At 67.5% G+C, this 56,423-nt stretch carries 52 protein-coding genes (2 of these 52 cut by a window edge); 17 read left to right on the forward strand and 35 right to left on the reverse strand.

Annotated elements, in window-relative coordinates:
• The 3 genes in view from TSB10P1A_RS05205 to TSB10P1A_RS05215 are tightly spaced (at most 43 nt apart) and all read right to left on the reverse strand, a layout consistent with a single transcriptional unit that may run on beyond the window.
• Nucleotides 1–1,226: the 5' end (the start) of a YhaN family protein gene (locus TSB10P1A_RS05205; RefSeq protein ID WP_186386846.1), read on the reverse strand. Its footprint begins 2,284 nt before the window's first position; 1,226 of the gene's 3,510 nt are visible here — the first part of the coding sequence; the start codon lies at nt 1,224–1,226; its stop codon lies off the left edge, out of view.
• A 5-nt stretch (nt 1,227–1,231) separates the two neighbouring features.
• Nucleotides 1,232–2,476, reverse strand: coding sequence for a DNA repair exonuclease (locus TSB10P1A_RS05210; RefSeq protein ID WP_186386847.1), 1,245 nt, complete (start codon nt 2,474–2,476; stop codon nt 1,232–1,234).
• 43 nt (nt 2,477–2,519) lie between these two features.
• Nucleotides 2,520–4,319 carry a glycosyltransferase family 2 protein gene (locus tag TSB10P1A_RS05215; RefSeq protein WP_186386848.1) on the reverse strand — a complete coding sequence of 600 codons (1,800 nt, stop codon included), beginning with the start codon at nt 4,317–4,319 and terminating at the stop codon, nt 2,520–2,522.
• 503 nt (nt 4,320–4,822) lie between these two features.
• Here TSB10P1A_RS05215 and TSB10P1A_RS05220 point away from each other — a divergent pair.
• On the forward strand, nt 4,823–5,572 hold the full coding sequence (locus TSB10P1A_RS05220) for a transporter substrate-binding domain-containing protein (RefSeq protein WP_208985192.1): 750 nt from the start codon (nt 4,823–4,825) through the stop codon (nt 5,570–5,572).
• Here the strand turns inward: TSB10P1A_RS05220 and TSB10P1A_RS05225 are convergent.
• Nucleotides 5,566–6,441, reverse strand: a complete 876-nt coding sequence (locus TSB10P1A_RS05225; RefSeq protein WP_186386850.1) for a sterol desaturase family protein — start codon at nt 6,439–6,441, stop codon at nt 5,566–5,568. The genes TSB10P1A_RS05220 and TSB10P1A_RS05225 overlap by 7 nt on opposite strands.
• 109 nt (nt 6,442–6,550) lie before the next feature.
• Here TSB10P1A_RS05225 and TSB10P1A_RS05230 point away from each other — a divergent pair, with 109 nt between their 5' ends.
• Nucleotides 6,551–7,204, forward strand: coding sequence for an alpha/beta family hydrolase (locus TSB10P1A_RS05230; RefSeq protein ID WP_186386851.1), 654 nt, complete (start codon nt 6,551–6,553; stop codon nt 7,202–7,204).
• A gap of 71 nt (nt 7,205–7,275) precedes the next feature.
• On the opposite strand, the gene TSB10P1A_RS05235 is transcribed toward TSB10P1A_RS05230, so the two are convergent.
• On the reverse strand, nt 7,276–10,689 hold the full coding sequence (locus TSB10P1A_RS05235) for an efflux RND transporter permease subunit (protein WP_186386852.1): 3,414 nt from the start codon (nt 10,687–10,689) through the stop codon (nt 7,276–7,278).
• Between the two features lie 3 nt (nt 10,690–10,692).
• Nucleotides 10,693–12,084 carry an efflux RND transporter periplasmic adaptor subunit gene (locus TSB10P1A_RS05240; RefSeq protein ID WP_186386853.1) on the reverse strand — a complete coding sequence of 464 codons (1,392 nt, stop codon included), beginning with the start codon at nt 12,082–12,084 and terminating at the stop codon, nt 10,693–10,695.
• 307 nt (nt 12,085–12,391) lie between these two features.
• Between TSB10P1A_RS05240 and TSB10P1A_RS05245 the strand changes: the two genes are divergently transcribed.
• Nucleotides 12,392–12,694 carry a hypothetical protein gene (locus tag TSB10P1A_RS05245; protein ID WP_186386854.1) on the forward strand — a complete coding sequence of 101 codons (303 nt, stop codon included), beginning with the start codon at nt 12,392–12,394 and terminating at the stop codon, nt 12,692–12,694.
• 9 nt (nt 12,695–12,703) lie between these two features.
• Here the strand turns inward: TSB10P1A_RS05245 and TSB10P1A_RS05250 are convergent, their stop codons facing one another.
• The 3 genes from TSB10P1A_RS05250 to TSB10P1A_RS05260 are packed head-to-tail and all read right to left on the reverse strand — an operon-like array spanning nt 12,704 to nt 15,832.
• Entirely contained in the window at nt 12,704–13,693 is a 990-nt protein-coding gene (locus tag TSB10P1A_RS05250; RefSeq protein ID WP_186386855.1) for an Hsp33 family molecular chaperone, read from the reverse strand.
• 7 nt (nt 13,694–13,700) lie between these two features.
• Complete coding sequence (gene argF, locus TSB10P1A_RS05255; RefSeq protein ID WP_186386856.1) at nt 13,701–14,633, reverse strand: ornithine carbamoyltransferase; 933 nt, start codon at nt 14,631–14,633, stop codon at nt 13,701–13,703.
• Complete coding sequence (locus TSB10P1A_RS05260; RefSeq protein WP_186386857.1) at nt 14,633–15,832, reverse strand: aspartate aminotransferase family protein; 1,200 nt, start codon at nt 15,830–15,832, stop codon at nt 14,633–14,635. The genes argF and TSB10P1A_RS05260 overlap by 1 nt, the downstream gene beginning before the upstream one ends.
• A 488-nt stretch (nt 15,833–16,320) precedes the next feature.
• Here TSB10P1A_RS05260 and TSB10P1A_RS05265 point away from each other — a divergent pair, with 488 nt between their 5' ends.
• Nucleotides 16,321–16,863, forward strand: coding sequence for a GcrA family cell cycle regulator (locus TSB10P1A_RS05265; protein ID WP_186386858.1), 543 nt, complete (start codon nt 16,321–16,323; stop codon nt 16,861–16,863).
• Between the two features lie 156 nt (nt 16,864–17,019).
• Here the strand turns inward: TSB10P1A_RS05265 and phoB are convergent, their stop codons facing one another.
• The 7 genes from phoB to TSB10P1A_RS05300 all read right to left on the reverse strand — a co-directional run bounded on the left by phoB (nt 17,020) and on the right by TSB10P1A_RS05300 (nt 24,923).
• Complete coding sequence (phoB, locus tag TSB10P1A_RS05270) at nt 17,020–17,718, reverse strand: phosphate regulon transcriptional regulator PhoB (RefSeq protein ID WP_186386859.1); 699 nt, start codon at nt 17,716–17,718, stop codon at nt 17,020–17,022.
• Nucleotides 17,719–17,851: 133 nt separating this feature from the next.
• Nucleotides 17,852–18,562 carry a phosphate signaling complex protein PhoU gene (gene phoU / locus TSB10P1A_RS05275; protein WP_186386860.1) on the reverse strand — a complete coding sequence of 237 codons (711 nt, stop codon included), beginning with the start codon at nt 18,560–18,562 and terminating at the stop codon, nt 17,852–17,854.
• 91 nt (nt 18,563–18,653) lie between these two features.
• Entirely contained in the window at nt 18,654–19,451 is a 798-nt protein-coding gene (pstB, locus tag TSB10P1A_RS05280; RefSeq protein ID WP_186386861.1) for a phosphate ABC transporter ATP-binding protein PstB, read from the reverse strand.
• Between the two features lie 16 nt (nt 19,452–19,467).
• Nucleotides 19,468–20,820: a phosphate ABC transporter permease PstA gene (gene pstA, locus TSB10P1A_RS05285; RefSeq protein WP_186386862.1), complete on the reverse strand. Its 1,353-nt coding sequence runs from the start codon at nt 20,818–20,820 to the stop codon at nt 19,468–19,470.
• Nucleotides 20,817–22,286, reverse strand: coding sequence for a phosphate ABC transporter permease subunit PstC (gene pstC, locus TSB10P1A_RS05290; protein WP_186386863.1), 1,470 nt, complete (start codon nt 22,284–22,286; stop codon nt 20,817–20,819). Before pstC ends, pstA begins: the two co-directional genes overlap by 4 nt.
• Nucleotides 22,287–22,369: 83 nt before the next feature.
• On the reverse strand, nt 22,370–23,401 hold the full coding sequence (locus TSB10P1A_RS05295) for a substrate-binding domain-containing protein (protein ID WP_186386864.1): 1,032 nt from the start codon (nt 23,399–23,401) through the stop codon (nt 22,370–22,372).
• Between the two features lie 109 nt (nt 23,402–23,510).
• Nucleotides 23,511–24,923, reverse strand: a complete 1,413-nt coding sequence (locus TSB10P1A_RS05300; RefSeq protein ID WP_186386865.1) for an ATP-binding protein — start codon at nt 24,921–24,923, stop codon at nt 23,511–23,513.
• A gap of 279 nt (nt 24,924–25,202) precedes the next feature.
• On the opposite strand from TSB10P1A_RS05300, the gene TSB10P1A_RS05305 reads away from it, so the two are divergent.
• Nucleotides 25,203–25,817 (forward strand): tetratricopeptide repeat protein, encoded by a 615-nt coding sequence (locus TSB10P1A_RS05305; RefSeq protein WP_186386866.1) that lies wholly within the window; start codon nt 25,203–25,205, stop codon nt 25,815–25,817.
• A 5-nt stretch (nt 25,818–25,822) separates the two neighbouring features.
• On the opposite strand, the gene TSB10P1A_RS05310 is transcribed toward TSB10P1A_RS05305, so the two are convergent.
• From TSB10P1A_RS05310 to TSB10P1A_RS05335, 6 genes are all read right to left on the reverse strand, one after another.
• Complete coding sequence (locus TSB10P1A_RS05310) at nt 25,823–26,533, reverse strand: hypothetical protein (protein ID WP_186386867.1); 711 nt, start codon at nt 26,531–26,533, stop codon at nt 25,823–25,825.
• A complete protein-coding gene (locus TSB10P1A_RS05315; RefSeq protein ID WP_186386868.1) occupies nt 26,530–27,015 on the reverse strand; it encodes an SRPBCC family protein in 486 nt (161 codons plus the stop codon). Before TSB10P1A_RS05315 ends, TSB10P1A_RS05310 begins: the two co-directional genes overlap by 4 nt.
• Nucleotides 27,016–27,078: 63 nt before the next feature.
• Nucleotides 27,079–27,924, reverse strand: a complete 846-nt coding sequence (locus TSB10P1A_RS05320) for an ABC transporter permease (protein WP_186386869.1) — start codon at nt 27,922–27,924, stop codon at nt 27,079–27,081.
• Nucleotides 27,921–29,216, reverse strand: a complete 1,296-nt coding sequence (locus tag TSB10P1A_RS23670) for an ABC transporter permease (RefSeq protein ID WP_186386870.1) — start codon at nt 29,214–29,216, stop codon at nt 27,921–27,923. Before TSB10P1A_RS23670 ends, TSB10P1A_RS05320 begins: the two co-directional genes overlap by 4 nt.
• Entirely contained in the window at nt 29,209–30,306 is a 1,098-nt protein-coding gene (locus tag TSB10P1A_RS05330; protein WP_186386871.1) for an ABC transporter ATP-binding protein, read from the reverse strand. The genes TSB10P1A_RS23670 and TSB10P1A_RS05330 overlap by 8 nt, the downstream gene beginning before the upstream one ends.
• Before the next feature lie 91 nt (nt 30,307–30,397).
• A complete protein-coding gene (locus TSB10P1A_RS05335; RefSeq protein WP_186386872.1) occupies nt 30,398–31,516 on the reverse strand; it encodes an extracellular solute-binding protein in 1,119 nt (372 codons plus the stop codon).
• A 345-nt stretch (nt 31,517–31,861) separates the two neighbouring features.
• On the opposite strand from TSB10P1A_RS05335, the gene TSB10P1A_RS05340 reads away from it, so the two are divergent.
• The 9 genes from TSB10P1A_RS05340 to TSB10P1A_RS05380 all read left to right on the forward strand — a co-directional run bounded on the left by TSB10P1A_RS05340 (nt 31,862) and on the right by TSB10P1A_RS05380 (nt 39,849).
• Nucleotides 31,862–32,782: an MBL fold metallo-hydrolase gene (locus TSB10P1A_RS05340; RefSeq protein ID WP_186386873.1), complete on the forward strand. Its 921-nt coding sequence runs from the start codon at nt 31,862–31,864 to the stop codon at nt 32,780–32,782.
• 121 nt (nt 32,783–32,903) lie between these two features.
• Complete coding sequence (locus tag TSB10P1A_RS05345) at nt 32,904–33,611, forward strand: HAD family hydrolase (protein ID WP_186386874.1); 708 nt, start codon at nt 32,904–32,906, stop codon at nt 33,609–33,611.
• 2 nt (nt 33,612–33,613) lie between these two features.
• Nucleotides 33,614–34,330 carry an HAD family hydrolase gene (locus TSB10P1A_RS05350; RefSeq protein WP_186386875.1) on the forward strand — a complete coding sequence of 239 codons (717 nt, stop codon included), beginning with the start codon at nt 33,614–33,616 and terminating at the stop codon, nt 34,328–34,330.
• Nucleotides 34,331–34,488: 158 nt separating this feature from the next.
• Complete coding sequence (locus TSB10P1A_RS05355; RefSeq protein WP_186386876.1) at nt 34,489–35,460, forward strand: DUF1499 domain-containing protein; 972 nt, start codon at nt 34,489–34,491, stop codon at nt 35,458–35,460.
• A gap of 191 nt (nt 35,461–35,651) precedes the next feature.
• On the forward strand, nt 35,652–35,852 hold the full coding sequence (locus tag TSB10P1A_RS05360; protein WP_186386877.1) for a hypothetical protein: 201 nt from the start codon (nt 35,652–35,654) through the stop codon (nt 35,850–35,852).
• Between the two features lie 133 nt (nt 35,853–35,985).
• Complete coding sequence (locus TSB10P1A_RS05365) at nt 35,986–36,960, forward strand: magnesium transporter CorA family protein (RefSeq protein ID WP_186386878.1); 975 nt, start codon at nt 35,986–35,988, stop codon at nt 36,958–36,960.
• 61 nt (nt 36,961–37,021) lie between these two features.
• The gene (locus TSB10P1A_RS05370) at nt 37,022–38,023 is read left to right on the forward strand and encodes a bifunctional 2-polyprenyl-6-hydroxyphenol methylase/3-demethylubiquinol 3-O-methyltransferase UbiG (RefSeq protein ID WP_244292996.1); all 1,002 of its coding nucleotides are present in this window, start codon (nt 37,022–37,024) and stop codon (nt 38,021–38,023) included.
• Nucleotides 38,024–38,198: 175 nt separating this feature from the next.
• Nucleotides 38,199–38,705 (forward strand): RT0821/Lpp0805 family surface protein, encoded by a 507-nt coding sequence (locus tag TSB10P1A_RS05375; protein ID WP_208984478.1) that lies wholly within the window; start codon nt 38,199–38,201, stop codon nt 38,703–38,705.
• 148 nt (nt 38,706–38,853) lie between these two features.
• Nucleotides 38,854–39,849, forward strand: coding sequence for a DnaJ C-terminal domain-containing protein (locus TSB10P1A_RS05380; RefSeq protein WP_186386879.1), 996 nt, complete (start codon nt 38,854–38,856; stop codon nt 39,847–39,849).
• Nucleotides 39,850–40,006: 157 nt separating this feature from the next.
• Here TSB10P1A_RS05380 and TSB10P1A_RS05385 read toward each other — a convergent pair whose 3' ends face one another.
• From TSB10P1A_RS05385 to TSB10P1A_RS05395, 3 genes are read right to left on the reverse strand one after another with little or no spacing between them, the layout of a single operon-like run.
• Nucleotides 40,007–40,870: an NAD(P)-dependent oxidoreductase gene (locus TSB10P1A_RS05385; RefSeq protein WP_186386880.1), complete on the reverse strand. Its 864-nt coding sequence runs from the start codon at nt 40,868–40,870 to the stop codon at nt 40,007–40,009.
• A 27-nt stretch (nt 40,871–40,897) separates the two neighbouring features.
• The gene (locus tag TSB10P1A_RS05390; RefSeq protein ID WP_186386881.1) at nt 40,898–41,644 is read right to left on the reverse strand and encodes a crotonase/enoyl-CoA hydratase family protein; all 747 of its coding nucleotides are present in this window, start codon (nt 41,642–41,644) and stop codon (nt 40,898–40,900) included.
• Between the two features lie 21 nt (nt 41,645–41,665).
• Nucleotides 41,666–43,435: an acyl-CoA dehydrogenase gene (locus TSB10P1A_RS05395; protein ID WP_186386882.1), complete on the reverse strand. Its 1,770-nt coding sequence runs from the start codon at nt 43,433–43,435 to the stop codon at nt 41,666–41,668.
• Nucleotides 43,436–43,601: 166 nt separating this feature from the next.
• Between TSB10P1A_RS05395 and TSB10P1A_RS05400 the strand changes: the two genes are divergently transcribed.
• The 3 genes from TSB10P1A_RS05400 (at nt 43,602) to TSB10P1A_RS23675 (ending at nt 46,331) form a co-directional block, all read left to right on the forward strand.
• The gene (locus tag TSB10P1A_RS05400; RefSeq protein WP_186386883.1) at nt 43,602–44,594 is read left to right on the forward strand and encodes an L-threonylcarbamoyladenylate synthase; all 993 of its coding nucleotides are present in this window, start codon (nt 43,602–43,604) and stop codon (nt 44,592–44,594) included.
• Between the two features lie 445 nt (nt 44,595–45,039).
• Nucleotides 45,040–45,969, forward strand: coding sequence for a histone deacetylase family protein (locus TSB10P1A_RS05405; RefSeq protein WP_186386884.1), 930 nt, complete (start codon nt 45,040–45,042; stop codon nt 45,967–45,969).
• Between the two features lie 107 nt (nt 45,970–46,076).
• Entirely contained in the window at nt 46,077–46,331 is a 255-nt protein-coding gene (locus tag TSB10P1A_RS23675; protein ID WP_244292997.1) for an exodeoxyribonuclease VII small subunit, read from the forward strand.
• Between the two features lie 9 nt (nt 46,332–46,340).
• On the opposite strand, the gene TSB10P1A_RS05415 is transcribed toward TSB10P1A_RS23675, so the two are convergent.
• The 10 genes from TSB10P1A_RS05415 to ribB all read right to left on the reverse strand — a co-directional run.
• Nucleotides 46,341–47,471, reverse strand: a complete 1,131-nt coding sequence (locus TSB10P1A_RS05415; RefSeq protein WP_186386886.1) for a class I SAM-dependent methyltransferase — start codon at nt 47,469–47,471, stop codon at nt 46,341–46,343.
• 41 nt (nt 47,472–47,512) lie between these two features.
• Nucleotides 47,513–48,772, reverse strand: a complete 1,260-nt coding sequence (locus tag TSB10P1A_RS05420; RefSeq protein WP_186386887.1) for a class I SAM-dependent RNA methyltransferase — start codon at nt 48,770–48,772, stop codon at nt 47,513–47,515.
• Nucleotides 48,773–48,840: 68 nt separating this feature from the next.
• Nucleotides 48,841–49,584: a TlyA family RNA methyltransferase gene (locus TSB10P1A_RS05425; RefSeq protein WP_186386888.1), complete on the reverse strand. Its 744-nt coding sequence runs from the start codon at nt 49,582–49,584 to the stop codon at nt 48,841–48,843.
• Between the two features lie 3 nt (nt 49,585–49,587).
• A complete protein-coding gene (locus TSB10P1A_RS23870) occupies nt 49,588–49,722 on the reverse strand; it encodes a hypothetical protein (protein WP_256376563.1) in 135 nt (44 codons plus the stop codon).
• 25 nt (nt 49,723–49,747) lie between these two features.
• The gene (locus TSB10P1A_RS05430) at nt 49,748–50,365 is read right to left on the reverse strand and encodes an SCO family protein (protein WP_186386889.1); all 618 of its coding nucleotides are present in this window, start codon (nt 50,363–50,365) and stop codon (nt 49,748–49,750) included.
• 6 nt (nt 50,366–50,371) lie between these two features.
• Complete coding sequence (locus TSB10P1A_RS05435) at nt 50,372–50,890, reverse strand: copper chaperone PCu(A)C (RefSeq protein WP_186386890.1); 519 nt, start codon at nt 50,888–50,890, stop codon at nt 50,372–50,374.
• Between the two features lie 119 nt (nt 50,891–51,009).
• The gene (locus tag TSB10P1A_RS05440) at nt 51,010–51,420 is read right to left on the reverse strand and encodes a hypothetical protein (RefSeq protein ID WP_186386891.1); all 411 of its coding nucleotides are present in this window, start codon (nt 51,418–51,420) and stop codon (nt 51,010–51,012) included.
• Nucleotides 51,421–51,493: 73 nt separating this feature from the next.
• The gene (locus TSB10P1A_RS05445; RefSeq protein ID WP_186386892.1) at nt 51,494–52,921 is read right to left on the reverse strand and encodes an MFS transporter; all 1,428 of its coding nucleotides are present in this window, start codon (nt 52,919–52,921) and stop codon (nt 51,494–51,496) included.
• Nucleotides 52,922–53,163: 242 nt separating this feature from the next.
• Complete coding sequence (gene dxs / locus TSB10P1A_RS05450; RefSeq protein WP_186386893.1) at nt 53,164–55,083, reverse strand: 1-deoxy-D-xylulose-5-phosphate synthase; 1,920 nt, start codon at nt 55,081–55,083, stop codon at nt 53,164–53,166.
• A 456-nt stretch (nt 55,084–55,539) separates the two neighbouring features.
• A protein-coding gene (gene ribB, locus TSB10P1A_RS05455) for a 3,4-dihydroxy-2-butanone-4-phosphate synthase (protein WP_186386894.1) crosses the window boundary here: on the reverse strand, nt 55,540–56,423 show its 3' portion. Its footprint extends 436 nt past the window's final position; the window shows 884 of its 1,320 coding nt (coding positions 437–1,320); the start codon falls outside the window, past its right edge — the gene reads right to left on this strand; the stop codon is at nt 55,540–55,542.

The following is a 56,423-nucleotide window of genomic DNA, read 5'->3' on the forward strand; positions in this document are numbered from 1 at the left end:
GCGAGGTCGGCTCGCTCGCGCCGCAGCTCCTCACCCTCGGCAAGGCGCGCGGCGAGATCGGCAAGGGCCGCGTCGGTGGGCTGGCGGGCGCGGATCGCCTCGCTGTCCTGCGGCTCCAGTGCCAGGCCAAGACGGCGCAACTGGGCGCCGAGCGCGTCGCTCAGGTCGCGCGCCTCGCGCGTCACGCGCGGAATGTCGCGCTGGCGCTGCCGGAAGGCGCCGATCTCGGCATGCAGCGCGGTGACCTCGGCCGCGGCCTCGATGAGCGGGCGATCGACCGCAATGCCGCGAGCCAGCTCTTCCGCCTCCCGCAGGCGGCGGGCCGCCTCGCGCTGCGCCTCGGCTGTCATGGCTGCAGCGGCAAGCGCCTCCTCCAACCGCCGGGCAAGACCACGGGGCACGCCGGCCAGATCGGCAAAGGCGGCAAGGCGGGCCTCGCTCACCTCGATCCTGGCAAGCAGCGGCTTGAGACTGACCAGACGGGCGAGGCGCTCGCGGCGGGCATGGGCATTGCTGAGCCGCGCCTCGGCCCCGGCCAGTGCCTCGCTCGCCGTCTCGACCGCCGTGTTGAGCGCCTTCCATTCGCCCTCGCGCAACTGGCGCTCGCGCTCCTCGCGGCGGGCGGCGTCATGACGCTCCAGCACCTGATAGATCTTCCGGCTGCCGGAGGCGCGCGGCGCGAACAGGCCGTCCGCCTCGCGGTCGAGATCGGCACGCAGGGCATTGAGCCCGTGCAGGCCCGAGGCGGCGGCGAAGATCTCGCCGCCCTCGCCGTCGCCGGCCAGCAGCAGGCGCCCGCCCTCGCGCAGGCGCGCGGAATCGAGCCCGAAGGCGAGTTGGAACACCTCGCGCGTCAACCCGCCGAGAAAGGGCGCCAAGGCATCGTCGGAGAGCGGCGCCTCGCCCTCGTCGTCGGCGAGCAGGGTGTTCTTGCGGCCCTTGCGTCGGCGCAGGGACAGGCGGGTGCCGCGCGCATCGACGAGCGTTGCGCAAACGCGCAGGCTCGGCGCCTCATGCAGGAAATCGTAGCGCCGCTCCTCCGCGCCGTCCGCCGCGCGCCGCTTCTCGCTGAAGCCGAACAGCAGGTCGCAGATGGCGGCGAGCGCCGAGCTCTTGCCGGCCTCGTTGGGACCGTAGACGAGATGCAGGCCGGCGCCGGGGCGAAAGCGCAGCTCCCGGTCGGTCAGGCTGCCGTAGCGCAAGAGGTGCAGGCGCTCGATCCGCATGACGCTCAGCTCCCCGCCGCGATGCGCTCGGCGAGCAGCGCCCGCGCCTCGGCGACCAGCGTGTCGAGATCCTCGCCAAAGGGCGCGGCCGGATCGACGAGGCCGGCAGGCAGCTTGTTGACGAGCAGAGCGACCTGGCCGGCCGCCTCCTCGCGAAAGGCCGGATCCTCGGCCGCCTCGGCAAGCAGCGCGGCAAGGTCGAGCGAGGGATCGAGCGGCACGACCGGGCGGGCATCGGCGGGCGGGGCGAGGTCCAGTTCCAGCTTCTCCAGCCAGGCCTCGGCATCGGCCTGATGGCAGGCGTTCTGCATCTCGTCGATCAGCAGCGCCCGGTTGGCAAGCGCCCAGCCATGGAGCTGGCTCTCGCCGGAAAGCCGCAGGCGCAGGGCGAGCGGGCGCCCTTCGGCCGCCGCCACATGCGGGCGCAGCGCCTCGCGGGCCGCAGCGACCAGGGAGGCGAGATCCTCCGCCCCGCCGGCCGCAATCTCGACGCGCGCCCAGCGCGCTTCGTCGACGATCATTCGCTCGATGCCGGACACCTCGCCGTCGGTGACCGTGACCAGCACCGCGCCCTTCTCGCCGGTCTCGCGGATCGAGCGGCCCTGGATGTTGCCGGGAAAGACCACCGGCGGGTCTTCGCTCACCACCTCGAAGGCATGGACATGACCGAGCGCCCAATAGCCATAGCCGCGCGCGGCAAGATCAGCGAGGGAACAGGGCGCGTAGTCGGCATGAGGCGGGCGGCCGGTCAGCGAGGTGTGCAGCACGCCGATGTTGAAATGGCCCGGCAGCGGCGCCGGATAGGCGGCGGCGAGATTCTCGCCGACCTGCCGGTCGGGGAAGCTCTGGCCGTGCAGGGCGACACGCAGGTCCGCCAGCACATGCGTCTGCGGACGGCGGGTGCCGAAGCTCGTGACGTTGTCCGGCAGGGTAACGGCGCGGGTGACGACGCTTTCGGCGTCGTGATTGCCGCGCAGGATGAAGACCGGAATGCCGGCGCGCTGCAGCCGCGCCATCTCGCGGGCGAAGAACAGGCCGACGGAATTGTCGCGCCACTCGCCGTCATAGACGTCGCCGGCGATGACCATGAAGGCCGCCCCCGCCTCGATGGTGCGGGTGACGAGGGTGGACAGCGCGGTGCGGGTCGCCTCGCCGAAGCGCCGGGCGATGGCGGGGTCGCGCAGGGCGAGCCCGGTCAGGGGGCTGCCGAGATGCAGGTCCGCCGCATGAACGAAGGAAAAGGACGACACGTCGCGCACCAGCCGGGAATCACGAGGGAAACGAAAAGTCAGGTTAGTGGGTTTTGCCGCCGCTTTGAACGCCCGGCAGGCCGGAGGGGCGACGGGCAAGGCCGTGCTCGGTCTTCTGCCAGCGATGCGGCCGGCGCACCAGGTCGACGACGGCGGCATAGAAGGCGCAGCTCTGGGCCAGCCAATAGGCCGGGATGAGCAGCAGGTCGAGCAGCGAGGGCAGGCGCGAGCGGGCCGCCGCCCCGGCGATCGCCAGCAGCGTCATGCTGGCATAGCAAAGGGCGACACTGGCGCCGGCCAGCGTCAGCACCACGCCGCCGAGCACGTCGAAGCGCGGCAGCAGGCCGGCAATGCCCGAGCCGTAGAGCAGCAGGATGGCGACGAAGAACGGGTGAGCGGCCAGCGTCACCACCATCGCCAGCAGGTAGACGAGCAGCACCGCAAGGCGCGTGCGCCGCACCTCGCCGGCAAGGCGGAAGGGGTCGCGCAGCGTCACCAGCAGGGTCTGCAGCCAGCCTTTGAGCCAGCGGCTGCGCTGGCCGTGCCAGGCGCGCCAGGCAAGCGGCGCCTCCTCGAAAGTGGTGGAGGCGAGCACCTGCATCGACCAGCCGGCGCGCACCAGCCGCACGGCAAGGTCGGCGTCCTCGGTAACGTTGTAGGGGTCCCAGCCGCCCACCGCCTCCAGCGCCGCGCGGCGGAAGTGGTTCGACGTGCCGCCGAGCGGAAACGGCAGGTCGCGCGCCGAGAACCAGGGCAACTGGCAGTCGAAGAGACCGGCATATTCCAGCAGGAACTGGCGCGGAAAGAAGCGATGGCCGCGATGGTCGATCGCCAGATGCCCCTGCAGCACCGCGACTGAGGGCGGCAGCTCGGCAAAACGGGCAGCGGCCAGCAGCAACTGGTCCGGCTCCGGCCGGTCCTCTCCGTCATAGACGGCGATCAACTCGCCGCGCGCATGACCGAGCCCATGGACCAGCGCGCGCGGCTTGGTGCGCGGCCCTGCGCCGGCCACCGTCAGCAGGCGCATGCAGGGCGCCAGGTGCGGCTCCAGCGCGGCGCGGGTCTCGCTGTCGTCTTCCTCCAGCAGGAACAGGATCTCCAGCCGGTCGCGCGGATAGTCGAGCGCCTCCAGATGGCGGACCAGGCTCGCCGCCACCCGAGCCTCGCGGTAGAGCGGCACCAGCACGGAGTAGCGCGGCAGCCGGCCCGGCGGCAGCAGGCGCGTGGGGCGTGGGCTCGGCGTCTGGCTGAGGCCGGCAGCAAGCCGCAGCGCGCCGAGCAGCATGCCAAGCAGCGTCACCAGCACCGACACGAAGATGACCAGCGCCTCGACGCTGAGCAGCCGCCCGAAGCAGAAGGCGGCAAAGGCAAGGCCGGCGACGGCGATCTGTCCGCGCGTCAGCACCGCGCGGGCGCTGACCTCGGGCCGCTCGCTCGCCAGCCGCAGGCCGGGCACGGCGGCGCGGGCAGCCAGATCGAGCGCCGCCGGCGTGGCAATGGCCAACCGGGCCCGCAAGGACGGGGTCCGCTCCAGCAGGGCGCGGATCGCCGGCACGGTCTCGGGCAGCGGCGCGAACACCGCCAGCCGCTCGCCCGAGGGCGCGCGCCCGCAGAAGAGCGGACCGGGAAAGCCGGGCGGCGGCAGAAGCTCAAGCTGCGCATCCGCTCGGAAACTGCCCTGCGGCAGGAAGGGAAGACTGAGCGACTGGGCAAGCGCAGCGTAATAGGCCTCGGGCGCCACCAGCCCCTCCTCCATCAGCAGCCGCGCCAATGCGCCTTCGCGCGGACCGGCCCGGCGGGCGAGCGCCACCAGATGCGCATCGGCAAGACCGCGCCCGCGCAACAGGGCGAGTTCCTCCGGCAGCGCCCGCGCCGGGGCCGGCAGAGCCCGAACGACCGGGCGGACCAGGATCGGCGGGGCGGAGGGGCGAGGTCTCCCCGCGCGCAACGGATGGCTGGACGCGGACACGGATCGATGTGATAGGATCGCGGCGGCGCGGGCGGCCTGAGGAAGCGCGGGATCGGGAAACTGCCCGTCGGCCACCAAGGTGCAGGCCCGTCAACAGGCAGGCATGGGAGAGCGGAGGCGACGGCATGCGGGCGCGCCATGGCCCGCCGGACAGCGCGGCGGCGACGGACAGGCCGGCGGCGCGGCACGGTGGAGGCGCAAGCCTCTGGTCTTCATTGCGGTTCGCCCCCCGACAAACGGCCAAGACAGTGATGCGATTTGATAGCAGGACCTTGAGAATTGCAACCTTTGCTTTTATCACGGTTGCAGGATTCGCCCTTTTCGCCGAACCTCTCGCCAGCCCGGCCGCGGCGCAGGACGGACCTCCTACGGTCACCGTGCCGAATTTCTGGGATCCGCGCAGCGGCGGCGACCGGCCGGCGGTGCCGCCGGAGACGATCCGCTTCCTTGCCAGCGACGATTTCCCGCCCTTCTCGTTTCGCGACGGAACCGGCCGGCTGACCGGCTTCAACATCGACCTGGCGCGGGCGATCTGCGAGGAACTGGACGCGGCCTGCTCTCTGCGCATCAAGTCCTTCGACGCCCTGGTGCCGGCCCTGGTGCGCGAGGAGGGCGACGCCGTCATCTCCGGCCTCGCCATGAACCCGGCCAACGTCAAGACGCTGCTGTTTTCCGATCCCTATATCGGCCTGCCGGCACGGTTCGTGGCGCTGCAGGACGTCGAGATCGAGACGACGCCGGAGGCGCTGGCGGGACGCAAGATCTCCGTCATCGCCGGCACGGTGCACGAGCGCTTTCTGCGCGCCTATTTCTCCGATGCGCAGATCCTCCCGTTCGACAGCGCAACGGAAGCGCGCGCGGCGCTCGGCACCGAGGAAGCGGTGGTGCATTTCGGCGACGGGCTGTCGCTGTCGTTCTGGCTGAACGGCAAGACCTCGGGAGACTGCTGCGCCTTCGTCGGCGAGCCGTGGATCGAGCCGGGCTATTTCGACCGCGGCATGACCATCGCCTTCCGCAAGGAGGACGCGCTGCGGCAGGAGGCGGTGAACCACGCGCTCTACCGGCTGCAAGTGAAGGGCGTCTATGGCGAGCTGTACCTGCGCTACTTCCCCGTCAGCTTCTACTGAGCGGCATCGCGGGGCGGCGCCTCGCGGCACGGTTCGGGCTCCGCCGCCGGCCGGGATATCCGGGGCCGCAGGCCGCTGTCGGGATAAAGCCGCGTGAACGGCAGGGCGAGCGACCACAGATAGCGGGTCGGCCCGTCGTGCTGGTATTCGTCGAGACCAATCACCATCGCCTCGTGCCCGTCGGCCGGCTGGTCGACATAGGTGCGGAACAGCCGATCCCAGACGGACAGGTTGAAGCCATAGTTGGAATCCGTCTCGGTCCGGATCACCGAATGGTGGACCCGGTGCATGTCCGGCGTGACGACCAGCAGCCGCAACCAGCGGTCCAGCGCCAGCGGCAGGCGAACATTGGCGTGGTTGAACATGGCCGCGCCGTTCAGCACCACCTCGAAGACCAGCACGGCAACCGCCGGAATGCCGAAGACGAGGACGATCGCCGCCTTCCACAGCATCGAGAGGATGATTTCCAGCGGATGGAAACGCAGCGCCGTGGTCACGTCGAAATCGCGATCGGCATGATGCATCCGGTGGAGGCGCCACAGCAGCGGGACCTTGTGCGAGGCCCAATGCGCGGCCCAGACGGCGAAGTCCAGCAGGATGAAGCCGAGCAGACCGGCGAGCCACAGCGGCAGGCCGAGCGCGGGAAAGAGCCCGAGTTCACGCTCGCCCGCCCACAGCGCCACGCCGACGGCGGCCATCGGAAAGACGATGCGCAGGACGAGCGTGTCGGTGGCGACGATGGCAAGGTTGGTGGTCCAGCGGCGGGCCCGCGAGAACAGCCGCTTGCGGCGCGGCAACACCAGTTCGATCCCCGCCATGACGGCGAAGACGCCGAGAAACAGCAGCAGCCTGACGGTCGCCTCGCTCATTGGCTCCTCATGGTTCCTCGCCGGTGGAGAACGGCGCTTGCACCTTACTCCATCCCATGAGACAGGAGCCACGGCACCTCAATCAACAGATCGCGACCAAAGGCCACGGATGACCGAGCTACTCTGGACCCGCCCGCACGGCGACACACCCGCCGCGGCGACGCTGCTGCTGGCCCATGGCGCCGGTGCGGCGATGGATTCCGGCTTCATGAACCGCTTCGCCGGGCATGCGGCGGCGGCCGGCCTTGCCGTCGCCCGCTTCGAGTTCGCCTATATGGCGGCGCGGCGCAACGGCGGGGCGAAGCGGCCGCCGCCCAAGGCAGATCTGCTCGTCGGCGAATACCAGACCGCGCTGCAGGAGGTGCTGAAGAGCGTCGAGGGCCCGGTTCTGGTCGGTGGCAAGTCGATGGGCGGGCGCGTCGCCGCGATGCTGGCCGCCGGCGGCTCGCTGCCGAAACGGGTCTTGGGCGTCGTCTGCCTCGGCTATCCCTTCCATCCGCAGGGCAAGCCGGACGACTGGCGGATGGCCCCTCTGGAAGGCGCGCGCCGGCCGGTGCTGATCGCGCAGGGCGACCGCGACGGCTTCGGCAATGCCGCTGAGCTCGCCGAGGTCAGCCTGCCGGCCCATGTCGAGCTTGTCTGGCTGGAGGATGGCAACCACGATCTTGCCCCGCGCGGGGCGTCGCCGGCCACTTGGGACGGCAATCTGGCGCTCGCCGCGAAAGCGGCTGCCGACTTCGCAGGGCGGATCGCCATCGCGTAGGGCCGGCGCGCCTTTTTCCCTGCCGCATTTTCACGATGCGGCGCTGCGCGCCCGCTTGAAAATGCGGCCGCCTATTCCGCCGGCACCTGCGCCGGCGGGCCGGAGCGGCCGGGGTCGCCGCCGCCATCGCGATGCGGGTCGCGCTGCACGCTGACCATCCGCCGCAAATCGTCGCCGATACCGATCAGCGCCGGCACCAGCACCAGAACGAGAAGCGTGGCGGTGGCCAGGCCGAAGACGATGGTGATGGTCATCGGCATCAGGAAACGGGCCTGCAGGCTGGTCTCGAACAACAGCGGCGCGAGGCCGCCGATCGTCGTCAGCGAGGTCAGCAGCACCGCGCGCAGACGGTCCTGGGCGGAGGCGACCGCCGCCTCGGCGATGCTGCGTCCATCCTTGATATGATCCTCGAACCGGTCGACCAGGATGATCGAGTTGTTGACCAGGATGCCCGACAGGCCGAGCAGACCGACGAAGCTGAGGATGGTCAGGTCGTAGCCCATCAGGTAATGACCCGAGACCGCCCCGACGACGCCGAAGGGGATGATCGACATCACCGCCAGCGGCTTGAAATAGCTGGCGAAGATCGCAGCGAGGATCAGATAGATCATCGACAGGGCGGCGACCATGCCGAGTTGCAGGTCGGAGAAGGCGGCGCGGCGCTCCTCCTCGCGGCCGGAATAGCGGTAGCCGACACCGTGCTTGCCGGCGAGCTCCTGCATCTTGCCGGTCTCAAGGTCGCGGACGATCTCGATGTTGGAGGTGATATCCGCATCGACATCGGCCGAGACGGAGACGGTGACGCGCCCGTCGCGGCGCTGGATCACCGAGAAGCTCTCGCGCTCGTCCAGCGTCACCACCTCGCTCAAGGGCACGAACTCGCCGCTGGGGGCCCGCAGCGACAGCTCGCGCAGGGCACCGCCGCCAAGCGCCACCTCCTGCATGACGCGGATGGTGATCTCCTCCTCGCCACGGGCAAAGCGCCGCGGGATCGAGCCTTCGAGGGCCGAGCGGATCTGGCGGGCTGCGTTCTCCACGGTGAAGCCGAGCGCCTTGCCGCGCGGGCTGAGCTCGATCACCAGTTCAGGCTTGCCATAGGGCAGGTCGTCGGCGACGCCATCGACGCCCGGATAGGAGGTGAGCAGTTCCTGCAGTTCCAGCGAGGCTTCCTTCAGCGCCCGCGTGTCATCGCCGACGAGACGGATGTCGAGATCGCGCCCGGGAGGGCCGCCGCGCCGTTCGAAGACGGCGACACGCTTGGTGCCGGCGATCTCGGGAATGGCGCGCCGCCAGGCCTGGACGATCTCCGGGGTGCGGGTCGTACGCTGCTCGGAGGTGGTGAGCTGCACGTCGATGCTGGCGACATTGTTGCCGCGGCTGTTGCCGGACTGGCCGAGCGTTGCATAGGAGGCGACGACCAGCGTCTCGCCATTGTCGGCCGTCAGCCGTGTCTCGGCCTCGCGCAGGGCGCCATCGATGCGCAGCAAGGCCTTTTCCGCATCCTCGACGGAAATGCCGGCGACAAAATCGATGGTGGCGCGGATGTTTTCCGCCTCGGGCGAGGGGAAGAAGCGGAAGCCGACATGGTTGCCGCGCATCAGGCCGGCGGTCAGCAGCAGCATCGCCACGGCAATGGCGACGGTGACATAGCGCCAGCCATAGGCCGAGCGCACGAACGCACGGAACGGCACGTCGCGGAACCAGGCGAAGCCGGCGTCGAAATTGCGGCGGAACCAGCCGGGCTGCTCGTCGAAGGTCCGCTGCCTGCGGGCCCGGCGCATCAGCAGCAGCAGGAATTCCAGCGCCGAGGCCACCAGGAACAGCGCCACCAGCACGGCCACGTCGAAGACGATCTCGCCGAGCGCCTCGCGGCCGCCACGGGCCGGAACGGCGAGCCAGTCGAGCCAGACCGGCACGGTGATGTCCTCGCGCCCGGCAAGGCCGATGACGAACAGGCCCGGCACGCCGGCCAGCAGCACCACCCGCCACCAGTTCCATGACGGCGGGCGCGCCAGCGAATGGGCAAGATGCCCCGGCAGGACGAAGAAGCACTCGATGATGCTGGCGGCGATCACCGCAACGACGACCAGCGGCAGCACGCCCATGAGCTGGCCGATCGTGTCGCCCATCAAGGTGATCGGCATGAACGCGGCGATGGTGGTGGTCGAGGCGGCGATGATCGGCCAGAGCATGCGCCCGGCGCCCTCCTCCGCCGCCAGATAGGGACTGTCGCCCATGGCGATGCGGGTGGCGGTGTGCTCGCCGACGACGATGGCGTCGTCGACGATGATGCCGAGCGTCATGATCAGCGCGAACAGCGAGAACATGTTGATGGTCTGCCCGGACATCCACATGAAGCCGAGCGTTGCCATCATCGCGACCGGAATACCGGCCGCCACCCACAGGGCGATGCGGCCGTTGAGGAACGCGAACAGCACGATCACCACGACGAAAAGGCCGGAGATGCCGTTCTGCACCAGGATCATGATGCGGTCGGTGAGCGCCTCGGCGCGGACCTCGTACTTGACCAGTTCCAGCGAGGCGGGAAGCTGCGGCGCGATCTCGGCCAGGTAGCGGTCGAGAATGGCGTTGACCTTCAACTGGTCGGCGCGGGCCGAGCGCTCGACATTGATCTCCACCGCGCGCATGCCGTCGGAATAGCCGATGACCTGGGTGCGGTCATAGCCGCGCGACACCTCGCCGACATCGCGGAGCTGGGTCTTCTCGCCGGTCGGGAAGGACTTGACGACGATGCGGCTGATCGCCTCCGGCGAGGTGGTGTCGGCGACCGCCCTCACCTGCCGCTCGACCCCGCCCTGCAGGTCGCCGGACGGAAGGTCCCGGGTGTTGGCGGCCACGCGCTCGGAAATGTCGGCAAGCGTCATGTCGAGGCGGCGCAGCTCGCGCTCCGGCACCTTGATCACATATTCGGTGTCGCGAAAGCCGTTGAAGGAGACCTTGTCGATGCCGCGGTCGATCAGATCGTCGCGGATCTGGCGGGCGAAGGCCTTCAGCGCCTCCTCGCTGAACGGCCCGCGCAGCGCGACGCGGGCGACCCGGTCGAACCAGTTGGACAGGGAAATCACCGGCCGTTCCGCGTCTTCGGGAAGGGTGGTGACGCCGGCGACTGCCTGTTCGACGTCCGACATCGCCTTCTGCATGTCGGCGCCTTGGAGGAATTCGAGGCGGATCGTCCCCGAGCCCTCGCGGGCATAGGAGATCATCTCGTCGACATTGTCGAGGAAGCGCAGTTCCGGCTCGATGGCCTGGAGGATGTTCTTCTCCACGTCCTCGGCGCTGGCCCCCGGCCAGGAGACGGAGACGGAAATGCGGTCGATGACGATCTGCGGAAAGAACTCGGCGTTCAGCCGGGCAAGGCCGAAGGCGCCGAACAGGATCATCAGCACCATGACCAGGTTGGCGGCATTGGGATGGCGCAGGAAATGGCCGATGATGCCGCGCGGAACGAAGCCGGTGTCACGCATGGCTCAACCGCCCGTGTTGGCGCCGCGCTGGCGCGGTTCGGAAACGAGAAGCCCCTCGCCCGCCTTGTCGAGCCGGGTCGAGACGAGACGATCGCCGGTGGCAAGCTCGCCGGACACGATCACATGCGTGCCGTCGAAGGCGAGCAGGCGCACATCGCGGCGGCGGGTGCGGTTGTCGGCATCGACCACGAAGACATGGTCGGTGCCGTAGATGGCGCCTTCGGGAATGCGGGCCGAGGCCGGATAGGTGCGGTCGGCAAGGCGCAGCTCGACGAAGGCGCCGGGCCGCAGCGCCGGCTGCCCCTCCTCCACCGCGACGCTGGCATAGACGTCGATGCCGCCGCGCGCCAGCGCCACCTCGGCGCCGACCCGGCGGATCTCGCCGCGATAGGCGACCGGCTCGCCACCGATATACCACAGCACCTCGACGGGACGGCCGACGACGGTGCCGCTGTCGGCCAGGATGCGGCCATACTGATTGTCGGAGAGAGTGAAGCGAACCTCCAGCGCGTCGCGCGCATAAAGGGTCGCGACCACGTCGTTGACGCCGACGAGCCGGCCGATCGCGGCATTCTCGGAGCGCACCACGGCGTCGAAGGGTGCCTTCAGCACGGTGTCGGCAAGGTGTTTCTCGGCCTGCGACAGGCGCCATTGCAGGCGCTCGATGGCGGCCTGCTGCTGCTCGACGCGGGCCTTCTCGACATCCAGCGCATAGCGGCGCTGCTCGAGCGCCTGGCCGCGCTGGGACACCAGCAGGCGGCGCTCGTCGACGGCGCGCTCGGTGACGGCGCCCGAGCCCATCAACTGCTCGGCCCGCTGCAGGTCACGCTCGGCGAACTCGAGCTGCTCGCGGGCGCGCTCGACATTGCCTTCCTCGGTGGAAACGCGGCCCCGCGCCTCGACAAGGGCGGCGCGGGCCTCGGCAAGATTGGCGCGCGCCTCGGTGACCGCGCCCTGGTACTGGAAGGGATCGACGGCCACGAGGTCCTCGCCGGCGGAAATGATGGCGCCGGCCTCCAGCGCCGGGTTGACGCGGACGATCTCGCCCGCCACCAGGGCGCGCAATTCGGCGGTGCGTGCCGCCGTCACCTCGCCATAGAGGGAGAGCATCGGCGCGTGGTCACGCACCTCCACCGGCATGGTCTGGACGATATAGGAGGTCTCCCGGGCCGGGCGCACCGGCACCGGGTCCTTGGCGAGGATCAGCCGGTTCATGCCGACATAGGCGGCCAGCAGGATCGCCAGCGCGATGGCCGCCTGCAACACAAGCTTGACGGCCAGGATGCCGGTGCGGCGGGCCGAGCGGGGGCGGTCTGCCGGGCGCTCGAACGCCACCTCGCCCCTGGGAGTGCGGTTCGCCTCGTCGACCGATTTCAGCATGACACTCTTTTCCACTCGAATGCTCTCTTGCGCGCGTCCTCATGCCCTATAGGCATTCCGGCGCGGACTGGATTGCTTCGCGGACGCAAATACCGCAGGTGCGAACTATTCTAGCGGCGCAACGCGCTTGCAAGATGAAGAGTGTATCAAATTGTGCCCAGGGCGACTCCTGCCACAGACGGCGACAGGAGAGCGCGATTTTCGCTCCGTTTCCGCCAATGACGGCAGGCCGGCTTGATGTACGTCAACACCCGCCCGTTCGAGGTGTGCCACGCTGATCCCGCAATCTTAAGGGGATCTGCAGCAGGGAGTTCAGCCAGTCATGACGTCCCAGCCCGACAACGAACCCGGCAACCCGGACACAAGCACGCCGCCCGTGATCACTGATACATCCGTACCGGAAGTCGCGCTCGGCTGGATGAATCCGGTCGGTCCCGATCCCATCCTTTACCCGGATCCGCCGCCTCCTCCCCCGCCGCCACCGGCGAGCGGCACACCCGACATCGGTTCCGGCACGCCCGATATCGGATCCGGCACGCCGGACGTGGGGTCGGGCACGCCCGATGTCGGCTCCGGTACTGCCGATCTGGCGTCGGGCACTCCGACCGTGCCCAAGGACGACTGACGCGAGAGCTCAGAACTCGCCGGGGCTGTAGTCGTAGCGGGTGTTGCAGAAGCGGCAGGTCACCTCGATGCGACCGCCGACGGTCATGTCGTCGCGCTCCTCCAGGGTGAATCCCTTGAGCATGGCCCGGATGCGTTCGTCGGAGCAGCGGCAGCGGTCGGCGAGCGGCTGCGGCGCGAAGACGCGCACACCGCGCTCGTGGAACAGGCGGAACAGCAGCCGCTCGGCGGTCATATCCGGATCGCCGAGTTCGTCGTCGCGCAGGGTCTCGACCAGGGCGCGGGCCTCGCGCCAGGCGTCGTCTTCCTCGAACTCATGTTCCATCGCGCCCTCCGGCGCATCGCCCGGCGGCAGGTCGGCCTGGCGCATGCGCTCCGGCGCCTCGGGCAGGAACTGGGCCAGCACGCCGCCGGCCAGCCAGGAGTGACGTGGCTTGTCGCCGGCCCGGCGGTCGAGAACCTCGCCGACGGCAAGGCGCACCACGGTCGGGATCTGCTCCGACTGGGCGAAGTAGCGATGCGCCACCTCCTCCAGCGTGATGCCGTCCAGCGCGACGATGCCCTGATAGCGATTCATCGCGGCGCCCTGATCGACCGTCATGGCGAGATGGCCATGGCCGAGCAGCGAGGGCGTGTCGGTGCGCCCGGCCGCCTCCGCCGCCGCCACCGCCTCCGCGTCGAACTGGGCGCAGGCGCGCAAGCCGTCCGGCGTCTGGAAATCGACGACCAGCATGGAAACCGGGCCGTCGGTGGTGGTCTGCAGGGTGAAGCGGCCGTCGAACTTCAGCGAGGTGCCGAGCAGGGCGACGAGCGTCGCCGCCTCGCCGAGCAGGCGCGAGACCGATGCCGGATAGGCATGGCGCTCCAGGATGCGGTCCAGCACCGGGCCGAGCATCACGGCGCGGCCGCGCACGTCCAGCGGCTCCACAGCGAAGGGAAGCACGGCGTCCCGCCCGGCCGGGGTGACGCCCAGCCGTTCCAGTTCGTCCTGAACGCTCATGTCGGTCCTATGCGTTCTGCAGGGCCCCAAGACACCAGGCGAGGATGCCCTTTTGTGCATGGAGCCGGTTTTCCGCCTCGTCGAAGACGACGGACTGCGGGCCGTCCATCACCTGCGACGTCACCTCCTCGCCGCGATGGGCAGGCAGGCAATGCATGAAAATGGCGTCCCGGTCGGCTTCCGCCATCAGACGCTCGTTGACCTGGTAGGGGCGCAGCAGATTGTGGCGATCGCCGTCGTCGTCGCCCATGGAGACCCAGCAGTCGGTGACGACGCAGTCGACACCCTTCACCGCCTCGAACGGATCGTCGGTGATGCGGATCTCTGCTCCCGCCTTGCGGGCGGCGGCGATGAGGTCGGCCGGCGGCGCCAGCTCCGACGGGGTGGCGATGTTGAGGGCGAAGTCGAGCTTCGTCGCCGCATGCACCCAGGAGGCCAGAACGTTGTTGCTGTCGCCGGTCCAGGCGACGCTGCGCCCGGCGATCTTGCCCTTCTTCTCCTCGAAGGTCAGCACGTCCGCCATGATCTGGCAGGGATGGGTGCGCTTGGTCAGGCCGTTGATCACCGGGACGGTGGCGTATTCGGCGAGTTCCGTCAGCGCATCATGGTCAAGGATGCGGATCATGATGGCGTCGACATAGCGCGACAGCACGCGCGCGGTGTCGGCGATCGTCTCGCCGCGGCCGAGCTGCATCTCTGCGCCGGTGAGCATCAACGTCTCGCCGCCAAGCTCGCGCATGCCGACATCGAAGGAGATGCGGGTGCGGGTCGAGGGCTGCTCGAACACCATGGCCAGCACGCGGCCGGCGAGCGGCCCGCCGCCGGACACACGCACGGGACCGCGCGCCTGCTTGATGCGGCGGCTGCCGTCGAGGATGAAGCGCAGCTCGCTGGCGTCGACGTCGGTGAGGTCGAGGAAGTGGCGCGGCTGGATGGTCATCACTCTGCCGCTCCCCGTTCGAGCCCGGCTTCCATGGCGCCGGCGGCCCGGTCGATGCGGGCCACCGCCTCCTCGATCTCCGCCTCGGTGATGGTCAGCGGCGGCATGATGCGCAGGACATTGTCGCCCGCGCCCACGGCCAGAACGCCGGCCTCGCGGAAATGCGACAGCAACTCGGTATTGGTGACCCGGCACTTGAGGCCGAGCATGAGGCCCTTGCCACGGATCTCCTCGAAGATCGCCGGATGGCCGTCGACAACGGCAGCCAGCTTCTGCTTCAGCAGCAGGCCCTTCTTCTGCACGCTCTCAAGGAAGCCGTCGGCCAGCACCACGTCGAGCACCGCATTGCCCACGGCCATGGCCAGCGGATTGCCGCCATAGGTGGTGCCGTGGGTGCCCGGCTTCATGCCGGAGGCCGCTTCCTCGGTCGCAAGGCAGGCGCCGAGCGGGAACCCGCCGCCGATGCCCTTGGCAACCGCCATGATGTCCGGCGTGATGCCGGCCCATTCATGGGCAAAGAGCTTGCCGGTACGCCCGACGCCGGTCTGCACCTCGTCGAGGATCAGCAGGATGCCGTGCTCGTCGCACAGGCGGCGCATCTCGCGCAGGTACTCGGTCGGCACGGGACGTACGCCGCCCTCGCCCTGGATCGGTTCGATCAACAGGCCGGCGGTGGTGTCGCCGATGGCGGCGAGCAGCGCCTCATGGTCGCCGAACGGCACCTGGATGAAGCCCGGCGCCTTGGGGCCGAAGCCTTCCAGATACTTCTCCTGGCCGCCGGCGGCGATGGTCGCCAGCGTGCGGCCATGGAAGGCGCCCTCGAAGGTGATGATGTCGATCCGCTCCGGCTCGCCCTTCGCATAGAAGTAGCGCCGCGCCGTCTTGATCGCGCATTCCAGCGCCTCGGCGCCGGAATTGGTGCAGAACACGCGGTCGGCGAAGGTCGCCTGCGTCAGCTTGCGCGCGAACGTCTCCTGGCCCTCGATGGCATAGACGTTGGACACGTGCCAGAGCTTGTCGGCCTGGTCCTTCAACGCCTTGACGAGACCGGGATGGGAATGGCCGAGCGAGTTGACGGCAATGCCGGCGGCGCAATCGAGAAAGCGTCGGCCATCGGAAGTCTCCAGCCACACACCCTCGCCACGCACGAACTCCAGGTTCGCGCGGCTGTAGGTCTGATAGAGAGATGAGCCTTCCATGTCCTTCCTGCTCCCATTGACCGGTCCCATCGACCGGCGAGATGCCTTGGCGGGCGAACCCGCCCCGAGCCCCGCGCGATGCCTTGCGAACCGCTGCCCTCCCGCTGCCGCAAAGGGCTGCGAAGGATGCGGACGGCGCTCCCGAAAGCAATTATGCCGCCCACGAGAGGCGGCACGGCGAGGAAGCCCCGTTATACACCGCGCGGACGCGGAAAAGTCAACGGAATTGGCGGGCGGCATGCGCACCCGCAACGCGGCCGAAAGCGGCCTTTTCTGGGGAAAACCGGATCAATCCCCAGGTGAATCGCCCCCTCACCTTGAACCGGAAAGCCGGCATATTGTAGCTTCCCAGTCAAGAAATACGACATCTCGTGTATCCGACTCACAATAGCCTCAAAATCCGGCGATGAGCGGGGCGCCCCTTACGGTGTGCCGATAACCTTTTATTAACCAGATGTCGGGGCCCGATCCAACACGGAGTTGAGCGCATGTCCTGGACAAGCGAACGCGTCGACCTTCTCAAGAAGCTCTGGACCGATGGACTGAGCGCCAGCCAGATCGCAGCGGAGCTCGGCGGCGTCACCCGCAATGCGGTGATCGGCAAGGTGCATCGCCTCGGCCTGTCAGGCCGCGCCAAGGCGCCGGCGGCCGCCCAGAAGGCGCGCAGCAAGCCGGCCCGGAGCGGCGCCGAGGAGGCGGCCGCGTCGGCGGCGCAGCAGCAGGGCGGCGGCGCCCCGTCCGCACCGCAGACCATCGGCGCCACCGCGCTGAAGATCGAGGCCGCGCCGGTGGCCGCCCCCGCGCCGGAAGCCAAGCCCGTCGCCGAACTGGTGCCGATCGCCAAGCGGGCAACGATCCTGACGCTGACCGAGCGGACCTGCAAATGGCCGATCGGCGACCCCACCAAGGAAGACTTCTACTTCTGCGGCCACCCGTCGAACCCGGGCGTGCCCTACTGCCCCTATCACTGCCGCATCGCCTACCAGCCGGCGAGCGATCGCCGCCGCGACCGCAACGTCGCCAACGGCTGAGACAGCGTCCCCCTCCAGGGGGCGGCTCTGACGAGAAAGGCCCGCCAGCGGTTTCCGCGGCGGGCCTTTTCGCGTCTGCATCGGTGGAGCGTCCGCGACGGGGATCGCCGGAGCGCCGTGCCAGGCACTCCGGCTCCTTCCATATCGGTGGCCGCCTCAGGAGGCGACGGCGAACTGGTCGTTGAAGGCGTAGCCGGCACCACGCACGGTGCGGATCGGGTCCTGCACCTTGCCGCGATTGATCGCCTTGCGCAGGCGGCCGACATGGACGTCGACCGTCCGCTCGTCGACATAGACATCGTGGCCCCAGACCCCGTCGAGCAGTTGTTCGCGCGAGAAGACGCGGCCGGGCGAGGTCATCAGGAATTCGAGCAGTCGGAACTCGGTCGGGCCGAGATGAACCTCGCGGCCGGAGCGGCGCACCCGGTGGGTCTCGCGGTCGAGTTCCAGATCACCGGCGCGCAGCAGCGAGGACACGACCTCGGGCTTTGCCCGGCGCAGCATGGCGCGCACCCGCGCCATCAGCTCGGGGATCGAGAACGGCTTGACCACATAGTCGTCGGCGCCGGTGGCAAGGCCCCGGATGCGCTCCTGCTCCTCGCCGCGGGCGGTGAGCATGATCACCGGCAGGCGCTCGGTCTCGGCGCGCGAGCGCAGACGGCGGCACAGTTCGATGCCGGACAGGCCCGGCAACATCCAGTCGAGAAGCAGCAGGTCCGGCTGGCTTTCGCGCAGCAGCAGGTCGGCCTCGTCGCCGCGCATGCAGGTCTCGACCGTGTAGCCCTCGGCCTCGAGATTGTAGCGCAGCATCATGATGAGAGGCTCTTCGTCCTCCACTATCAGGACCTTCGGCATGATGTTTACCCTTGTCCTATCGACCCGGCCGGAAGGCCTTGGTGCGGCTTTTCACTCGCACCGCCTTGCCGGCTTTCGTTGTCAGCAGCAGCGGGCGATCCGATCGCCCGCGCAAGTCTCGATCGCAGCCGCGTCAGGGCACGATGTCGGTTTCGACGCCGGTCTCGTCGACCTTCTGGCGCTCGTCGGTCGGCAGAACGCCAGTCGACATGTAGATGACGTTCTCGGCGATGTTGGTGGCGTGATCGCCGATCCGCTCGATGTTCTTGGCGCAGAACAGCAGATGGGCGCAGACCGAAATCTGGCGCGGATCCTCCATCATATAGGTGAGGAGTTCGCGGAAGATCGAGGTGTAGAGCGCGTCGACCTCGTCGTCACGGTCGCGCACCGCGGCCGCCGCCTCGCTGTCGCGGCTGGCATAGGCGTCCAGCACGTCCTTCAACTGCGCCTGGGCCAGTTCGGTCATGTGCTCGACGCCGAGGGCGAACTTCTTGGAATCGAAGGTTCCCTCGATGGCGATGACACGCTTGGCGATGTTCTTGGCAAGATCGCCAACGCGCTCCAGGTCGTTGGAGATGCGCATCGCCGAGATGACGTCGCGCAGGTCGCTGGCCACCGGCTGGCGGCGGGCGATGATCAGGATCGCCTGCTCCTCGATCTCGAACTGCAGGACGTCGACCCGCTTGTCCTGGCCGATGACCCGGCGGGCGAGGTCCTTGTCCATGCGCACCAGCGCCGACACGGCATCGCTCAGCATGACCTCGGCAAGGCCGCCCATCTCCGACACGCGGCCGGCGATCTCCTTCAGTTCCTCGTCGAAGGAGGATACGGTATGTTCGCTCATGTCTCGTCTCCATCCGGGGCGGCGGTCGCCCCACCCGGCGGGGTGCGCCGCATAGGACGCAGCCTCCCGCCCGTTCTCGACCAGATCCAGATTAGCCGAAGCGGCCGGTGATGTAGTCCTGGGTGCGCTTGTCCACGGGATTTGTGAAAATGTCTTTCGTCGCCCCTTCCTCGACGAGATTGCCGAGGTGGAAGAAGGCCGTGCGCTGCGACACGCGGGCGGCCTGCTGCATGGAGTGGGTGACGATGACGATCGTGTAGTTCTCGCGCAACTCGTCGATCAGTTCCTCCACCTTGGCGGTGGCGATGGGATCGAGCGCCGAACAGGGCTCGTCCATCAGGATGACCTCGGGGCTGACCGCGATGGCGCGGGCAATGCACAGGCGCTGCTGCTGGCCGCCGGACAGGCCGGTGCCCGGCTCGTCGAGACGGTCCTTCACCTCGTTCCACAGGCCGGCCTTCTGCAGGCTGGAGGCTACGATCTCCTCCAGCGCCGCCTTGTTGCGGGCAAGCCCGTGAATGCGCGGACCGTAGGCGATGTTGTCGAAGATCGACTTGGGGAACGGGTTCGGCTTCTGGAACACCATGCCGACTTTGGCGCGCAACTGCACCGGATCGACCTTGGGGTCGTAGATGTCCTCGCCGTCGATCAGGATCTGCCCCTCGACACGGCAGATGTCGATCGTGTCGTTCATCCGGTTGAGGCAGCGAAGGAAGGTGGACTTGCCGCAACCCGACGGGCCGATGAAGGCCGTCACGGTCTTTTCCTCGATGCGGATGGTGACATCCTTGATGGCGTGGGTATCGCCATAGAAGACCTGAACCTTCTCGGCTTCAATCTTGGCGTCATTCATGGCGGCGACTTTCTCGGGATTGGTCAATTGGTTCATGGCTCAGAAAGCCCCCTTACCAGCGGCGTTCGAAACGACGGCGCAGGATGATCGCGACGATGTTCATGGTCATCAGGAAGAACAGGAGGACGATGATGCCGCCCCATGCTCTCTCGTAGAAGGCAGGGTCGGCCCGTTTGGCCCATTCGTAGATCTGCGCAGGCATTGCCGAGTTCGGATCGAAGAAGCCGGAGGCGATGCCGCTCGGATAGTTGGAGGCGATGAAGCCGACCATGCCGATGAGCAGCAGCGGCGCGGTTTCGCCGAGCGCCTGGGCAAGGCCGATGATCGTACCGGTCAAGATACCGGGCATTGCCAGCGGCAGGACATGGTGGAACACCGACTGCATCTTCGAGGCGCCGACGCCGAGTGCGGCATCGCGGATCGACGGCGGTACGGCCTTCAGCGAGGCGCGGGTCGAGATGATGATGGTCGGCAGGGTCATCAGCGTCAGCACCAGGCCGCCGACGATGGGAGCGGACTGCGGCAGATGGGCAAACTGGATGAAAGCCGCAAGGCCGAGGATGCCGAAGACGATGGACGGCACCGCTGCAAGGTTGGAGATGTTGACCTCGATCAGGTCGGTGAAGCGGTTCTTGGGAGCGAACTCCTCAAGGTAAATCGAGGCGGCGACTCCGATCGGTAGCGACAGGAACAGCACCACCAGCATCATGTAGAGCGAGCCGAGCATAGACACACCGATGCCCGCCTGCTCGGGCCGGGAGTCGGAAGCATCCGACCCGGTGATGAAGTCCATGTTGAACCGCTTCTCGACAATGCCCTTGGTCTGCATTTCATCGACCAGGTCGAGATGGGCCGCATCGAGGTTCCGATCATTGACCAGCGCCTCACGGGTGACGCGACCCTTGAGATAGCCATCGACACGGGACGAAGCCAGCAGGTCGAATGTCACCGTCTGACCGACCCGGCCGGGATTGGCGAGGACGAAGCTGCGGATCTGCGCAGCGGCGCCGGACGAAAGCATCTTGCGCAGATCGGCGGGGCGCATGTCAGTGGCGATGCCCGCACGATCGAGTTCGGCGACGAGCGCCGCATCGATCATTGCGTTGTACCCCGATGTCTTCACGACCGAGGCCTCGGCCTTTTCCACCGCTTCCCGGTCCAGCGTCACCGGAATGGAGACAAAGGTCTGGTTGAAGGCGGTGAGGCCGTTGCTGAAAATCGCGTAGAGCAGCGCCACCAGGAAGAACAGGCCGATCAGAATGGCAACGACGCCATAGATCTTGAACCGGGTCTCGGCGGCGTTGCGGCGGCGGGTTAAGGCGTCCGTCTTGAGCAGCGAGGTTTTCCGGCGGACAGCCTGCCCGGTCTCCTTGCCCGAGGGATAGGTCGTGGCCGTCTCGGTCATTCGTACTGCTCCCGATATTTGCGCACGATGTAGAGCGCGAAGATGTTCAGCCCCAAGGTGACCACGAACAGGGTCATACCGAGCGAGAAGGCGACCAGCGCCTCGGGCGAGGCGAAGTCGGCGTCGCCGGTGAGCTGGCTGACGATCTTGGCGGTGACGGTGGTCATCGCCTCGAAGGGATTAAGGCTGAGCTTGGCGGCGGCACCGGCGCCGAGCACCACGATCATGGTCTCGCCGATCGCCCGCGAGGCCGCCAGCAGGATGGCTCCGACGATGCCCGGCAGAGCCGCCGGCAGGATCACCTGCTTGACTGTCTCCGAATGGGTGGCGCCGAGACCGAGGGAGCCGTCGCGCATGGCCTGCGGTACGGCGTTGATGATGTCGTCCGACAGCGAGCTGACGAAGGGAATGAGCATGATGCCCATAACCAGTCCGGCGGTTATGACCGCAGTGCCGCCCGCCATCCAGTTAACACCAAGCAGGCCACCGTTTCCGAAGAAGCTGACCAGCAGCGGTCCGACGGTGAGAAGCGCGAACAGACCGTAGACGATGGTCGGAATGCCGGCGAGCACCTCAAGCAGCGGCTTGGCCACTGCGCGCACGGCCGGGCTGGCATATTCGGAGAGATAGACCGCGGCGAACAGGCCGATCGGCACGGACACCGCCAGCGCGATCAGGGAGATGTAGAGGGTCGCCCAGATCAGCGGCACGATGCCGAGTTGCGACCCGCCGCCGAAGCTCGGGCTCCAGGTCAGTCCGAAGAAGAAGTCGGCTGCCGGATAGAGGCGAAAGAACTCATAGGTGTTGAACACCAGAGACAGCACGATACCGAGCGTCGTCAGGATGGCGATGGAGGCGGCGGCGATGAGAATCCAGCGCACCACCCGCTCCACGGAGTTGCGCGCCCGGAAGTCCTTGCCGGAGCGGCTCCAGGCGAAGGCGGCGCCAAGAACGGCAAGGCCGATGACGACGATGGCTCGACCGAGATCACCGGTCGCGGACAGTTCGCGATAGCGTTGCGCGGCACGCAAGGTCTCGGACGTGACCGCGGAGCCGAGAGCGACGCCGAACCGGCCAAGACGTTCACGCACGTCGGTGAACTCGGTGCGGATCGAATCGGCCTGCTCGGCGGAAAGCGCGCCAGCGGCAACGGCGGTATCGAGGCCGCGGGCAACGCGGCGCACGTCGCTCATCACCAGGCTCAGAGAACTCTTGCTGATCGCGTCCGGGGAGATCATCGACGAGACCTGGCCGTTGATGACCATGGGCTGGATGGCGAGCCACAGGACGAGAACCAGGAGCGAGGGGATCATCGCGGCCAACGCGACGTTCCATCCGTAGTAGCCCGGCAGGGAGTGCAGCAGGCGGATGTCGCCGCCGGCGCTGGCCATCGCACGGGCACGTCCCAGGATGAAACCGGCCGCCGCAAGGGCGAATATCACAAGAACAATCAGCGGCAAGGACATGAGACTGAAATCCGGACCTCGGGGAAGAAAAAAGGGGCGGCGCAGCCGTGACTGTTCGCCGCCCCTTCGCTAGTCCGACCGGCTCAGTGCGTGAGCGTGGTCTCGGCAGCAACCGCTTCCTGGACCTTGGCCAGCTCCGGATCGGAAACCAGGCCGTACTGGGCCAGCGGGCCGTCCGGACCAGCCAGTTCGTCGGAGACGAAGAACTGGGCGAACTCCTTCAGGCCAGGAACCACGCCGATGTGGGCCTTCTTGACGTAGAAGAACAGCGGACGGGACACCGGATACTCGCCGGAAGCAATGGTCTCGGTCGACGGGGTCACGCCCGACATGGTCGCAACCTTGAGCTTGTCGGTGTTGTTCTCATAGAAGGCGAGGCCGAACACGCCGATACCGGCCTTGTTGGCATCGAGACGGGCGAGGGTCTCGGTGTAGTCGCCGTCGATGTCGACCGAACGACCGTCGGTGCGCAGCACCAAGCACTTCTTGGCGGCATCCTTCTTGTCCATGCCGCCATCGACCATGGCCTTCAGCGCGCCGCTGTCCTCGCAGCCGTGCATCATGACCTTCTCTTCGAACACTTCACGGGTGCCGTGCTTGGTGCCCGGAACGAAGGCCTGGATCTGCTGGTTCGGCAGCGCGTCGTTCACCTGGTTCCAGGTGGTCGCGGTGTTCGGAACCAGCTTGCCGTCGACGACGACCTCGGCGGCGAGCGCCTTGTACCAGTCGGTCGGGGTGAAGACGAAATCAGCGCCGTTGATGTCGGAGGCGAAGACGATGCCGTCGTAACCGATCCGAACCTCGATGATGTCGGTCACGCCGGCGTCGGCGCAAGCCTTGATCTCGCCCTCGCGGATCGGACGCGAAGAATTGGCGATGTCGATCGTATTCTCGCCGACACCGTCGCAGAACTTCTTGAGACCGGCGGACGAACCACCCGACTCAACCACCGGGGTCGGGAAATCGGTGTTCTCGCCAAACGCCTCGGCGACGATCGAGGAGTAGGGAAGAACCGTCGAGGAGCCGGCGATCTGGATCTGGTCGCGAGCGATGGCGGCGCCAGTGAAGGCGACCGAAGCGACCGCGGTCGCGCTGAGAAGAGCTTTGATGTTCACCTGACCTCTCCCTGGATTTCAGGATTTCTCACGTTACCCCGCAGACTTATTCCCGCGAGGTCGAGGGCACCCTAGTCCTGGCCCGTGATGCTTATATGAAGATCAGGTATCACTTTTGTGACAATTCAAGACCTTGACTTAAAACGTCTTTTTTCTCGAAAACAGTCAAAGCGGCGTCTTTTGCGACAGGAAACCTAACGGTGAAGGTCGCGCCCTCGCCCGGGGTGCTGTCGATCTCGAGCCGCGCCTTGTGCCGGGTCAGGATGTGCTTGACGATGGCAAGGCCGAGGCCCGTACCCCTGGTTTCCCGGCTACGCGACGCATCCACCCGATAGAAGCGCTCGGTCAGGCGCGGCAGGTGCTCCGCCGCGATGCCGGGACCGAAGTCGCGCACGCTGAGGACAAAGGTTCCAGGCCCGCGCGACGCCTCCCCGCCCGCCGGCGGGACCGGCACCAGGCGGATTTCCACCCGCTTGCCGCTGGCGCCATACTTGATGGCGTTCTCGACGAGATTCTCGATCACCTCGATCAGTTCGTCCCGATCCGCCCGGACCAGGCAAGGTGCCGGCGGCGTCTCGATGTCGAGACCGACGCCGGCCTCATCGGCAACAGGCTTCAAGGCGTCGCAGGCATGGCGCAACAGGGGAACGAGGTCGAGCACGGTCTCCGGCTGGAGGTGGGCCTTCAGTTCGATGCGCGACAGCGACAGGAGGTCGTCGATCAGCCGGCGCATGCGGTCGCCCTGCTGCAGCATGATGCCGAGGAACCGATCACGGGCGACCGGATCATCGCGCGCCGGGCCCTGCAGCGTCTCGACGAAGCCGGTAAGCGAGGCGAGCGGTGTGCGCAGCTCATGGCTGGCATTGGCGACGAAGTCGGCACGCATTCGCTCCAGCCGGCGTTGCTCGGTCAGGTCCTGCAAGGTGACGAGAACGAAGCGCCCGGCTCCACCGGCGGCGCCGGCACGCGGCGCCTCGCCGGGCGCCGCCGCCGGCTCGGCGATCGGCGTCACATAGGCCTCGAGCCAGCTTTCCGTCGGAACCCGCTCGCTCCACTCGATCCGCTGGGCCGGGCCGCCGGCCATGACCTTGTCGAGCGCTTCCAGCAGCACCGGCACGCGCAGGCGCAGCGACAGCGGATCGCCCGGCAGCGGGTCGCCGAAGCGCACCCTTGCAGCGCGGTTGACATAGCGGGTGATGCCGCGCCGGTCGACGATGAAGCACGGGTTCGGCAGCGCGTCGGCGAGCTGCTTCATGCCGGTCTCGGGCCAGGGGGTCAGCGCTCGGGCTTCCCTCCGGCGACGGGTGACGAGCAGGCGGCGGGTGGGGGGAATGAGGGCCGCAAGGAGAACCGGAATCGCCCCGGCGGCGACCATCAGCGCCGGCACCCCGGCCACGAGGACGGCGAGCAGCGCCACCGCGACGACGGCGAACAACACCCAGCGCTGCTCGGCGACGCGCTCGCGAAGCCGGCTGCGCAGGCCCGGACGCGCCGCAGGGCGCTCTGTGGTGTCGTCGCTCATTCCTGTCGCCGTCGATCCTGTCGGGTTTCCCAACGGCCTGTCCGTCCGCGGGGCGGCGCGGCAGACGCGGAGCGGAAAGGCCGGGAAAGCGGGAGGACTTCCATAGCATGGCCCATATGACAGGCCCAAGACGGAAACCGAAGCCAGAAATCGAAGCCAGAAATCGAAGACGGGAAACAATCGCAGCCGGCCGCTTCACGGACACCGGCAGGAATGCTATCTGCCTGGATGCAGGCAGACGCGCCGACGGATGGCGCGATGCGCGAGGGAGGCTTTGCCATGACCCCGGCTCAGGCGGCTGAACGGCTGCCCCAGGCACTGGCGATGCAGGACTGGGAGACGGCCCGCAAGGCGCTCAAGCGCCTGGTGCGGGCGGATCCGGGCAATGCCTCGCTGCATTACAACCTGGGCCTCGTCCTGCGCCGGCTCGGCGATCCGGATGCCGCCGACGATGCCTTCGGCGCGGCGCTGAAGCTCTCTCCCGGCCATCTCAACGCCCTGTTCGAGCGAGCGGCGGCGGCGATGGATGCCGGCCGCCGGGAGGCGGCGGAGGCCGGCTTTTCCGCCTATCTGGAGAAGGCGCCGGACGATGCCGACGGCTGGCTGAACCTTGCCCGGCTGCGCCTGCGCCGCGACGCGGCCGGCGAGGCGGAAGCGGCCTTCGCCAAGGTCCTTGCCCTGCGCCCCGGCGACCGCGACGCGGAGATCGGCCTGGCGGAGGCGGGACTGCGCCAGGGACGGGCGGAGGCTGCGGCGAAACTCAGAACCCTCTTCGCCGAACTGCCGGCCGAGCGACCGCGCCTGCTCAAGGCGATGAGCCAGGGACCACGCGGCAAAATTCCGCTGTCGGGCCTTGCCCTGACGGGGAGGGCGCGCGACGTGGGAGCCGGCTGAGCCCCTCACCTGTCGCGCGGGGCGCGGAAACTCTTGCGATAGAGACCCGGATCATCCTGAAGCCCGTCCTGCACCTGCATGTGCCGGTCAAGCTCGCTCCGGTCCATGGCGCGGATGTCGAGGTCCAGCGCCTCCCGGCGGATCGGGAAGGCCTGGGCCACCGGCGTGCCGGCAGGCAGGCATCCGGAAAAGCCGGTATCGCGCCAGATCGCCGGGAAATGCACGAAGCCGTCCCGGTAGCGGTCGCAGTCGACAAGACCGGCAAGAGTGCGGAAAGGCAGGTCCTCGCGGTTGAGCGGATGGGTGAAGAGCAGGGAGACGCCCTCGGGCGCTTCGACCGTCCAGAAATTCGTGAACTTCACCACGAATTGCCCGTCCGGCAGACCGAAGGGCACGCCCGTGGCCTGTTCCGGCACATGCAGGCCGATGGGCGAGCGGGTCTGGCGCGCCCCTTCCGCGACGGGGGGCGACCAGTCCCATGAGATCTCGCCGTCAGCGACGTGGAGATCGGCGGCCAGGCGGAACATCACCCCCAGCGCCAGCGCATCGATCAGCGGCGGACAGTGCTTGAGGGTGCGGACCTGCGCCCCGCCGAGAAACTCGCTCGCGACCACGGACGGCACCGCCTTCAGCCAGTCGGGAAAGCCGGCGCGCGCCGGCACCGGCTCCGGCACATGGCCGACCAGTTCCGGCAGACAGCGGAACGAGAGCCTCATCGCCGCGCCGGACGGTTTCGGGCGGCGGCCTCCAGCGCGTCGAGACAGGCGGGCCAGCCTTCGGGTGACGCCATCGCCTCGCGATAGGCGATGCCGGCCTCGCCATGGCGCAGGAAGTCGCCATGGGTCAGTTCGATGCGGGTGCCCTCGGCCGCCTGGCGAAACTCGATCATCACGCGGCTGGCAGCGGCGGGATCCGCCACCGGCTCGCCGTCCGGCGAAATCTGCCAGGCGAGACGCAGATAGAGCGGCGGCTCGATCGACAGGACCGTGCCCCAGACCCGGCGCGGACCGCCGGGCGTCTGCTCGGTGCAGGCACCGCCCGCCATCGGCTCGATCGAAAGGTCGGCCGCCGGATCGCGGGAAAATGTGCGCTGCCAGGGCCACCACTCGCCGATGCGGTCGACAAGCAGATCGAAGGCCGCCTCGCGTGCCAGCGGCAGCGTGCGAACGAAGACGATGGAACCGTCCGTTTCGGACATGTCAGCTCCCGAATCAGTCGCCGGAACGAAGACCCTGAAGGTCGCAGCCGACCGGCCGGGCCGTCAACCGTTGCCGCCGCGACGCCTCGCCAGAACCCAGATGGTGGCCGATACGACGGTGATGACGACGAAGATCACGCCGATGACGTTGATCATCGGCGACAGGCCGAAGCGCATGCGCGCGCCGATCTCGGTGACGAGCGTCCAACTGGAACCGATCGCGAAGAAGGTGGTGTTGTAGTTCTCGATCGACTGCAGGAAGGAGATCAGCGCCGCCGTCAGCATCGTCGGCATGAGGAACGGCAGCGTGATGCGGCGGAAGACGAAGACCGAGGAGGCGCCGAGGTCGAGCGCCGCTTCCTCCAGCGCGCGGTCCTGCCGCTGCAGGCGCGCCATGAACATCAGCATGCAATAGGAGGCGATGAAGGCGGCCTGCGCGATGGCCGCAGTGAACAGCCCCGCCTCCATGCCGAAAGCATCGCGCCAGAAGATCATGGTGGTGGCGCCAAGCACGATGCCGGGGGTGAGGATCGGCGAGACCAGCACCGTGTAGAGCAGGGTCGAGGCCCGCGACTGCAGCCGCGTCAGGATCAGCGCGCCGGCAAGGCCGAGCGGAATCGAGATGACGATGACGCCGCCGGCGATCGCCAGCGAGTGCAGCAGTCCTTGCACGAACCGGGCGTCACGCGGCAGCGCCTGAAACCACTTCAGCGTGAAGCCCTGCCAGTCGGTGACGGAGGGGGTCGGGTTGGCGTTGAACGCGGCCGCGACCATGAACATCAGCGGCAGGAACATATAGGCGAAGAACAGCAGCAGGTAGCCGGAGAGCACCGCGTCGGACCAGTCCCGGATCCGGCGCCGGCGCGGGGCGGCACCCGCTGCGATCTGCTCTGCGGTGATGACCGTCATTTCGCGATATCCCTGATGCCGACGCGGAAGACGGCCATGTTGACGAGGATGAAGGCGATACAGGCGACGAGCAGGGCCAGCGAATAGGCCGCACCCTCGTTCCACGAGCCCGCCTCGAAGAAGCGGCGGTAGATCACCTGCGCGAACCAGTCCGGATGCAGGCCGCGACCGACGATCTCCGGCACGGCGATCGATCCGGCGGACAGCATGAAGGTCATGATCGCGCCGACGGCGATGCCGGGCTTGGCATGGGGCAGCACCACGCGCCAGTGGATGCGCCAGGTGGAACTGCCAAGATCCCGCGCCGCCTCGATCTGGTTCTTGTCCAGCGTTTCGATGGTGTTGTAGATCGGGAACACCATGAAGAGCACATAGGCATAGACCATCACGGTGAAGACGGCGCCGTTGGAGGCGACGAAGCGGATGCCCTCTCCCGCCTGCATGTCGATCAGGCCGAGGGCATCGAGAACGCCGTTGAGGATGCCCTGCTTCTCCAGGATCATCACCCAGGAGAAGATCCGCAGCAGTTCGTTGATCGCGTAAGGAATGATGAGGCCGAGCATCATCAGCGCCACCTTGTTGGCGCTTTTCGCCGTCGCGGCCGCATAGGCGACCGGATAGCACACGACGAAGGAGAGCAGCGTCACGCAGAGCGCGTAAAAGATCGTCGAGAGAAAGATGCGAAAGTGCAGCTCGCTCATATTGGTGAAGTTCTTGGCCGAATAGCTCTCGCTGATGCCAGCCGTCTTGGTCGTCTCGGCCTCGATCGCCTCCAGTTCGGCAATGCGCCCCTGCAGGCCGGCCTTCTCCTCCTCCAGCGCGACAATGCGGCCCTCGACCTCCTCAAGCGGCAGCGCAGCCTGTTGCGGCGGCGCGAAGGGGCTCGGGGCGACGCCTGGTGACGGCGCCGCGGGCGAGGGTAGCGAGGGAGACGGCGTCAGCGAGGGTGAGGGCGTCAGAGAGGGAGACGGGGTCAGGGATGGCGAGGGAACCAGCGACGGCGATGGCAGACCGCCTGCCGGAGCTCCGCCCGCCGCCTGTCCAGCCTCTTGTCCAGCCTGAAGCTGGGCCCGCAGATCGCGCAGATCCGTGTCGATGTCGAAGACGCGGGTATAGGCACGGTCGATCTCCAGCGACAGGGTCGCCGCATCGCCCGACCGGTCGACATAGGTGAAGGCGCGCTCGATCATGCGCGCCTGCGGCAGCACGATCAGCAGGGCGATCCAAACGGCGGTGAGCGCCAGGAAGATCCCGGTCAGGCCTTTGCCATAGCTCTTGACCAGACTATTCACGGGCGAGATCCCCCACCGGCATGACGATCGCGTCCGAGGGCCGGAAGGCAAGATCCGTCTCGCCGGATGCCAGCGAAGAGGCCGTGTCGCCCGAATTCGGCAGATGCACCGTCACCGGCGCGTCGCCGGCACGGCAATGCAGGTTGACGAAAGGCCCTTCCAGATCGCGGCGCTCGATGGTGGCGCGCAGTCGGTTGCGCGGCGCATCGTCGGTCCCGGTACCGCCAAGGCCCACCCGCTCGGGGCGCACGAAGATCATGACCTCGTCGCCGACACCGGCGCGCCCGCGCAGACGCGCCAGCATCTCGCCCTGCGGCGTGTCGACCCGGGCAATCTCGCCGTCGAGCCCGGAAAGCTTGCCACGGAAGACGTTCTGTTCCCCGACGAAGCTGGCGACGAAGGGCGTTCCCGGCTGATTGTAGATCTCGTCTGAGGAGGCGACCTGCTCGACCACGCCGCGGTTCATCACCGCCACCCGGTCGGACATGGTGAGCGCCTCGCCCTGGTCATGGGTGATGTAGATGAAGGTGACGCCGGTCTTGCGCTGCAGGTCCTTGAGCTCGCTGCGCATGTGCTGGCGCAGCTTGAGATCGAGAGCGGACAGCGGTTCGTCGAGCAGCAGCACCGCCGGCTCGACCGCCAGCGCACGGGCAATCGCGACGCGCTGGCGCTGGCCGCCGGACAGCTCCGTCGGCTTCTTCTCGCCCTGGCCGGTGAGCGCGACCATGGCCAGCAATTCCTCGGCCCGCTGGCGACGGACCTTCTTCGGCACGCCTCGCGCCTCCAGGCCGAAGGCGACGTTCTCCCACACGCTCATAAGGGGGAAGAGCGCAAGGTTCTGGAAGATCAGCGCGGTCGGCCGGGCGTTGGGGCGGATGCCGGCCATGCTCGTCCCGCCGATGCGCACGTCGCCGGCCGAAGGGTCGAGAAAGCCGGAGATCATCCGCAGGATCGTGGTCTTGCCGCAACCCGAGGGGCCGAGAATGGAGAAGAACTCCCCGGCATTGATCGTCAGGTCGGTCGGCTGAACGGCGGTAAAATCGCCGAAGCGCATCGATACCCCGTCAAGGACGACGTCTTGTCCGTGCATTTGCCCCTCATCTGGCACGCGATCCGGCAGCGTTCGGCCGGAAAGAAAAGCGGATCGCGGCACGCGCCGCGATCCGCCGGGTCCAAACGCCTCAGGCGTTGGTGATCTTGTCCACATACTCCTCACGCAGCGTGGCGAACCACGGCGTGTCGGCCTGCCACCACCACAGGTTGGCCAGGTTCTCGGCATTGTAGACGTCGGCGAACTGGGCCTTGTAGTTGTCGCCCGCGTAGTCGGCAGCGCCGGTCACGGCAGAGTTGTAGCCGGTGTTGCCTGCCAGAAGGCCGGCCATCTCCGGGTCCAGCATGGCGTTGAGGAAGGCGTAGGCCTGCTCCAGGTTCTCGGAGCCCGACGGAATGCCCATGGAGTCCATCCAGGTGATGCCGCCTTCCTTCGGCATGCGGTACTTCCACTTGGCGTCTTCCCGGTTCAGCAGGAGACCGGTGGTGTCCCAGGTCTGGCCGATGGTGGCGCCGGCCTGCTTGAAGGCGTTCGTCGCCTCGGTGGCATTGTTCCAGAACGCGGCGATGTTGGCCTTGCGCTCGATGATGAACTTGGCGCAGGCATCCCACACGCGGCGGGCCTCATCCTCGGTCTTGTAGACGTCGAGCATGCGGTCGGACTTCACCTCGCCGATCGCGTCGAGATAGAGGCCGACACCCATGATCACCGACTTCTGGCGGAAGGCGGCCTTGCCGGCGGCTTCCGGCGACCACATGGTGCCGTAGGACACGTCGTCGGCATTGAACTGGGTGCTGTCGAGGGTGATCGCCTCGGTGCCCCAGTTGAACGGCAGCAGCATGCGCTTGCCGCGATAGGTGCCGCCGAGCTGGACGCTGTCACGCAGCATGGACGGGATCAGCTTGTCGAGCTCGAGCTTGCTCTCGTCGAGCGGCTGCAGCAGGCCGTCCGGATAGTAGTTGTTGCCGTTGGTGATCGACGGGAAGATGACGTCGAAGCCCTTGCCGCCGGCGGCGCGCAGCTTCTGCTCCGCCTCGTCGTTGGAGCCATAGGTCGACAGGTTCACCTTGATGCCGGTGTCGCCCTGGAACTTGTCGATCATGTTCTGCTGGATGTAGTCGCCCCAGGCGAAGACGTTCACCTGGCCGGACGAGGCCAGCGCGTCGCCGGCCTTGAGGATGGCCGGGGCGGCAAGCAGGGTCGATGCGGCTGCGGAGCCCTTGAGCACCGAACGGCGGGAAATGGACATGTCGGACCTCTCCGTTACATTGGTCTTGCGAGCGGCGACGGATCGGCGGGTCTCCTCCCCGCATCGCTCGCTCGGCCATAGGTCAGTTTGACAACGTTAGTATGACACGGAAGGGTACGGCATCCGCCGGCTGGCCGGCGCGACAGGACCGGAACGGCCTCCCCTCGCGGCAATCTCCAGCAAGAGCGTCCCTCGCATGTAAGGCAGACGTTATTGGTGCGGATATGATCTTTCAACCGAAAGATTAGCCGGCTGTGGAGCAATGGCGAAGCAGCGGCCCACTTGCGGCTTGCCGGCCTTTTCGTATAGGCAAATCCGAAAGTCAGAAGCGGAGCCTGAAAAGCGATGGTTTCCCTGCGACACGACCGGAATTTCGATCCGCGACATGGCGAAATCGTCGAGATATCGTCGGCTGTGCGACGCGCGACCGCGCCCAATCGCGGTCCTTTCACCTGGCACGGAACGAATACCTACCTTATCGGGCGCGACGAGGTGGCAGTGCTCGATCCCGGCCCCGTCGACCCCACTCACGCGAGGCTGCTTCTCAACGCCGTCGGCAAGGACAGGCTCGCCGCCATCCTGGTGTCGCACACCCATGTCGACCATTCCCCCGGCGCAAGGCTGCTGCAGGAGATGACCGGGGCGCCGATCATCGGCTGCGGTCGGCACCGAGCAGCGCGCGCGCTCCAGCCGGGCGAGACCAATCCGCTCGACGCCAGCGCCGATGCCGACCACGTCCCCGACCGCGAATTGCGCGATGGCGACAGCCTCACCACTGACGGCCTGACCCTGACCGCGGTGGAAACGCCCGGCCATACGGCCAACCATCTCGCCTTTGCGCTCAACGACGGCAACGTGCTCTTCTCCGCCGATCACGTCATGGCGTGGTCGACCTCGATCGTCGCGCCGCCGGACGGCTCGATGAGCGCCTACATGGCCTCGCTGGCGCGGCTTTCGCAGCGGGACGACAGCGTCTATCTGCCGGGGCATGGCGGAGCCGTGACCGCTCCGGCAGAGTATATCGCGGGGCTCATCGCCCATCGGCAGGCGCGGGAGACGGCGATCCTCGACCGGCTCACCGCCGGCGACCGGACGATCCCGGAGATGGTGGCGAGGATCTATGCCGATGTCGACCGCGCGCTGCACGGGGCGGCGGCGCTGTCGGTGCTCGCCCAGGTCGAATGGCTGATCGAGCGCGGGCTGGTCGGCCTGGCGCCCGGCCAAAGTCCGACCTTGACGCTGGCAAGCCGCCTGGAACTCGCCTGACGAACATCCGAAACGGGTGCCACGCGCCATCTCCTTTGACGGGCAGCCGGGAACATGGCATGTGACGGCGAAACGCGGGCCGGCGCCCGCCCGACACCTTCCACCGGACGAGACCCCCCGCATGCGCATCAAGGCCGTATTGTTCGACCGCGACGGCACGTTGACCGACTTCGACAGGACCTGGGGCCCCGCGATCGCCCTGGTGCTGCAGGATCTGGCGCGCGGCGACGGGGCCCTGCTGGAAACGCTGGAAGACCTCGCCATGTTCGACGTGGCGCAGGCCCGCTTCACCGGTCCGTCGATCCTCAAGGTGCAGTCGCCGAAGGACTATTCCACCGGCTGGGCCGAGGTGATCGGCGAACCCGACCCCCAGGCGATGCTGGAGCGCATCGAGACGATCCTGCTGGAGCATTGCGACCGCACGGTCACCCCATTCGACAGCGTGGTGGAGACGCTGACCACGCTGAAGGCAAGCGGCCTGCCGCTCGGCATCGCCACCAACGGCACCGAAGCCTCGGCGCGCAAGCAGATGCAGGCGCTCGGCCTCGCGGGCGCCTTCGGCTTCCTCGCCGGCTACGACAGTGGTCACGGGTCGAAGCCCGAGCCCGGCCAATTGCTCGCCTTCGCCCGCCACACGGGCCTTGAGCCGGGGGAGATCGCCATGGTCGGCGACAGTCTGCACGACATGCATGCGGCGAAGGCGGCCGGCATGATGCGCATCGCCGTGACCACTGGTGCAATCCCGCGCGAGCGGCTGGTGGACGAGGCGGATCTCGTGATCGAACGCATGTCGGACCTGCTGCCCGTGGCGCTAGGCAGGGCGGCCTGACCATGGGCACCGTGCGCGCTGTGCTGTTCGACAAGGACGGCACGCTGATCGACTTCCAGAACACCTGGGCGCCGACCTTCCACACCTTGATGAGCGAGCTTGCGGCCGGCGACAGGCTGACAGCGGAGCGGCTGGCCGCGGCCGCCGGCTTCGACCTTGCCAGCGTGCGCTTCGCCCCGGACTCGGTGCTGGTCGCCGGCTCCAATGACGACATCGTCGATGCCTTCGCCGAGATCCTCGGCCTTGCCGATCCGCAGGCGCTGGCAGAGGATATCAACGCCCGCATCGGGGCGATGAGCCTGCCGCATCTCGCACCGTTCGACGACCTTGTCCCCGCGCTCGACCGGCTGGCCGGGCATGGGCTGATGCTCGGCATCGCCACCAACGACGCGGAAGCCTCGGCGCTGGCGCAACTCGACGCGCTCGGCCTGACGCAGCGCTTTGCCGCGGTGATCGGCTTCGACAGCGGCCACGGGGCAAAGCCCTCGCCGGGCATGGTCTCCGGCTTCTGTGCGGCGCTCGGCCTTGCGCCGCAGGAGGTGGTGATGGTGGGAGACAGCCTGCACGACATGCATGCCGGCCAGGCCGCAGGAACGCGCACGCTCGCCGTGACCACCGGTGTCGTCGGCGCGGATGTGCTGGCGCCGCATGCCGACCATGTCGCCGCCTCGCTGAGCGAGGCGATCGACTGGATCGAGACGCTCCTCGCCCGAACCTGACCGGCCCCTGCCACGGGTCGGTGCGACGGCCCTTGCGGCCGCCGCTGCCAAGCCCACGGCACGCCCGGCGGCGCAAGGAGGTTCGCATTCGCCGACGGTCGTGGTAAGCGGTTGGAACGAAACGCGGTCTCAGTCACAGGGAAGTTTCCGCCCGCCGCATGCGCAAGATCCTGCCCCTCTCCCGGTCGCGCCTCGCGGCGGCAAGCCTCCAGTTCGGGCGGCTGGCCCTGCCTGTTCTGGTGATCTCGGCGCTGATCCACCGGGCGGATATCGTCACGACGCCGCAATTCCTGGTTCTTCTGACCCTCGGCCTGCTGCTGGCCGCCGCCGCCTGCGGAACAGCGCTGATCGCGGGGCTCGTCCTGTGGCGGCGCGGCGGCACCGGCTGGGCGCTGGCGGTGCGCGGCTTTTTCTACGGTGTCGTGGCGCTGACGCCTGCCCTCTTCGCGCTCTACGCCTTCGCGATCTATCCGCAACTCGCCGATGTCAGCACCGACACGGAAAACCCGCCGCAGATTGCCAGCGGCCTCCCCTTCACCGGGGCTTCGAGACAAGCGGAGAGCTATCCCGACCTGGTGTCGCGACGTTTCCGCATCGCCCCGCCGGAGCTGCACAGGGCGGCCCTGCAGGTCGCGGCGCGCAACCGCTGGACGATCACCGCCGAGTTGCCGCCCGGCATGCCCGACGAGCCGACACGCTTCCAGGCCGTAGCGACAACGCTTGTCTTCGCCTTTCGCGACGACATCGCCGTGCGCATCCTGCCGGATCCGGTCGGCGCAAGGCTCGACATCCGCTCCGCCTCGCGCTTCGGCCGGCATGATTTCGGTGCCAATGCCAACCGGGTTCGCGGCTTCTTCGAGGACCTCGACGCCGTCCTGGTCGCAGCCTATGGCATCCTCGACCCGGTCGAAGAGGACGAGGACCTGCCGGCCGACCTGCCCTTGCTGGATGCTGACGCACCGGAGCGCGAAGACGGGCAGACGCCTCTGCCCGGCGCCAAGCCCGATCCCGAGGCTTCCGGCGCACAGAGTTCGGCGACGACCCCGGCACCTCTGCCGCTGGAGCCACTGCCCGACGATCTTTCGGAAATCTATGAAGAGGACGTCCCGGGCGGAACGCCGGCGAGGTGACGCCTTTCCGGCTTCGTCACCCTCTTGATTCCGCTTCGCGTTTCCCGATCCGGCAAGGGGCCGGCACCGCTCTGCGGAAGGTTCGTCCCCTTTCTCGGAATCGCAAAAGGTTACAAGGTGTTAAGAAGAGTGACTGGCGCCACCATGTTTCCTTGCGTCATCCTTAGTTTTGACCAAATCGGAGACGATTTGTGCGCATCGCCGACAGGATGTTCCCCGGCGCAACCAACGACCCGGACCCAGACATGACTTCCAAGTCCCCCCAAGCCGCCGCTCCCGCTCCGCGACCGAGCCTTGCCTCTCTGTACAAGCCGGTCGGCATCGGTGCCGTGACCGCGGCTAACATCTGCAAGACCGGGATGGTCAAGGCGTCGCAGCCCAAGGCCAAGTGACGCCGAGCGCCGCAGGCACGGAGCAGGAAACGGCGCCGGCACGGCGCCTCCTGCACCGCGTTGCGGAAAATCCGTCAAGAAAACGCTATAGGGTTCCCGAATCGCACGCGATTTCATCGGGAGCCTTTTTTGCATGATCACCGCCTATACGCTCGATGCCGGCGCCATCGTCGAGATTCGCTGCTCGGCCGAGACCCGAATTCCCGATCTGGCCCTGTGGGTCGACCTTGCGTCTCCCACACCCGAGGAGCGGGCGATGGCGGAGCTCTGGATCGGAACTGAAATTCCCACCCGCGAGGAGATGGCCGCGATCGAAACATCCGAGCGGCTGTACGAGGTGCAGAACACGCTGGTGATGACGGCGGTGATGCCCTTGGTCGTCCGCGAGCCCGATTTGAAATCGGCAGCGATGACCCTGGTGGTGACGAAGGAGCGGCTGGTCTCGCTCCGCCACGGCGAACCGACCTCCGTCGCCGCCGCCGTCCGGCGGATCCAGCATGACGGCGTTCCGATCCGCACCGCGAGCGATATTCTCTTCGTCCTGCTGGACGCCATTGCCGACCGGGCCGCCGATGTGGTGGAAGAATGCTCCAGCGCGTTCGATACTGTTGCCAGTGATGTGTTCGGCCGCGGAATCGACAGCCGCAAGAGCGCGCAGTACAAGGCCACCATCCAGAAGATCGGCCAGATCGGCCTGAAGATCGCCCGCATGCACGATGCCTGCGCCAGTCTGGAACGGCTGTTCCTGTTTCTCTCGCTGCATGCCAAGACCCTGGGCCTGAACGGACAGCAGAAGTCCGCCGCCAAGACGCTGGGCCGCGATATCCGCTCGATCCGCGAACATGCGACCGGCCTCGATGCCCGGCTCAACTTCCTGCTCGACGCGACGGTCGGTCTCGTGAACCTCGAGCAGAACCAGATCATCAAGATCTTCTCGGTGCTCGCCGTCGTGTTCCTGCCGCCGACACTGATCGCCTCGATCTACGGCATGAACTTCGAGTTCATGCCGGAACTCAATTGGGCGTATGGCTATCTGTTCTCGATCGGCATCATGTTCATGTCGGTCGCCATCACTTTCCTTTATTTCAGATGGAAGAAGCTGCTTTGAGCCTGCCCGCGTCTGCCCTAGTTTGCCTGACCATGCCGCAGTCAGGACCAGAACCCACCCGATGACGAGCCTCGCCGCAAAACTCGCCGGGGCCCTGCGCCGCGGCCGCCGCCGGCCGCCGGCGGCGCGTCGGCCGCAGCGCACCGGAACGTGGTCGCAAGAGGCCGTGCTGCAGCGGATCGCTCCCCTGCCGCTACGGGACCGGTTCCTTGCCGAGTTCGATCCCGACTACTACCGCGCGCTCTATCCGGACCTTGTGGAACTCGAGAACGAGGCGCTCGCCGCCCATTACCGCGACAGCGGCCGGATGGAGGGGCGGGTCGCCTCGCCGCTCGCCGCGCGCGGCTATTTCGTCGATGCCTTGCAGGGCAACGAACGCTCGCTGGAACTCGGTGCCTTCCACCGGCCACTGATGCGGGGCGCCCATACCAAGCATTTCGACGTCCTGCCGAGAGCGCAACTTGTCGAGCGGGCCAAGGCCATTGGCGAGAACCCCGACGGGATTCCCAATATCGATTTCGTGTCGCCGTCCGGCGACCTTGCGGTGGTGGACGAGCAGTTCGACATGGTCGTCTCCTCGCATGTGATCGAGCATCAGCCCAACCTGGTCGCGCATCTTGCCCATGTCGAGCGGATCCTCGACGCGGGCGGCGTCTACGCGATGATCATCCCGGATTGCCGCTTCTGCTTCGATCATTTCATCCCGCCCTCCACCCTCGGTCAGGTGATCGAGGCGCATCGCCAGAACCCGAAAGTGCACACCCTGCGCAGCGTCATCGAGATGCGGGCGCTGACCACCCACAACGATGCCGCTCGCCACTGGAAGGGCGATCATGGCACGCTGGAGCACACGGTGGCGCGCACGCGCAACGCCATCCAGGAATGGGAGCAGAGCAAGGGCGCCTATATCGACGTGCATGCCTGGCGCTTCACGCCCGAAAGTTTCACACAGATCATCACCACCCTGAACGGGCTGGGTCTGATCGGCCTCGTTCCCTACCGGGTCTACCCAACCCCCTATCTGGTCAGCGAATTCTGCGCCGTGCTCGGCAAGGCGACATGACGATTCGCTCCGACTGTGCTCCGCACCTCATCGCCAAGCCCCTGCCCTAAAAGTGGAAACGGGATCGCTGGAGGATCCGGCTTACCATTTGTTAATCGCTTTCTTTCATCCTGTTGCAAAGGCGCAACAACCTCGCCACGCGAGACCGCGCATCGAGCTTCGGGACGGTAACGCCATGACATCCATACGGGTCACCGCGACATCCGCCGAAAAGGATGGAGCAGCCGCCAACCGCTATCGGGCGGGCGCGCTGGCATTCGCCCTGGTTCTGCCGCTCGTGGCTGCCGGTTGCGGCAGCATTTCCATGCCGATCGGCAGCGCCGATCCGGAAGTGCCGCTGGATCTGACCGGATCCATCGATTCGCAGCAGAATGCTGCGGATGTCGACATCAGTTCGCAGGACCGTGCGATCATCGCCCGCGCCATTGCCACCGCTCATGAAAGCGGCAAAGCGGATCCGCCCTTCTCCTGGAACAATCCGATCAGCGGCAATTCGGGCACCATCGTCGCGATCAAGGACGACACCCAGCCCGGCGGCACCGGCTGCACCCGCTTCGAGACGACCGCCAACACCATCGGCGGCGTGCGCGCCTATCTCGGCACCGCCTGCCGCGATGTCATGCAGGACTGGGCGATCATCGAACTGGCCGTGAAGAACCCGAAGCCGGAGACGGCAGGCTGACGTCACGGCCGGGGCTGATATCCGCCTGCAAAGGCGGCCACGGTGGGCGAGGCTCGCCACTGGATTTTATTCCTATCAACAACCATATGGTTCCCGAGCAAGGCGCGGGTGTATACCCGTTGCACCACACACCATCGCGGTCTGAACCATGCGTGATCCCTATTCCGTTCTCGGCGTCGCAAAATCGGCGAGCGAGGCCGACATCAAGCGGGCTTTCCGGAAGCTTGCGAAAAAGTATCACCCGGACCAGAACGCCGACGATCCGAAGGCGAAGGAACACTTTGCCGAGGCGAACCAGGCCTATGAGATCCTGGGCGACAAGGAGAAGCGGGGCCAGTTCGATCGGGGCGAGATCGACGCCGAAGGCAAGCCGCGCTTTCAGGCGCATGGGTTCGGCGGCGGCTTCGACGAGTCCGACCTGTTTCGCCAGACACGCGGCCAGTCTTCGGGCTTTGGACGGGGCGGCGGCTTCGACGACATCCTGAACGACATTCTCGGCGGCCTCGGCGGACGCGCCCGTGGCGGCGCGGGGTTTGCCGGTGACGGCGGCTTTGCCGGCGCAGGCCCCGGACCGGGCGGCCAGGCCGGGCCCCGTCCGCGGCCGACCCGGCGCGGCAGCGATGCCAACGTCACCGCACGGGTGACGCTGGAGCAGCTCGTCCATGATCGCAAGGTGCGCGTCGCCCTGCCCTCCGGCAAGACGCTGGACGTGAAGCTGCCCGACGGCACGGTGGACGGCGAGAAGATCCGCCTGCGCGGCCAGGGCGAGCCGGGGGAAAACGGCGGTCCGGCCGGCGATGCCATCATCGAGGTGCGCCTTGCCCGGCATCCGATCTTCACCCCCTCCGGCGACGACCTGCGGCTCGACCTGCCGATCACCCTCTATGAGGCGGTGCTGGGTGCAAAGGTGCGCGTGCCGACCCTTGATGGCGCGGTCAACCTGACCGTCGCGCCTAACGCCCAGGCCGGCAAGACCATGCGGCTCAAGGGCAAGGGCCTGCCGAACCGCACCGGAGGCCGGGGCGATTTGCTGGTGACCCTGCGCATCGTGCTCCCCGAGGAGGGCGACGAAGAACTGACGACCCTGATGCGGGCCTGGAAGGAACTGCGGCCCTACCGCGCCCGCGGGCCTGAATTCGACTGAGCCCGGCATGGGCGAGGAGCACGGCAGGAAACGACGCCCACCGCGCAAGGACGACAATCCCGTCCTGCGATGGGTTCTTTTCGCGCTTTGCGCCAGCGCAGTCCTAGGCGGGCTCCTCTGGAAGGCGATGGGCTGGTAGCCCATCGCGTCCTCTTCCTCAGTCCCGCAGCGGCGCGAGGGAGGCCGGCGGAAGGCTGTCCTCCGGCACGAAGAAATCGGGCATCAGGGCGCAGGACGGATCGACCCGATACCTGTCGAAATCGGTGATGCCGCGCGATGCCAGGAAGCTGTCGTCGATGAGGAAGTTGCCGGTGAAATCCTTGGCGGGACTGGTGAAAATTTCCCAGGCGGCATCTGCCAGGATCTCGGGCGTGCGGCTCGAGCGCATCATCTCGTCGCCGCCGATCAGGTTGCGCACCGCCGCGGTGGCAATGGTGGTGCGCGGCCACAGTGCGTTGACCGCAATTCCCTTGTCTCGCAGTTCTCCGGCCAGGCCGAGCACTGCAAGGCTCATTCCATATTTGGCGATGGCGTAGGGAGTGAACGGCGCAAACCACTTCTCCTGCATGTCGAGGGGCGGCGACAGCATCAGGATATGCGGATTGTCGCTGTTCTCCAGCCAGGGCAGCGCGTGTTTCGCACAGACCAGGGTGCCGCGTGTGTTGATCTGATGCATCAGATCGAAGCGCTTCATGTCGGTCTGCGACAAGGGCGTCAACTGGATGGCGCTGGCATTGTTGACGAGGATGTCTATGCCGCCGAAGGTCTGCGCCCCCTGCGCCAGCGCATCGGCCACCGCCGCCTCGTCGCGCACATCGACGACAAGCGGCAGCGCCCGGCCGCCGGCTGCCTCGATCTCCTCCGCCGCGCTGTAGATGGTGCCCTCCAGCTTCGCATGCGGCGCGGCGGTCTTGGCGGCAACGATCACATTGGCGCCGTCGCGCGCGGCGCGCAGGGCGATCGCCTTGCCGATGCCCCGTGACGCACCGGTGATGAAAAGCGTTCGGTTCTTGAGCGACATGCGTTCCTCCCAACAGCGGTCGCGACCTCAGTCGCTCCCGCGCGACCTATCCATGAATGCGGTGAAGGCGGCGCGCGCCTCCTTCGAGGCCAGGCACTCCGCAAACAGGCGGATTTCTTCCTCCATGCGGGCCCGCAAGTCCGCACGCTCACCCCACAGCAGGGCGCGGGACAGGCGCATCGCCTCGGCCGGCTTGGCGGCGATCGCCCTGGCGGCGGCAAGCGCGCGCGCCTCGACCTCCTCCTCCGCCACAACGTGATTGATGAAGCCGGCGGACAGTGCCGCCGCCGCATCGAAAGGCTCGCCCAGGCACAACAGTTCGAAGGCCCGGGCATGGCCCATGACGCGCGGGGCGAGCAGGCTGGCGCCGGCCTCGGGCACGAGGCCAAGATCCAGGAACGGCGTGCGGAACAGCGCCCGCTCGCTGGCGAAGACCATGTCGCAGTGGAACAGCATCGTCGTGCCGACGCCGATCGCGAGACCGTCGACGGCAGCGACAATCGGGATCTCGCAGGCCGCAAGCGCGCGCAGGAACCGCACCACCGGCGCGTCCTGGATGCCCACAGTGCCGGCCATGGCAAGGAAGTCGGCGATGTCGTTGCCGGCGGTGAAGGCTCCCGGCACGCCGCACAGGAGATGCGCCCGGATGTCCGCGTCCCGCTGTTCCAGCGCCTCGGCAAGAGCCGAGTACATCTCGCCGGTGAGGGCGTTCTTCTTGTCCGGCCGGTTCATCCGGATGCGCTGGACGGCCCCGTCCCGCTCGATCTCGATCATCGCGTCCTCCCCAATACCGCCTCAGGCCAGCGGATCGTAATCCAGCACCGCCGAGGCGACGGAGACCACCTGCTCCTTCAGCGCGGCCGTCTCGGCGAGACGCGCGGAGGCGAAATAGCGGGCCAGCAGCAGCCGGCGCGCGGCCTCCGGCGCGGCATCGCCGCTGCTCGCGAGCGCGCCCTTCAGCAGCATGGCGCCGCCATAGGCAAGGCCGAACAGCCGCAGGAACGGCGTGGCGCCGGCGAGCGCTTCCTGTTGCCGACCGCCCGCAAGCGCGGTCAGCATCCAATCCGTGGCGCCGGAGAGATTGGCCAGGGCGCTCTCAAGCCGCGCCGCGATATCGGCAAAGTCCGGGCCGGCCCCGCTTGCCTTCGCCGCGATGGCAGAGAGTTCCTCGACCAGGCCGCGAAACTGCGCCCCGCCTGACAGGGGCAGCTTGCGTGTGACCAGATCGATGGCCTGGATGCCGTTGGTGCCCTCGTAGATCGGCGCGATACGCGCATCGCGATAGTGCTGCGCTGCTCCGGTCTCCTCGATGAAGCCCATGCCGCCATGCACCTGCACGCCGAGCGAGGCGACCTCGACGCCGATATCGGTGGCGAAGGACTTGGCAAGCGGGGTCAGGGTTGCCGCGCGCTCGCTCCAGTGGGTGCGCGCCGCGTCGTCCCCCGCCAGTCGCGCCATGTCGATGGCATGGGCATTGGCGTAACAGATCGCCCGGGCGACCTGCGTCCAGGCCTGCATGTCGAGCAGCGTGCGGCGGATGTCGGGATGTGCGGCAATCGGGCTCATGCCCTCACCGCTCTGACCCGGCACCCGGCCCTGCCGCCGCTCCAGCGCATAGGCCAGCGCCTGCTGGGTGGCCCGCTCGGCGATGCCCAGCCCCTGGATGCCGACCGCAAGGCGGGCGTTGTTCATCATCGTGAACATGCAGGCAAGGCCGCGATTTTCCTCGCCGATCAGCCAGCCGATGGCGCCGCCCTCGTCGCCATAGATCATGGTGCAGGTCGGCGAGGCGTGGATGCCGAGCTTGTGCTCGATGCCGGCACAGCGAACATCGTTGCGCGCGCCCAGCGATCCGTCCGGGTTGACCAGGAACTTCGGCACCAGGAACAGCGAGATGCCGCGCGTGCCGGCCGGTGCGTCCGGCAGGCGGGCCAGCACCAGATGGACGATGTTGTCGGTGAAATCGTGCTCGCCATAGGTGATGAAGATCTTCTGCCCGAAGATGCGGTAGGTGCCGTCGCCGGCGCGTTCGGCCCGGGCGCGCAGGGCGTTGAGATCGGACCCGGCCTGCGGCTCGGTCAGGTTCATCGTGCCCATCCACTCGCCGGAGACGAGCTTGGCGAGATACGTCTCCTGCAGGTCCTTGCTTGCGTGCTTTTCAAGCGCCTCGACCGCCCCCGTGGTCAGGGTCGGGCCAAGGGCGAAGGCCATGGAGGCGGAGTTCCACATCTCCAGCGCCGCAGCGTGCAGCATCGCCGGCAGATCCTGCCCGCCGAACTCCGGCGCGCCGGTCAGTGCGTTCCAGCCGCCCTCGATCCAGGCCCGGTAAACCGCGCGCCACCCGTCAGGCATGGTCACGGTCCCGTTCTCCAGACGCGCGCCCTGCCGGTCCCCAACGCTGTTGAGCGGGGCTATTTCCTCGGCGGCGAAACGACCGGCCTCCTGCAGGATTGCGTCCACCAGGTCATCGGTGACCTCGCTATGCCGCGAATGGGCAAGGACCTCACCCAGTCCCGCCACCTGCTTCAGCGTGAAGGCGATCTCCGATACGGGGGCACGGTACATGTCTCACTCCCTTGACAGGCCGGTGCTTGACGAACGGCGACAGAGGCCGCAGAACCGCCCGGCATCATTTCGGGCGCGAGGATGGCTGCGGCTGACGTAAACGTCAACATGTGACGTGACGGAACCACGCAACCATCCGCCAGCGGACAGGACACGAGGGCAAGCCATGCGGCGCTGGCGGATCGACCCGCAGGAGACGGGCTGGCGCGACACGCCGGAGTTCGAGGCGGCGGTGGCGGACATTCTCGCCGGACGCCTGGTGGCGGTGCCGACGGAAACCGTCTACGGGCTCGCTGCCGACGCCACGAACCCGCTTGCCTGCGCGGCGATCTACGCGGCCAAGGGACGGCCGAGCTTCAACCCGCTGATCGCCCATGTCGCCTCCACCGAGCAGGCCCACCGGCACGGCATCCTCGACGAGCGTGCAAGACGGCTGGCCGACGCCTTCTGGCCCGGACCGCTGACGATGGTGGTCGCCAAGCGACCGGACAGCCCGGTCTGCGATCTGGCGACGGCGGGGCTTGAAACGATTGCGCTGAGGGTACCGGCAGCGGCGATCATGCGTGAACTTTCGTCGGCGAGTGGGCGGCCGATTGCCGCCCCTAGTGCCAATCGCTCCGGCCGCATCAGCGGCACCACGGCGGATGCGGTGGCGGGCGACCTTGGCGAGCACCTTGCCCTGCTGATCGATGCCGGGCCGACCCCGGTGGGCGTGGAATCGACCATCGTCGGTCTAGCCGGGGAGCGGCCGACGCTGCTGCGGCCCGGCGGCGTGTCACGCGCGGAGATCGAGGCGGTGCTGGGCGAGGCTCTTGCCGCCCCCTCCCTCTCCTGCGAAACCGCGCCGGAGGCCCCCGGTATGCTGACCTCCCACTATGCCCCGCGCGCCGGGATGCGGCTGAATGCCGAGCGGATCGAGCCAGGAGAAGCGCTTCTCGCCTTCGGAACGCCGCTGCCTCCCGGCTCCGAGCACGCCGCGGCCGTGGTCCAACTGAGTGAGGATGCCGATCTTCGGCAGGCGGCCGCCCACCTGTTCACCGCCATGCGGCGCCTCGACGCCAGCGGGGCAGAGCGCATCGCCGTCATGCCGGTCCCGGAGACCGGGCTGGGCGAGGCGATCAACGATCGCCTGCGCCGCGCCGCCGCTCCACGGGACTGAGCCGCGAAAGGCGGTCGCGTCCGGGCACCGCAAGACGCATCCACCCGCTCGATCTGACGCAGGGGCACACCAAGATGTTGCCCCGCACAACTTGGGCATCGGGATTTTTTACAGTGAAAAATAAATCCTGATTTTACCAAATTCGATCATTTCATGCTCGAAAACGCCGCCTCTCGCAAATTCCTCCTTCTGAAAGGGGTGCGAATCAATTAGTATTATCATTACCTTCACAGGTGATGCAGCGGACCTCCCCTACGGGCCCTAGACTGCCCGCACCTCTTCCGGGGCCGGCGTTTCAAGCCGCCCCGGTTTTCTTTTGCCCAGAGCCTCAAATTTGCGATTGCCTTCCGCGATCCCCTTGCCTTTGGCTCATTGACAGGGTCTGCCATGGCCGGTCAGATGAGGCACCAAGCGCCCGAAAACGGCCCAAGCTAAGGAAACGCTCTTGGCAACCCTCTACCTGCACCACTCCGCCTATCTCGATCATCTGACCCCTGTCGGTCATCCCGAACGCCCCGACCGGATCCGCGCCATCGACCGGATCCTGGAGCATGAGCGGTTCCAGACGCTGCAACGGGAGACGGCGCCGATGGGGCGGATCCAGGATATCGCCCGGGTCCACCCCTCCTCCTATATCGACATGCTTCACAGGATGGCGCCGCAGGACGGTCTGGTGCGTGTCGACGCCGACACGACCATGTCGCCGGGAAGCTGGGAGGCGGCGATGCGCGGGGTCGGCGGCGCCTGCCAGGCGGTCGACGAAGTGATGACCGGCAAGGTCGGCAATGCCTTCTGCGCCTCGCGGCCGCCGGGACACCATGCGGAAGCGGCCAGGGCCATGGGCTTCTGCCTCTTCAACAATGCCGCGGTGGCCGCCCGCCACGCCCAGCGGGAACATGGCGCCGATCGCGTCGCGATCATCGATTTCGACGTCCATCACGGCAACGGCACCCAGGACATCTTCTGGGCCGACCCGACGGTGATGTACTGCTCGACGCATCAGATGCCGCTCTATCCGGGCTCCGGCGCGGCGAGCGAACGGGGCGAGGCCGACACGATCGTCAACGCGCCGCTTTCGGCCGGCGACGGCGGTGAGGAATTCCGCGAGGCGATGGAGGTGGCGATCCTGCCGCGCATCGAGACCTTCCAACCCGACCTGGTGATCATCTCCGCCGGCTTCGATGCCCATGCCCGCGACCCGCTCGGCGGCCTCAATCTGGTCGAGGCGGACTTTGCCTGGATCACGATGCGGCTGATGGACATTGCCGACCGCAAATGCGGCGGTCGTGTCGTGTCGCTGCTCGAGGGGGGATACGACCTGGAAGGCCTCGCGCGCTCGGCCGCTGCCCATATCATGACCCTGATGAAGTCCTGATCCCGCCCGTCCACAGGCAAGGCGGAAGGCCGGACGGCTTGCCTTGCCCGGTGGCGGGGCGGCTTGTAGGTTGGCACTCCATCGAGGCAGCAAGCAGGAGCAGGCGTGTGACCCGAGACGACACCGACCCGGCGATCGAGGCGCTCGCCTTCGAGGTCGCCCTCAAGGAACTCGAGGAGATCGTCGGCCGGCTCGAACGCGGCGACGTTCCGCTGGAGGAGAGCATCAAGCTCTACTCGCGCGGCGATCTGCTGCGCCGACACTGCGACAAGCTGCTGAAGGCGGCCGAAGCCAAGGTTGAGCGTATCCAGCTTGCCGAGGACGGCAGCGCAACCGGAACGGCCCCGCTCGACGTCGACTGACGCGTTCACCTACTCCTTGAGGTACAGCGCGACGCGCGACAGGAACGCCGTCGACAAGTCCGCGCGGCGCAGGCCGCCGGCGCCGAACAGCGCGTCGAGATCCTCTTTCAGATAGCCGCGATAATAGGGCTCGTGGAAGAGGTCCGGGAACAGCTCCAGCAGTCCGTCGTTTTCCGGCAGATCGCCGTGCTGCAGGCTGTCGATGAAGATCAGACGCCCCCCCGGCTTCAGCACACGGCCGAGCTCGCGGGCGACCACCCGGCGGATCTTCGGCGGCAGTTCGTGGAAGAGGTAGACGCAGGAGATCGCGTCGAGACTGGCATCCGCGAAAGGCAAGCGCTCGGCATTGGCATTGACGAAGCCGACGCGGCGCTGCCGGGCAGGCGGCAGAGCCTCGCGCGCATGTTGCAGATAGGGTAGCGAGAGGTCGACGCCGATGCCGCGAAGCCGCGGGAAGGCGGCAAGGGCCGGGGCCAGCAGGCCGCCCGTGCCGCAGGCGATATCGGCATAGGCGAGCCGTCGCTGGTCGGTCTCGCGCACGAGGCGCGACAGGTGCACCAGGCCCTGCCGCCGCATGGCCGCCGTCGCCCCCTTGAACAGGACCTCGACCTGGAAGTCGTAGATGCGGGCACTGTCGCGCGACAGCCAGCCCTCGGTCTGGAAATGGAAATTCTGCCGGTAGTAGCGCGGCAGGCCGGAGGATGCCTCGCGCGTTGCCTCGAAGACCTCCTGATGTCCACCGGTCACGCGCCGCCGGGCCACCTTCGGCACGTCGGCGAGAAAGCGTCGGCTGAGATCGAGAAAGCCGCGCGGGCCGCCGAACTCGCCCTCCGGCATCGGGTAGTGCCCCGCCTCGACATTGGCGAGATCACGGGCGAACAGCGCTGCGATCTGGGAAAACAGGCGCCGGAGATCGGGTGTCGATATCGACCGGCGCGGCTCTCGGCGCCCGTCTTCGCGATCCTCCGGCTGGGAGGCCGCCTCGCCACCGGCGCGCGCGGCGCGCGCGATCCGGCGGGAGATCGCCTGGGCGATCTCGCCATGCACGGCGAACCAGGCGACACGGCTCCCCTGCCGGGCGGCATAGCGCGCCCTGCGGCCCCAGGTGAAGGCACGTCCGGCAAAGCTCGTTTCCGCCATGGCGTTCTCCCGTCTTTCGACCCGGACCGCCGCGGCAGCTCTCAGCCGCGCGACAGAACCGCAACACCCTCAATATGGGGCGAATAGCGGAACTGATCCACCGGCAGGATCGACGAGATCCGGTAGCCTCCATCGACCAGGATGCGCAGGTCGCGGGCAAGCGTCGCCGGATTGCACGAGACCGCCACCACCGTCGGCACCTTCGAGCGGGCAAGCTCCCGTGCCTGCGCCTCGGCGCCGGCGCGCGGCGGATCGAAGACGACCGCCTCCATCCCGCGTCCATACTCGTCGAGTTCCACCGCGGTCAGCGGGTTTCGGGAAAGATCACGCCGCTCGGCCCTGATCTCCCTGAGCGCCCCCGCCCCGGTTCTCATCGCCCGGTCCAGCGCGGCGAGGGCGGCAGCCTCGCCTTCGACCGCCCGTACCGTTGCCTGCCGGGCAAGGCGCAGGGCAAAGGTGCCCGACCCGCAGAAGAGATCGGCGACCTTGCGTGCCTTGCCGACACCGGCCAGGACGCGGGCGGCCAGCGCCTCCTCCCCTGCTTCCGTCGCCTGGACAAACGCGCCGGGCGGCGGCACCAGCGGTATGCCCCCCATGTCGAGGGTCGGGGCGCGGGCCTCGACCAGCACCTCGCCGTTGAGCGAGAGGCGGGCAATGCCGGCGGCCATCGCCTCCTCGATTAGCGCGGCGCCCCCGCGCGGCTCGACCCTTGCCGAGGACACGAGCGCAAGATCGACGCCGGTGGGCGTGGCAAGGACGTTGAGCGTCACCTCGCCCTTGCGCGGCATCACCCGCGCGGCGAGTTCCTTCAGCGCGGGCAGCAGGGCGACGATCTCCGGCACCAGCACCGGACAGCGGACGACATCGACGAGGCGGTGGCTCGCGCGCTCGTGAAAGCCAAGCAGAATACGGGCTCCGGCCCGCGTCGCGGCGAAGACCGCCCGGCGGCGACCACGCCCGCCCGCGTCCGCCGTCGGCTCGACCAGCGGCTCCACCTCGGCGAGCCCGCGTGCGGCAAGCGCGGCGACGAGTTGCTGGCGCTTCCAGTCGAGGATCGCCGCTTGATCCATATGCTGCAGCACGCAGCCGCCGCAGGTGCCGAAATGCGGGCAGACGGGCTCCACCCGCAGGGGCGAGGGCGTCAGCACCTCCAGCAGACGCGCCCGCGTGCCCTCGCGGCGGACGCGAACGGTCTCCCCCGGCAGCGCGAAGGGAACGTGGACGGGACCTTCAGCGGTCTCCGCCCTGCCTTCGCCCTTGTGGGCAAGGGCGGCGATTTCGAGTGTGACGTCCTGGCTCATGCGCACCGGTTACTCCGCCGCCGGGACACAGGCAAGCCGCATGCGGCAGAAACCGGCAAGACCGGCGATCAGCCGTCCTTGACCGCCGCCAGCAGCCACTCGCGGTTGCCGTCTCCGCCGGTGATCGGCGAGGGTTCAAGGCCGAGCACGGACCAGCCCGGCTGACCGGCGAGCCAGCCGGCGAGATCCCTCACCACACCCTCTCCGATTTCGGCGGCGACCAGCCCGCCCTTGCCGACCGCCTCGCGGCCGGCTTCGAATTGCGGCTTCACCAGGAACAGGCCGCAAGCCCCCGGCGCGGCAAGCCCAAGCGCGGGAGGCAGCGCAAGGCGCAGGGAAATGAAGCTCATGTCGGAGACGACAACGCCGGGGTGCTCACCGCCGAGATCGTCGAGCGTCAGGGCGCGGGCGTTGACCCCGTCGCGGCGCAGCACGCGCAGGTCTCCCGCGACCGACGGGTGCATCTGCCCGTGGCCGACATCGATCGCATGGACCTTGAGCGCGCCGGCCTCCAGCAGCACCTGGGTGAAGCCGCCGGTGGACGCGCCGAGATCAAGGGCAATGCGCCCGGCAACATCGAAAGAAAAGCGCTCGAGCCCGGCCTTGAGCTTCAGGGCCGCGCGCGAGACATAGCCGCCCGCCGGGTCCTCGACGTCGAGCCTGGCCGCAATCGCCACCTTCTGCCCCGGCTTGTCGACGGCCACGCCATCGACCCGGACATGGCCGCGCAGAATGGCATCGCGCGCGCGGGCACGGCTTTCGACAAGCCCGCGCGCCACCAGAAGCTGGTCAAGCCGCTCACGCTCCGCCATGGCTCAGAAGCAATTGGCGATGCCGGTGAGCAACCGGTCGACATAGATGCGCTCGCCGTAGACCCACCACAGGACCCCCGTCGCAGCGAAAGCCGCCGCGAAGAACAGTCCGGCAGGAAGGAGCAGATCAGAGCGCATGTCGACAGGTCCGGTTCAGGTCGCCTCAGGACGCATTATCGATGAGGCGACGCAGTTTGGCCATGGCGTTTTCCGGGGCCTCGTCATAGGCGATGGTCCCGACGAAGCGGTTGTCCTTGTCCATCAGGAACACCGCAGCCGAGTGGTCCATCGTATAATCGCCATCGTCGAGCGGCACCCGGCGGGCATAGACGCGATAGGCCTTGATCATCTGCTCCGCCTGCTCGGGCGTGCCGGTGAGCGGCCGGATGCGCTTGTCGAAGGCGGCGACATAGTCCCGCATGACCTCCGGCGTATCTCGCTCCGGATCGACGGAGACGAAGGCGAAATTCATCTTGTCCGCATCCGGGCCGAGTTGCTCGATCCACATCTGGGTTTCGGCCAGCGTGGTCGGGCAAACATCCGGGCAGAAGGTGAAACCGAAGAAATAGGCCGCCGGCTTGCCGCGGAAGTCGGCGTCGGTGACGATCGTCCCGGTCGACGCATCGGTCATCGTGAAGGGGCCGCCAATGCTGGCGACCGGCGAGATCAGCCCCTCGCCTTCCGGCGCGACATATTGCTGATAGCCGACATAGCCCATGGCGCCGAGCAGCGCGATCACCGCTGCCCAGGCGACATAGCGCAGGATCTTCAGTGCGGACATGCTGGCTTACTCCTTCACGCCCTGCTTGCCGTGGCCGGGCATCCCATGCCCCGGCATGGCCTTGGCGCCCATCTTCTCCACCGTGAACGTGACCTCGACCTCGCCGGCTTTTTCAAAGGTCAGCGTCGCGGTAACGGTTTCGCCTTCCTTCAGCGGCTCGACGATATCCATGAACATCACATGATAGCTGCCCGGCTTCAGTTCCAGCGTTCCACCGGCCGGAACCTCGACGCCGTCCGCCATCTCGCGCATTTTCATGACGCCGTCCACCACCGCCATCTCATGGATCTCGGTGCGGCTGGAGACCGGCGACACGGCTGCGACGAGACGATCGGCCTCGCCGGAATTGGTGATTGTGAGAAAACCGCCACCGGCACGCGCCTGGGGCGGCGTGGCGCGGGTCCAGGCGCCCGACAGGGTGAGGGCGCCGACGGTCACGTCCTGCGCAAGTGCCGACAGAGTGGCTGCCGGCAGGGTCGCGGTGGCGAGAAGGGCGGCAAGGGCAAGCTTGGAAAAGTAGGTCATTTTCGTCTCCCGAAAATCGATATCTAACAGCTCAGTCCCGTGGCGACATCGACAAGGCGCAAAGACGGGACATGGCGCAGGACGGCAGGCGGGGTGTGAAGTGTTCGCGCGCTGCCGGGTCAGATCCTGGCGGGAGGCGGTGCCCGAATGGCTCCGGCACGGATGGTCAGACCGACGAGAGGCGCCTCGCGGCGAGAGCCCAGCGGGACCAGCAGGCTCGTCCGATACGGGGGCTCGGCGGTCGCAACAGATACTGCCGCGAGGGCCGTGAACACCGAGGCGGAATGCGGGCACACCGGCCCGCAGGGGCACAGACCCGGGATATGGTGCAAGGGGCCGGAACCAGGTTCCTCCTCTGCGGCGGTACTGCCAAGACAAAGGGAGGACAGGGCCTGCGCCTGGTCCTCCCCGACCTGTGCCAGCGTCATCGGCACGGCAGCCAGTTGCAGCAGCAGAGCCAGCGCGCATGCCAGCGCAAGCGGCAAGGCTTCGCGGCGCAGAAGACCGAACAGGGTCGTTCGCTGGATCATCGTGCGACAATGCCCCAACCTGCCCGCCCGGTCGAGAGATGAGATGCCGCAGGCCCGAACGCCACGGTCATGGTCAATCCGCCCGCGTCTCGGCAGCCGGCGCGCCACGCTCCGCAATGCGCGCCTCCGGGCCAGCGGAACTCTCTGCCGCGGATTCCGCCGACATGGCGGGCGTCAGATATTCCTCGCCTATGGCCGCGGCCGCCGCTCCCGTCAGATCGTCGGAGACATGGTCATAGGCCGGGAACTCCTCCGGCGGGATGACCGAGGGATCCTCCAGGTCCAGCGGCTCGGGGCTCAGGACCGTGCCCACCTGCGCCGAGGCCGCGTAGTCGAAGTCGGTCTTTTCCTCGATCGAGGGCGCCGCGCGCTGGAAAAGGCGCGACAGGATATAGAGCCCCATCAGCGCCTGGATCACCGCCACCTGGAGGAACAGGCCCCAGGAGCCGACGGACTGCATCAGATAGGCGGCCGTGAGCGGGCCGAAGGACGAGCCGATGCCGAACGCGAGGTTCATGCCCGACGACGTCTCGACATAGTCGCTGCGATCCGCGTGATCGAAGGCATGCGAGGCCGCGATCGCATAGGCCGGCTGCGTGGCGATGCCGGCAAGCAGCACCAGCGCGATGGCCATGGCGAAACCGTTGATCGGCACGGTCATGAACACGATGCTGACGACGACGGCGGAGGCGGCTAGGCCCAGCAGCACGAGGCGGCGGTCCAGCCTGTCGGACAGGCGGCCGATCGGCCATTGCGAGAGCGCGCCAGCGCCGACGAAGGCGGCGGCGAAATAGGCCGCCTGGCTGGTGGTCAAGCCGATCTGGATGGCATAGAGCGGCGTCAGCATCCACAGTGCACCCTGGGTGATGCCGATCATCAGAACCGCGACCAGCGCAGTCGGAGAGTTGCGATAGAGCTTCACCGGCCGGAACCGTACGACGGTGATCGGCGCGGGCTGGTTGGCCGTGGTCAGCGAAACGGGAATCACCGCGAGACTGACCGTCACCGACGCAATCGCGAAGGGGATGAATGTGGCGATATCCATCACCGTCAGCGACAGTTGCCCGGCGGTCATCGCCGCGTAGACCAGCACGATATAGATCGACATGATCGTGCCGCGGTTCTCGTTCGAAGCCTGCTCGTTGAGCCAGCTTTCGACGATCATGTAGAAACCGGCGAGGCAGAAGCCGGAGATGACGCGGATGGCGCTCCAGGCCAAGGGCTCGACCATGATCGGATGCAGGATGGCGGCGGCGGACATCAGCGACACCAGGGCGGCGAACGCACGGATGTGCCCGGCGCGCATGATCACGTAAGGCGCGCCAAGACAGCCGAGAACCAGGCCAATGAAATAGCTCGACGACACCAGGCCGATCTCGAGATCGGAAAAACCGGCCTGGGAGCCGGCCAGCGGGATCAGCGTGCTCTGCAGTCCGTGACCGGTGACGAGCAGTGCGATCGCGATCAGAAGGGCCGATACCGGGGCCAGCGCCTGCGCCATGTCGCGCCCTTTCCTCACAGATGCGGGCCGGTGTCCCGGCCGGGGTGGTTGCGCGGAAGGTTGAGGCAGTGCGGCCCGGCGCTGCCCGACACATCCCGACGCGATGACTGCGGCGCGCGCGGGCGCACACGTGACGTCGCCGGGACCGTTTCAATATTCGCGTGCCGGTGTCAATGCACGCAAGGCGCATGGCGCTGCCCGGGCAGGGCATGGGTCATGCGGGCGCCACCCAGGCGGCGGCGTCACGCCAGGAGCGCGGCCGTCTCGCTCCCGCGCCCGAGCGCCGAGAACACCGTGTGCAGGATGCCGCGGACATCGAGGCCGGCCTCGGCATACATGCGCTCCGGCTTGTCGTGTTCGATGAAGCGGTCGGGCAGGCACATCGGCCGGACCTTGAGACCGGCATCCAGCGCGCCGCGCTCGGCCAGAAGCTGCAGCACATGCGAGCCGAAGCCGCCGACGGAGCCTTCCTCGACCAGCACCAGGACCTCGTGCTCGCGGGCCAGCCGCAGCACCATGTCCTCGTCGAGCGGCTTTGCGAAACGGGCATCGGCAACGGTCGTCGACAGGCCGGCCGCGTCGAGCTCATCCGCCGCCAGCAGGCACTCGCGCAGCCTTGTGCCGAAGGACAGCAGCGCGACCTTGCTCCCTTCCCGCACGATCCGGCCCTTGCCGATTTCCAGAACCTGTCCGCGCTGCGGCAGGTCGATGCCGACGCCCTCGCCGCGCGGATAGCGGAAGGAGATCGGCCCCTGGTCATAGGCTGCGGCCGTCGCCACCATGTGGCGAAGCTCCGCCTCGTCGGCCGCCGCCATGACGACGAACCCGGGCAGGCAGGCGAGATAGGCCGTGTCGAAACTGCCGGCATGGGTCGGGCCGTCGGCACCGACCAGGCCGGCCCGGTCGATCGGGAAGCGCACCGGCAGGCCCTGGATGGCGACATCGTGCACCACCTGGTCGTAACCGCGCTGCAGGAAGGTCGAATAGATCGCGCAGAACGGCTTGTAGCCTTCCGTCGCCATGCCGGCGGCGAAGGTCACCGCATGCTGCTCGGCGATGCCGACATCGAAGGTCCGCTCCGGGAAGACCTCGCCGAAGAGATCGAGACCCGTACCGTCCGGCATCGCCGCCGTGACCGCCACGATGCGCTCGTCGTGGCGCGCCTCCTCGACGAGGCTCTCGGCGAAGACGCGGGTGTAGCTCGGCGCGTTGGCCTTGGGCTTGGACTGTTCGCCGGTGATGACGTCGAACTTGGCGACGCCATGATACTTGTCGGCGGAATTCTCGGCCGGCGCATAGCCCTTGCCCTTGCGGGTCACGACATGAATCAGCACGGGCCCCTGATGCGTGTCGCGAACGTTCTTCAGCACGGGCAGCAGGTGGTCGAGATTGTGACCGTCGACCGGGCCGACATAATAGAAGCCCAGTTCCTCGAACATGGTGCCGCCGGTCCAGAAGCCGCGGGCATATTCCTCGGCCCTGGCGGCCTTCTGCTGCAGGTGCCGCGGCAGGGCCTTGGCGAGCTGCTTGGCGGCATCGCGCAAGGTCAGATAGGTGCGCCCCGACACCAGGCGGGCAAGATAGGCGCTCATCGCGCCGACGGGCGGGGCGATCGACATGTCGTTGTCGTTGAGAATGACGATCAGCCGCGAATGCTGGGCACCCGCGTTGTTCATGGCCTCATAGGCCATGCCCGCCGACATGGCACCGTCGCCGATCACCGCGATGATGTTGTTGGAGCGCCCGTCGAGATCGCGGGCCACCGCCATGCCGAGGCCGGCGGAAATCGAGGTCGAGGAATGCGCCGCGCCGAAAGGATCATATTCGCTTTCGGAGCGCTTGGTGAAGCCGGACAGTCCGCCGCCCTGGCGCAGGGTGCGGATCCGCTCGCGCCGTCCGGTCAGGATCTTGTGTGGATAGCACTGATGGCCGACGTCCCAGATCAACCGGTCGTCCGGCGTGTTGAAGACGTAGTGAATCGCCGTCGTCAGTTCGACAACGCCAAGTCCCGCCCCCAGATGACCGCCTGTGACCGAAACCGCGTCGATCACCTCTGCGCGCAGTTCGTCCGCAAGCTGGCGCAGGTCGCGCTCGGAGAGTTGGCGCAGGTCGCTCGGCGAACGGACAGTGTCGAGCAGCGGCGTTTCGGGGCGATTGTACACGGAAGCGATCCCAGGAGTTCGACGCGAGACGGCGGAAGCGGCACATGCTCCCGTCACCCTGTGGCGGCCAGGCTATGACGGCCAAGGTCGCTCAATACCACCATGTAGACATAGGGCGCAAATCCACTGCTCGCATCCCCCCGCAATCGCGCCGAAAATGCGGCAACCGTGCGGGGAGAATATCACTATTCGAGCCGGGGGAATGCAACCCTGGGTAAATCAATACCTGTCGAAACTTCTGATATAGCGGGAAAATTCTGGTTTTACCCACCCATTTAGGTGATGCAAGAGGCATGAAAAGCTACTAAATACAGGTTGTGGTCGATGGGGCCACGTGCACAGTGATCGACTTGAGGCCGTGCCTTTGGCACGGCCTCCTTTTTGTGCAGGTGCCCGTTTGCGCGCCCTCTCCGTGCCCGGCCTGCGCGGTTCCGCCGCAGGCCGGGGGCGCCGCAATCACACCTCGCGGATCTCCGTCGTCTCGATGACGATGCCGAAACCCTCAAGCCCCACATAGCGGCGCTGTCGGGAAGCCAGCAGGGTGATCGAGTTGACGCCGAGATCCTTGAGGATCTGGGCACCGAGGCCGATTTCCCGCCAGTGCTCCTCGCGCGCCTGGGCCGACTGATGCTCTTCGGCCTCGGCGGCGGCAAGGTCGGTGCGCGCGCGGCGCGCCTGGCGGGCAACGCCGACGGAGCCTTCGCGCAGGTAGACGACGATGCCGCGGCCACGCGCCGCGAAATCCCGCATCACGTCGTCCATGACCCGCGCATCGCCGAACACATCGTCGAGCACCGATTCCAGTTGCAGGCGCACCGGCACATTGCGGCCGTCGAGAATGTCGCCGAAGACCACCGCCACGTGATGCATCGGGTCGTAGGGCGTCGAATAGGTCACCGCATAGGCCGGGCCGGCGATGGTTTCGATCGGCTGCTCCGCGACCCGCTCGACCAGCCGCTCCATCCGCTGACGCCAGGCGATGAGATCGGCGACGGACACCATCTTGAGATTGTGGCGGGCGGCGAATTCGGCCACTTCCGGCCCGCGCTTGACCGTTCCGTCGTCGTTGACGAGTTCGGAGATCACCCCCACCTCCGGCAGACCGGCAAGACGGCAGAGATCGACCGCCGCCTCGGTATGGCCGGAGCGCATCAGCACGCCGCCCTCGCGGGCGACCAGCGGAAAGATGTGGCCCGGGCGGGCAAAATCGGCGGCCCCGGCATTGGGATTGGCGAGCCCGCGGACGGTCGAGCAGCGCTCCTCGGCGGAAATGCCGGTGGTCAGGCCATGGCGATAGTCGACCGAGATGGTGAAGGCCGTCGACAGCGGCGCGTCGTTGT

Origin of the sequence: Stappia sp. TSB10P1A (assembly GCF_900185725.1) — a bacterium.
Classification (GTDB): Bacteria; Pseudomonadota; Alphaproteobacteria; order Rhizobiales; family Stappiaceae; genus Stappia.

Excerpts from the sequence above, each read along its gene's own strand:
- TSB10P1A_RS05225 (WP_186386850.1), bottom strand. The coding sequence starts at position 6,441 with ATGAGCGAGGCGACCGTCAGGCTGCTGCTGTTTCTCGGCGTCTTCGCC.
- TSB10P1A_RS05230 (WP_186386851.1), top strand. The coding sequence starts at position 6,551 with ATGACCGAGCTACTCTGGACCCGCCCGCACGGCGACACACCCGCCGCG.
- TSB10P1A_RS05235 (WP_186386852.1), bottom strand. The coding sequence starts at position 10,689 with ATGCGTGACACCGGCTTCGTTCCGCGCGGCATCATCGGCCATTTCCTG.
- TSB10P1A_RS05245 (WP_186386854.1), top strand. The coding sequence starts at position 12,392 with ATGACGTCCCAGCCCGACAACGAACCCGGCAACCCGGACACAAGCACG.
- TSB10P1A_RS05250 (WP_186386855.1), bottom strand. The coding sequence starts at position 13,693 with ATGAGCGTTCAGGACGAACTGGAACGGCTGGGCGTCACCCCGGCCGGG.
- argF (WP_186386856.1), bottom strand. The coding sequence starts at position 14,633 with ATGACCATCCAGCCGCGCCACTTCCTCGACCTCACCGACGTCGACGCC.
- TSB10P1A_RS05260 (WP_186386857.1), bottom strand. The coding sequence starts at position 15,832 with ATGGAAGGCTCATCTCTCTATCAGACCTACAGCCGCGCGAACCTGGAG.
- TSB10P1A_RS05265 (WP_186386858.1), top strand. The coding sequence starts at position 16,321 with ATGTCCTGGACAAGCGAACGCGTCGACCTTCTCAAGAAGCTCTGGACC.
- phoB (WP_186386859.1), bottom strand. The coding sequence starts at position 17,718 with ATGCCGAAGGTCCTGATAGTGGAGGACGAAGAGCCTCTCATCATGATG.
- phoU (WP_186386860.1), bottom strand. The coding sequence starts at position 18,562 with ATGAGCGAACATACCGTATCCTCCTTCGACGAGGAACTGAAGGAGATC.
- pstB (WP_186386861.1), bottom strand. The coding sequence starts at position 19,451 with ATGAACCAATTGACCAATCCCGAGAAAGTCGCCGCCATGAATGACGCC.
- pstA (WP_186386862.1), bottom strand. The coding sequence starts at position 20,820 with ATGACCGAGACGGCCACGACCTATCCCTCGGGCAAGGAGACCGGGCAG.
- pstC (WP_186386863.1), bottom strand. The coding sequence starts at position 22,286 with ATGTCCTTGCCGCTGATTGTTCTTGTGATATTCGCCCTTGCGGCGGCC.
- TSB10P1A_RS05300 (WP_186386865.1), bottom strand. The coding sequence starts at position 24,923 with ATGAGCGACGACACCACAGAGCGCCCTGCGGCGCGTCCGGGCCTGCGC.
- TSB10P1A_RS05305 (WP_186386866.1), top strand. The coding sequence starts at position 25,203 with ATGACCCCGGCTCAGGCGGCTGAACGGCTGCCCCAGGCACTGGCGATG.
- TSB10P1A_RS05310 (WP_186386867.1), bottom strand. The coding sequence starts at position 26,533 with ATGAGGCTCTCGTTCCGCTGTCTGCCGGAACTGGTCGGCCATGTGCCG.
- TSB10P1A_RS05315 (WP_186386868.1), bottom strand. The coding sequence starts at position 27,015 with ATGTCCGAAACGGACGGTTCCATCGTCTTCGTTCGCACGCTGCCGCTG.
- TSB10P1A_RS05320 (WP_186386869.1), bottom strand. The coding sequence starts at position 27,924 with ATGACGGTCATCACCGCAGAGCAGATCGCAGCGGGTGCCGCCCCGCGC.
- TSB10P1A_RS05330 (WP_186386871.1), bottom strand. The coding sequence starts at position 30,306 with ATGCACGGACAAGACGTCGTCCTTGACGGGGTATCGATGCGCTTCGGC.
- TSB10P1A_RS05335 (WP_186386872.1), bottom strand. The coding sequence starts at position 31,516 with ATGTCCATTTCCCGCCGTTCGGTGCTCAAGGGCTCCGCAGCCGCATCG.
- TSB10P1A_RS05340 (WP_186386873.1), top strand. The coding sequence starts at position 31,862 with ATGGTTTCCCTGCGACACGACCGGAATTTCGATCCGCGACATGGCGAA.
- TSB10P1A_RS05345 (WP_186386874.1), top strand. The coding sequence starts at position 32,904 with ATGCGCATCAAGGCCGTATTGTTCGACCGCGACGGCACGTTGACCGAC.
- TSB10P1A_RS05350 (WP_186386875.1), top strand. The coding sequence starts at position 33,614 with ATGGGCACCGTGCGCGCTGTGCTGTTCGACAAGGACGGCACGCTGATC.
- TSB10P1A_RS05355 (WP_186386876.1), top strand. The coding sequence starts at position 34,489 with ATGCGCAAGATCCTGCCCCTCTCCCGGTCGCGCCTCGCGGCGGCAAGC.
- TSB10P1A_RS05365 (WP_186386878.1), top strand. The coding sequence starts at position 35,986 with ATGATCACCGCCTATACGCTCGATGCCGGCGCCATCGTCGAGATTCGC.
- TSB10P1A_RS05370 (WP_244292996.1), top strand. The coding sequence starts at position 37,022 with ATGACGAGCCTCGCCGCAAAACTCGCCGGGGCCCTGCGCCGCGGCCGC.
- TSB10P1A_RS05375 (WP_208984478.1), top strand. The coding sequence starts at position 38,199 with ATGACATCCATACGGGTCACCGCGACATCCGCCGAAAAGGATGGAGCA.
- TSB10P1A_RS05380 (WP_186386879.1), top strand. The coding sequence starts at position 38,854 with ATGCGTGATCCCTATTCCGTTCTCGGCGTCGCAAAATCGGCGAGCGAG.
- TSB10P1A_RS05385 (WP_186386880.1), bottom strand. The coding sequence starts at position 40,870 with ATGTCGCTCAAGAACCGAACGCTTTTCATCACCGGTGCGTCACGGGGC.
- TSB10P1A_RS05390 (WP_186386881.1), bottom strand. The coding sequence starts at position 41,644 with ATGATCGAGATCGAGCGGGACGGGGCCGTCCAGCGCATCCGGATGAAC.
- TSB10P1A_RS05395 (WP_186386882.1), bottom strand. The coding sequence starts at position 43,435 with ATGTACCGTGCCCCCGTATCGGAGATCGCCTTCACGCTGAAGCAGGTG.
- TSB10P1A_RS05400 (WP_186386883.1), top strand. The coding sequence starts at position 43,602 with ATGCGGCGCTGGCGGATCGACCCGCAGGAGACGGGCTGGCGCGACACG.
- TSB10P1A_RS05415 (WP_186386886.1), bottom strand. The coding sequence starts at position 47,471 with ATGGCGGAAACGAGCTTTGCCGGACGTGCCTTCACCTGGGGCCGCAGG.
- TSB10P1A_RS05420 (WP_186386887.1), bottom strand. The coding sequence starts at position 48,772 with ATGAGCCAGGACGTCACACTCGAAATCGCCGCCCTTGCCCACAAGGGC.
- TSB10P1A_RS05425 (WP_186386888.1), bottom strand. The coding sequence starts at position 49,584 with ATGGCGGAGCGTGAGCGGCTTGACCAGCTTCTGGTGGCGCGCGGGCTT.
- TSB10P1A_RS23870 (WP_256376563.1), bottom strand. The coding sequence starts at position 49,722 with ATGCGCTCTGATCTGCTCCTTCCTGCCGGACTGTTCTTCGCGGCGGCT.
- TSB10P1A_RS05430 (WP_186386889.1), bottom strand. The coding sequence starts at position 50,365 with ATGTCCGCACTGAAGATCCTGCGCTATGTCGCCTGGGCAGCGGTGATC.
- TSB10P1A_RS05435 (WP_186386890.1), bottom strand. The coding sequence starts at position 50,890 with ATGACCTACTTTTCCAAGCTTGCCCTTGCCGCCCTTCTCGCCACCGCG.
- TSB10P1A_RS05440 (WP_186386891.1), bottom strand. The coding sequence starts at position 51,420 with ATGATCCAGCGAACGACCCTGTTCGGTCTTCTGCGCCGCGAAGCCTTG.
- TSB10P1A_RS05445 (WP_186386892.1), bottom strand. The coding sequence starts at position 52,921 with ATGGCGCAGGCGCTGGCCCCGGTATCGGCCCTTCTGATCGCGATCGCA.